Origin of the sequence: Streptomyces atriruber (assembly GCF_001418325.1) — a bacterium.
In the GTDB taxonomy this organism is placed as follows: Bacteria; Actinomycetota; Actinomycetes; order Streptomycetales; family Streptomycetaceae; genus Streptomyces; species Streptomyces atriruber.
Window position 1 is genome coordinate 53,301 of the sequence record NZ_LIPN01000029.1, and the last position, 40,718, is coordinate 94,018.

General features: G+C 67.0%; 61 protein-coding genes (1 of these 61 only partly in view). 1 reads left to right on the forward strand and 60 read right to left on the reverse strand.

The annotated features are described in order from the left end of the window. From AOK03_RS03310 to AOK03_RS03335, 6 genes are all read right to left on the reverse strand, one after another. On the reverse strand, positions 1-262 hold the 5' end (the start) of the coding sequence (locus AOK03_RS03310) for a hypothetical protein (protein ID WP_055563596.1). The gene continues 839 nt to the left of window position 1, outside the view; only the first 262 of its 1,101 coding nucleotides appear in the window; its start codon is at positions 260-262; the stop codon falls past the left edge of the window. 239 nt (positions 263-501) lie between these two features. Continuing rightward, positions 502-1,647, reverse strand: a complete 1,146-nt coding sequence (locus AOK03_RS03315; protein ID WP_055563597.1) for a DUF5047 domain-containing protein — start codon at positions 1,645-1,647, stop codon at positions 502-504. Positions 1,648-1,663: 16 nt separating this feature from the next. After that, positions 1,664-5,626, reverse strand: a complete 3,963-nt coding sequence (locus tag AOK03_RS03320; RefSeq protein WP_055563598.1) for a hypothetical protein — start codon at positions 5,624-5,626, stop codon at positions 1,664-1,666. Beyond that, entirely contained in the window at positions 5,623-9,942 is a 4,320-nt protein-coding gene (locus tag AOK03_RS43755) for an aggregation-promoting factor C-terminal-like domain-containing protein (RefSeq protein WP_055563599.1), read from the reverse strand. The genes AOK03_RS03320 and AOK03_RS43755 overlap by 4 nt, the downstream gene beginning before the upstream one ends. A gap of 19 nt (positions 9,943-9,961) precedes the next feature. Continuing rightward, positions 9,962-10,240 (reverse strand): hypothetical protein, encoded by a 279-nt coding sequence (locus tag AOK03_RS03330; protein WP_055563600.1) that lies wholly within the window; start codon positions 10,238-10,240, stop codon positions 9,962-9,964. A gap of 14 nt (positions 10,241-10,254) precedes the next feature. After that, positions 10,255-10,647 (reverse strand): hypothetical protein, encoded by a 393-nt coding sequence (locus AOK03_RS03335; protein ID WP_055563601.1) that lies wholly within the window; start codon positions 10,645-10,647, stop codon positions 10,255-10,257. Positions 10,648-10,719: 72 nt separating this feature from the next. On the opposite strand from AOK03_RS03335, the gene AOK03_RS03340 reads away from it, so the two are divergent. Further along, complete coding sequence (locus AOK03_RS03340) at positions 10,720-11,055, forward strand: histone-like nucleoid-structuring protein Lsr2 (protein WP_055563602.1); 336 nt, start codon at positions 10,720-10,722, stop codon at positions 11,053-11,055. A gap of 94 nt (positions 11,056-11,149) precedes the next feature. Here AOK03_RS03340 and AOK03_RS03345 read toward each other — a convergent pair whose 3' ends face one another. The 54 genes from AOK03_RS03345 to AOK03_RS43380 form a co-directional block, all read right to left on the reverse strand. Beyond that, entirely contained in the window at positions 11,150-11,638 is a 489-nt protein-coding gene (locus AOK03_RS03345) for a hypothetical protein (protein ID WP_055563603.1), read from the reverse strand. After that, positions 11,638-12,054: a hypothetical protein gene (locus tag AOK03_RS03350; RefSeq protein ID WP_055563604.1), complete on the reverse strand. Its 417-nt coding sequence runs from the start codon at positions 12,052-12,054 to the stop codon at positions 11,638-11,640. Before AOK03_RS03350 ends, AOK03_RS03345 begins: the two co-directional genes overlap by 1 nt. A 2-nt stretch (positions 12,055-12,056) precedes the next feature. Further along, positions 12,057-12,338: a hypothetical protein gene (locus tag AOK03_RS03355; protein ID WP_055563605.1), complete on the reverse strand. Its 282-nt coding sequence runs from the start codon at positions 12,336-12,338 to the stop codon at positions 12,057-12,059. 3 nt (positions 12,339-12,341) lie between these two features. After that, positions 12,342-12,677: a hypothetical protein gene (locus tag AOK03_RS03360; RefSeq protein ID WP_055563606.1), complete on the reverse strand. Its 336-nt coding sequence runs from the start codon at positions 12,675-12,677 to the stop codon at positions 12,342-12,344. 11 nt (positions 12,678-12,688) lie between these two features. Next, positions 12,689-13,129: a hypothetical protein gene (locus AOK03_RS03365; RefSeq protein WP_055563607.1), complete on the reverse strand. Its 441-nt coding sequence runs from the start codon at positions 13,127-13,129 to the stop codon at positions 12,689-12,691. 31 nt (positions 13,130-13,160) lie between these two features. Beyond that, on the reverse strand, positions 13,161-13,802 hold the full coding sequence (locus tag AOK03_RS03370; RefSeq protein WP_157868849.1) for a head-tail connector protein: 642 nt from the start codon (positions 13,800-13,802) through the stop codon (positions 13,161-13,163). A gap of 3 nt (positions 13,803-13,805) precedes the next feature. Beyond that, positions 13,806-14,207 carry a hypothetical protein gene (locus AOK03_RS03375; protein ID WP_055563609.1) on the reverse strand — a complete coding sequence of 134 codons (402 nt, stop codon included), beginning with the start codon at positions 14,205-14,207 and terminating at the stop codon, positions 13,806-13,808. Next, positions 14,207-14,476: a hypothetical protein gene (locus AOK03_RS03380; protein ID WP_055563610.1), complete on the reverse strand. Its 270-nt coding sequence runs from the start codon at positions 14,474-14,476 to the stop codon at positions 14,207-14,209. Before AOK03_RS03380 ends, AOK03_RS03375 begins: the two co-directional genes overlap by 1 nt. A 66-nt stretch (positions 14,477-14,542) precedes the next feature. Next, positions 14,543-17,107, reverse strand: coding sequence for a phage major capsid protein (locus AOK03_RS03385; protein WP_079074444.1), 2,565 nt, complete (start codon positions 17,105-17,107; stop codon positions 14,543-14,545). Next, positions 17,104-17,703, reverse strand: coding sequence for an ADP-ribosyltransferase (locus tag AOK03_RS03390; RefSeq protein ID WP_079074445.1), 600 nt, complete (start codon positions 17,701-17,703; stop codon positions 17,104-17,106). The genes AOK03_RS03385 and AOK03_RS03390 overlap by 4 nt, the downstream gene beginning before the upstream one ends. A gap of 11 nt (positions 17,704-17,714) precedes the next feature. Then, on the reverse strand, positions 17,715-19,067 hold the full coding sequence (locus AOK03_RS03395; RefSeq protein WP_055563613.1) for a phage portal protein: 1,353 nt from the start codon (positions 19,065-19,067) through the stop codon (positions 17,715-17,717). Positions 19,068-19,070: 3 nt separating this feature from the next. After that, positions 19,071-19,223, reverse strand: coding sequence for a hypothetical protein (locus tag AOK03_RS42410; RefSeq protein ID WP_157868850.1), 153 nt, complete (start codon positions 19,221-19,223; stop codon positions 19,071-19,073). Further along, on the reverse strand, positions 19,220-20,803 hold the full coding sequence (locus AOK03_RS03400; protein WP_055563614.1) for a hypothetical protein: 1,584 nt from the start codon (positions 20,801-20,803) through the stop codon (positions 19,220-19,222). Before AOK03_RS03400 ends, AOK03_RS42410 begins: the two co-directional genes overlap by 4 nt. Continuing rightward, positions 20,800-21,105, reverse strand: a complete 306-nt coding sequence (locus AOK03_RS03405) for a hypothetical protein (protein WP_055563615.1) — start codon at positions 21,103-21,105, stop codon at positions 20,800-20,802. The genes AOK03_RS03400 and AOK03_RS03405 overlap by 4 nt, the downstream gene beginning before the upstream one ends. Further along, the gene (locus AOK03_RS03410) at positions 21,102-22,355 is read right to left on the reverse strand and encodes a hypothetical protein (RefSeq protein WP_055563616.1); all 1,254 of its coding nucleotides are present in this window, start codon (positions 22,353-22,355) and stop codon (positions 21,102-21,104) included. The genes AOK03_RS03405 and AOK03_RS03410 overlap by 4 nt, the downstream gene beginning before the upstream one ends. Before the next feature lie 18 nt (positions 22,356-22,373). Beyond that, positions 22,374-22,874 carry a hypothetical protein gene (locus AOK03_RS03415; protein WP_055563617.1) on the reverse strand — a complete coding sequence of 167 codons (501 nt, stop codon included), beginning with the start codon at positions 22,872-22,874 and terminating at the stop codon, positions 22,374-22,376. After that, entirely contained in the window at positions 22,871-23,140 is a 270-nt protein-coding gene (locus AOK03_RS03420) for a hypothetical protein (protein ID WP_055563618.1), read from the reverse strand. The genes AOK03_RS03415 and AOK03_RS03420 overlap by 4 nt, the downstream gene beginning before the upstream one ends. Positions 23,141-23,149: 9 nt before the next feature. After that, positions 23,150-23,887 (reverse strand): hypothetical protein, encoded by a 738-nt coding sequence (locus tag AOK03_RS03425; RefSeq protein ID WP_055563619.1) that lies wholly within the window; start codon positions 23,885-23,887, stop codon positions 23,150-23,152. Between the two features lie 24 nt (positions 23,888-23,911). Beyond that, a complete protein-coding gene (locus AOK03_RS45100) occupies positions 23,912-24,088 on the reverse strand; it encodes an HNH endonuclease (protein WP_208609490.1) in 177 nt (58 codons plus the stop codon). Between the two features lie 495 nt (positions 24,089-24,583). After that, the gene (locus AOK03_RS03430) at positions 24,584-25,000 is read right to left on the reverse strand and encodes a hypothetical protein (protein WP_063792408.1); all 417 of its coding nucleotides are present in this window, start codon (positions 24,998-25,000) and stop codon (positions 24,584-24,586) included. A gap of 13 nt (positions 25,001-25,013) precedes the next feature. Further along, a complete protein-coding gene (locus AOK03_RS03435) occupies positions 25,014-25,502 on the reverse strand; it encodes an ATP-binding protein (protein ID WP_063792409.1) in 489 nt (162 codons plus the stop codon). Next, on the reverse strand, positions 25,502-25,786 hold the full coding sequence (locus AOK03_RS03440; RefSeq protein WP_055563621.1) for a phage fiber-tail adaptor protein: 285 nt from the start codon (positions 25,784-25,786) through the stop codon (positions 25,502-25,504). Before AOK03_RS03440 ends, AOK03_RS03435 begins: the two co-directional genes overlap by 1 nt. A gap of 937 nt (positions 25,787-26,723) precedes the next feature. Beyond that, a complete protein-coding gene (locus AOK03_RS44820; RefSeq protein ID WP_055563622.1) occupies positions 26,724-27,878 on the reverse strand; it encodes a transglycosylase family protein in 1,155 nt (384 codons plus the stop codon). A gap of 244 nt (positions 27,879-28,122) precedes the next feature. Next, positions 28,123-28,332 (reverse strand): hypothetical protein, encoded by a 210-nt coding sequence (locus AOK03_RS03450; RefSeq protein ID WP_055563623.1) that lies wholly within the window; start codon positions 28,330-28,332, stop codon positions 28,123-28,125. Then, positions 28,329-28,673: a hypothetical protein gene (locus tag AOK03_RS03455; RefSeq protein WP_157868851.1), complete on the reverse strand. Its 345-nt coding sequence runs from the start codon at positions 28,671-28,673 to the stop codon at positions 28,329-28,331. Before AOK03_RS03455 ends, AOK03_RS03450 begins: the two co-directional genes overlap by 4 nt. Positions 28,674-28,687: 14 nt before the next feature. Continuing rightward, a complete protein-coding gene (locus AOK03_RS03460) occupies positions 28,688-29,098 on the reverse strand; it encodes a hypothetical protein (RefSeq protein WP_055563625.1) in 411 nt (136 codons plus the stop codon). Then, complete coding sequence (locus AOK03_RS03465) at positions 29,095-29,454, reverse strand: DUF6221 family protein (RefSeq protein WP_055563626.1); 360 nt, start codon at positions 29,452-29,454, stop codon at positions 29,095-29,097. Before AOK03_RS03465 ends, AOK03_RS03460 begins: the two co-directional genes overlap by 4 nt. Then, on the reverse strand, positions 29,451-29,921 hold the full coding sequence (locus tag AOK03_RS03470; protein WP_055563627.1) for a DUF6221 family protein: 471 nt from the start codon (positions 29,919-29,921) through the stop codon (positions 29,451-29,453). The genes AOK03_RS03465 and AOK03_RS03470 overlap by 4 nt, the downstream gene beginning before the upstream one ends. After that, complete coding sequence (locus tag AOK03_RS03475) at positions 29,918-30,112, reverse strand: hypothetical protein (protein WP_055563628.1); 195 nt, start codon at positions 30,110-30,112, stop codon at positions 29,918-29,920. Before AOK03_RS03475 ends, AOK03_RS03470 begins: the two co-directional genes overlap by 4 nt. Then, complete coding sequence (locus AOK03_RS03480; RefSeq protein ID WP_157868852.1) at positions 30,109-30,354, reverse strand: hypothetical protein; 246 nt, start codon at positions 30,352-30,354, stop codon at positions 30,109-30,111. Before AOK03_RS03480 ends, AOK03_RS03475 begins: the two co-directional genes overlap by 4 nt. Next, positions 30,354-30,557: a hypothetical protein gene (locus AOK03_RS03485; RefSeq protein ID WP_055563630.1), complete on the reverse strand. Its 204-nt coding sequence runs from the start codon at positions 30,555-30,557 to the stop codon at positions 30,354-30,356. Before AOK03_RS03485 ends, AOK03_RS03480 begins: the two co-directional genes overlap by 1 nt. Continuing rightward, complete coding sequence (locus tag AOK03_RS03490) at positions 30,554-31,279, reverse strand: hypothetical protein (RefSeq protein WP_055563631.1); 726 nt, start codon at positions 31,277-31,279, stop codon at positions 30,554-30,556. Before AOK03_RS03490 ends, AOK03_RS03485 begins: the two co-directional genes overlap by 4 nt. After that, positions 31,276-31,539 carry a hypothetical protein gene (locus AOK03_RS03495; RefSeq protein WP_055563632.1) on the reverse strand — a complete coding sequence of 88 codons (264 nt, stop codon included), beginning with the start codon at positions 31,537-31,539 and terminating at the stop codon, positions 31,276-31,278. Before AOK03_RS03495 ends, AOK03_RS03490 begins: the two co-directional genes overlap by 4 nt. Positions 31,540-31,620: 81 nt before the next feature. Beyond that, positions 31,621-32,067 carry a hypothetical protein gene (locus AOK03_RS03500; protein ID WP_055563633.1) on the reverse strand — a complete coding sequence of 149 codons (447 nt, stop codon included), beginning with the start codon at positions 32,065-32,067 and terminating at the stop codon, positions 31,621-31,623. A 252-nt stretch (positions 32,068-32,319) separates the two neighbouring features. Further along, on the reverse strand, positions 32,320-33,696 hold the full coding sequence (locus tag AOK03_RS03505; RefSeq protein ID WP_157868853.1) for an AAA family ATPase: 1,377 nt from the start codon (positions 33,694-33,696) through the stop codon (positions 32,320-32,322). Between the two features lie 59 nt (positions 33,697-33,755). Beyond that, on the reverse strand, positions 33,756-34,370 hold the full coding sequence (locus tag AOK03_RS03510) for a hypothetical protein (RefSeq protein WP_157868854.1): 615 nt from the start codon (positions 34,368-34,370) through the stop codon (positions 33,756-33,758). Continuing rightward, on the reverse strand, positions 34,357-34,554 hold the full coding sequence (locus tag AOK03_RS41700) for a hypothetical protein (RefSeq protein ID WP_157868855.1): 198 nt from the start codon (positions 34,552-34,554) through the stop codon (positions 34,357-34,359). The genes AOK03_RS03510 and AOK03_RS41700 overlap by 14 nt, the downstream gene beginning before the upstream one ends. Next, entirely contained in the window at positions 34,551-35,045 is a 495-nt protein-coding gene (locus tag AOK03_RS03520; RefSeq protein ID WP_055563637.1) for a hypothetical protein, read from the reverse strand. Before AOK03_RS03520 ends, AOK03_RS41700 begins: the two co-directional genes overlap by 4 nt. Then, entirely contained in the window at positions 35,035-35,259 is a 225-nt protein-coding gene (locus AOK03_RS03525; RefSeq protein WP_055563638.1) for a hypothetical protein, read from the reverse strand. Before AOK03_RS03525 ends, AOK03_RS03520 begins: the two co-directional genes overlap by 11 nt. Continuing rightward, a complete protein-coding gene (locus tag AOK03_RS03530; protein WP_055563639.1) occupies positions 35,256-35,528 on the reverse strand; it encodes a hypothetical protein in 273 nt (90 codons plus the stop codon). The genes AOK03_RS03525 and AOK03_RS03530 overlap by 4 nt, the downstream gene beginning before the upstream one ends. Then, a complete protein-coding gene (locus AOK03_RS44825) occupies positions 35,521-35,655 on the reverse strand; it encodes a hypothetical protein (RefSeq protein WP_279616300.1) in 135 nt (44 codons plus the stop codon). The genes AOK03_RS03530 and AOK03_RS44825 overlap by 8 nt, the downstream gene beginning before the upstream one ends. A 92-nt stretch (positions 35,656-35,747) precedes the next feature. After that, a complete protein-coding gene (locus AOK03_RS03535) occupies positions 35,748-36,032 on the reverse strand; it encodes a hypothetical protein (RefSeq protein ID WP_055563640.1) in 285 nt (94 codons plus the stop codon). Then, positions 36,029-36,445, reverse strand: a complete 417-nt coding sequence (locus tag AOK03_RS03540; protein ID WP_055563641.1) for an NUDIX domain-containing protein — start codon at positions 36,443-36,445, stop codon at positions 36,029-36,031. The genes AOK03_RS03535 and AOK03_RS03540 overlap by 4 nt, the downstream gene beginning before the upstream one ends. Before the next feature lie 118 nt (positions 36,446-36,563). Then, positions 36,564-36,884, reverse strand: a complete 321-nt coding sequence (locus AOK03_RS03545; protein ID WP_055563642.1) for a nucleoside triphosphate pyrophosphohydrolase — start codon at positions 36,882-36,884, stop codon at positions 36,564-36,566. Beyond that, positions 36,877-37,557: a WDGH domain-containing protein gene (locus AOK03_RS03550; RefSeq protein ID WP_055563643.1), complete on the reverse strand. Its 681-nt coding sequence runs from the start codon at positions 37,555-37,557 to the stop codon at positions 36,877-36,879. The genes AOK03_RS03545 and AOK03_RS03550 overlap by 8 nt, the downstream gene beginning before the upstream one ends. Continuing rightward, positions 37,554-38,099, reverse strand: coding sequence for an HNH endonuclease signature motif containing protein (locus AOK03_RS43375; RefSeq protein ID WP_208609491.1), 546 nt, complete (start codon positions 38,097-38,099; stop codon positions 37,554-37,556). The genes AOK03_RS03550 and AOK03_RS43375 overlap by 4 nt, the downstream gene beginning before the upstream one ends. Next, positions 38,096-38,314, reverse strand: coding sequence for a hypothetical protein (locus AOK03_RS41710; RefSeq protein ID WP_055563645.1), 219 nt, complete (start codon positions 38,312-38,314; stop codon positions 38,096-38,098). The genes AOK03_RS43375 and AOK03_RS41710 overlap by 4 nt, the downstream gene beginning before the upstream one ends. After that, positions 38,311-38,481, reverse strand: coding sequence for a hypothetical protein (locus AOK03_RS42415; protein ID WP_157868856.1), 171 nt, complete (start codon positions 38,479-38,481; stop codon positions 38,311-38,313). The genes AOK03_RS41710 and AOK03_RS42415 overlap by 4 nt, the downstream gene beginning before the upstream one ends. After that, complete coding sequence (locus AOK03_RS03565) at positions 38,478-38,678, reverse strand: hypothetical protein (RefSeq protein ID WP_055563646.1); 201 nt, start codon at positions 38,676-38,678, stop codon at positions 38,478-38,480. The genes AOK03_RS42415 and AOK03_RS03565 overlap by 4 nt, the downstream gene beginning before the upstream one ends. A gap of 3 nt (positions 38,679-38,681) precedes the next feature. After that, a complete protein-coding gene (locus tag AOK03_RS03570) occupies positions 38,682-39,119 on the reverse strand; it encodes a hypothetical protein (RefSeq protein WP_055563647.1) in 438 nt (145 codons plus the stop codon). Next, positions 39,116-39,352 carry a hypothetical protein gene (locus tag AOK03_RS03575; protein ID WP_055563648.1) on the reverse strand — a complete coding sequence of 79 codons (237 nt, stop codon included), beginning with the start codon at positions 39,350-39,352 and terminating at the stop codon, positions 39,116-39,118. The genes AOK03_RS03570 and AOK03_RS03575 overlap by 4 nt, the downstream gene beginning before the upstream one ends. Further along, positions 39,349-39,609: a hypothetical protein gene (locus AOK03_RS03580; protein WP_055563649.1), complete on the reverse strand. Its 261-nt coding sequence runs from the start codon at positions 39,607-39,609 to the stop codon at positions 39,349-39,351. Before AOK03_RS03580 ends, AOK03_RS03575 begins: the two co-directional genes overlap by 4 nt. After that, the gene (locus AOK03_RS03585; RefSeq protein ID WP_157868857.1) at positions 39,602-39,814 is read right to left on the reverse strand and encodes a hypothetical protein; all 213 of its coding nucleotides are present in this window, start codon (positions 39,812-39,814) and stop codon (positions 39,602-39,604) included. Before AOK03_RS03585 ends, AOK03_RS03580 begins: the two co-directional genes overlap by 8 nt. A gap of 59 nt (positions 39,815-39,873) precedes the next feature. Further along, positions 39,874-40,275 (reverse strand): SsgA family sporulation/cell division regulator, encoded by a 402-nt coding sequence (locus tag AOK03_RS43380; protein ID WP_063792412.1) that lies wholly within the window; start codon positions 40,273-40,275, stop codon positions 39,874-39,876. Positions 40,276-40,718: the final 443 nt, after the last annotated feature.

A 40,718-nucleotide genomic window follows, 5' to 3' on the forward strand; every position in this document is an offset into this window, starting at 1 on the left:
TCGTGTCACCGGAGATCTGCAGACCCAGCGTGGGCGGCACGGCCGTGCTCGCGATGCTGGAGACCGTGCCCTTGCGGATCGTCGCCGGATCGAAGTCCAGCAGCGTCTGCTTCGCGATCTCTGCGGCCAGCTCGCGGATCGCATCGAGCTGCGCCGCGGCGGCAGCTTCAGCCGCGGCTGCGGCCTCCTGCGCTGCCGCCTCATCCGGGGTGACGGGCGGCTCTGCGGGGACGGACTCGCCGGGCTCGGAGGGCGTGGCCATCTACCCCCCCCCTCGGACTGCCTAGCGGTTTCCGTTCTTACAGGCTCGGCATCGCCGACCACCGCGTTTTGTGACGATCAGGTTGCTACCGGTCTTGCGGGCCATCCACTCCCAGCAGTGACCAGCTTCGACGTCACGGTTGACCTTGGCCCACCACAGGGAGACCCGCTGTTCTTTGGGAATCATTCTTCAAGTATGTACGACTTGCCTAAGAATGACACTGTAAGCGCCGGTATCTTCTATCCCGAATTTCGCTTCTGTCTCAAAGAAAGACTCTGTGTACCTTTTGCATCAAGCGGCACGTTGAAGCTGTCCACCACGTACAGCCCGGACACGTGCGACCGGGCGCGGACCACTTCGACGACGGCGCCCGCCTCGTAGGCCGGGTTCACGATCCCTGAGATCGAGAGCTGCGAGGAGAAGCCCAGCAAGTTGCGGAGCAGCTGGTCAGCGGTGGCCTGCGCCTCTTCCTGCGTCTTGATCAGCTGGTCGGTAATGAACTGCGGCACCTCGCCGTACGGACCCAGGTGATACGTCGCGCTGGTCGGCTCTTCGTCCCACGCGACCGCGCGCACGGCGGGCAGCTCGTCCCCCGGTGACTCCCCCGTGATCACGACCCCGTTGAAGCCGGGCTCGTCGGTGAGCACACGGGACAGATCGAGCATCGTGCACCGCTCGCCCTCGATGTAGGTGAAATCCGGACTCGGCAGGGCGTCGATGTCCGGTGGCGGCGCGATGACCACCCAGCCCTCGACGTCGAAATAGATGTCGCAGCCGAGCGACTGCGCGAGGACGGTGACGGCATCCCACGGGTCGTCGGCGACGTCGTACAGCCGCGGCGCCGTCGTAGTCCTGGTGGTGCTGATCGCGTCATAGCTCAGATCGTCGAAAGTCCTCGCGAGAATCGCCTTGATCGCGTCGATGATGTTAGTGCCGGTCTCGATGACGTACGGGCTGATGAACTTGTCCCTGGCCACCGTCCTTGAAAGATCGAACGCCTCAAGCTGGATGTCCGGGCTGCCGCCCGTGCCGTCCGAGATGTTCACCTTGGCCAGGCGGAACACGCCCAGAGGGAGGGCCTCGATCTCGCCATCAGGGTGCTCCGGTGTAGGGGCGTACCGAACGCCCCGGTAGGGGCGCAGCTCCGTGCCGTACGGCGTCAGCAGTGACGTCACGTCGCTCGGGACCAGCGTGCCCAGAGGATCTACGCAGGAGGCCTTGCACGTCCGCCGGATCGCGGCAGTGCGGTCGCAGGAGACATCCCCCCCGATGGCGGGCAGCCGCACCCGCTCCTGCGTCGGGGAGATCACCTCAATAAAGGAGTAGACCGTGTGGGACCGGCGGATCTCGGAGAGCAGGCGGGCCGACGCGCGCTGTACGGTCACCGGCCCGCCCCCCTCGCTACTCGGGTGCGGCGACCTCGACGAAGGTCAGCTTCACGAAACGGATCGGGTCGACGAACCGCTGCCCGCTGACCTGGACTTCCGCAGAGATATCACCGACCGGACGCACCCACCATGCGTGATCCACATTCGTCTGGAGGAAGAGCGTGCGGCCGGACTTCAGGAGTCTGCGCAGCGGCGCGTACTCCTCCCGTCTGAGGATGAGCGTCAGCTCGATCGCGTCGCCCTTGTATCCCTCGGACACCACGACCGGCCGGTCCTCCCCCAGCGGCTGGTACATGACGGATGTGCCCGTCGTGCCGACCTGGACAGGCTCCGCCTTCACTCGCAGCGGAATGTTGCTGGCAGGATTCGTGATGTCCTTCAGCCACCAGTTCACCGCAGTGAGGGAGACCTCATCAGAGGGCGGACCGAAGCCCGACACGAACCGGTCGCCGGCCAGACCGTACGAAGTGGTCTGCGCCCGGTAGCGCCGGTTGACCAGCGGAATCACCGTCTGGTCCGTGTAGGTGGCGATCCCGGAGAGCGGATCGTAAACGGGCGGGCTCGTGTCCAGGCCGGGCAGCACCTGCCAGTCGCCGTATCCGGTGCCGTCATCGTCCGCGTACTGGATCACCGGCGCGTGCCAGACCGCGTGCGTGCTGCGGCCCGTGCCGTTGCGCCACACCCCCGAGGATCCGAGCATGATGCCGATGCGGTCGAAGTACACGAGGTCGCTCACCGCGCGGTCCGTGACCGCAACCTCGCCCTTGATGCGGGTCGTGCCCTCCGGGATGTCGTACGTCCCTGCCGACTTGACCCAGGCGGCCGTGCCGAAGCTGGTCCCCTGAATTGTCTGCGAAGAGACCAGCTGGTTGGCCCGGTAGAAGGAGAGCGTCAGGTACGGCGTCCCCGACGTGCTGCCGAGGAACGCCGACGTGAACGTCACCTTCTGTCCGGCCAGCTGCAGGATCTGCGGATCGATCCCGGAGATATCGACCGCGTCCGGCATCGTCGCCACCGTGCGGCCCGCGACCAGCGGGACGGCCGGCTTGATCAGACCGATCCACGACGCCGCGCTGTTGATGTCCGTCCCCGAGCCCGGCGTGAACGCACCTGTCACCGACGTCGCGCCGACGGGCACCACGCCGTTGGAGTCGTACACCCCGGTCGTCAGCCACGGATCGGCAGAGCCGACCGTGGTGTCGTTGCGTTCGGTCTCGTTCGCGCCCGGCGCCGGTGCGGAAGGCAGCGGCTTGATGATGCCGATCCAGCTCGCGCCCGCGTACCAGTTGCGGGATAGGTAGCCGGTCCGCGAGTGCGAACCGGTGCCGACCGGACCGTTGGAGTCGGCCATCATCAGCGTCGCCGTGCGGTACTGCCAATAGCTGACCTGGTATTCAGCGGTGTTGTCCGACCGCTCCGTCACCTCCGACGTGGCATACCAGGACGTCGCATAGTCGCCAGACGCGCCGAACGCACTGATACGCCAGGCCCTGCTGTCCGTGTTCGTAACACTGGCCGTCGTGATGGTGTTGCCGCTGCCGGACTGGCTCGTGTTCTCCGACACGAACTGATTCGCCGCGGTGTCCGCGTTCCGGTAGGCACTGACCTGCGTCACGATCGGCTTGACCGTCGCCGACAGAGTGCCCGTCCAGGACGTCGGCTCGGATGATCCGGCCGTCCGCTTCAGTACCGCGAAGCGCAGGCTCGCCGTGCCGTCGGACTCCGTGACTTGGCGGACCACTGTCCAGCCCGAGGGGGCCGTCAGCGTCGCGATGACCGTGTCCGAGATCGCGACCGTCGCGATCATGAGGTCACCGGAGACAACGCCCGAGGGGCGGTTGATGACGTACGACGTCGTGTTACTGGTCGTCGTCCACTCGGTGCCCCTGCCGACGTACGCGATGTCGGCGCTCGATGTAGGAGGCGCGATGTTGGCGACCATCGAGCCACCGGTCACGTTGTCGCTCACCGCGAACGCAGAGATCCGCCACGCGTTGACGTCGGTGTTGTTGAGCGTCGCCGACGTCAGGTACAGCGGCGTCCCCGTCGCCCTGGTCAGCACGCCTTCAGCGATGAACTGCTGCGCAGCGTCGGCGGCGCCGCTGTACGCGACGACCACGGCGTAGCGCCGGGTGCTCGCCACGCTCAGGCTGCCGTCCGTCCACGTCGACGGCTCGGAGCCGCCCGCGGTGCGCTTCAGGACGAAGAGCGCCGTGTCAGTCGACCCGTCGTCGACCGACGCCGTGTTCACCGCCGTCCAGCCAGCTGGCGGCGTAATCGTGCTGTGCTGACTGGAGCTGACGAAGGCCACCATGAGATCGCCCGTCACGACGCCCGCGGGCTTGTTCAGCGTGAAGTCGGTGCCGCTGGTCGGCGACGTAAAGGCGGTGCCCGTGGCGCGGAGAGCCAGCGACGGAGTGATGCCCGTGTAGGTCAGCCGCTTCGTCAGCGTGCCGTGGCTGCCCGTACCGGTGACCGCGACGCGGCTGATGGAGCTGCCCGTACCGGCGACCCAGTTGTCCCCCACCGGGTCGTCCCCCGTGGCGGAGAAGGCACTCAGGATGTTGCGACTCGCATGCCCGCCGTCCGACCAGGGAGCGCCGGCCCCGTACATCAGGCCGACGTGATCGGCGTAGTGCACCTCTGCGTTCGCGGGGCCGGCCACCTCGATCTCTGCCCGGGCGTACACCGTCGCCGCGGGGGACGTATCTGTGGCCACGACCTCGGTCCACGTACTGGTGGAATCCGTGCCGCTGTTGCTGATCGTGCCCGCGATGGCGGTGAACGTCTCGTCGTAGAAGCGGACGCGGACGCTGCACGTCCTGGCCGTGGCTGCGGCGCGCAGCTGCGCCCGCACCGTGACCGGGGAGTCCGGCGCCAGCTCCACAAAGGGCGACAGCACCGACATCGCGGCAGCGCTGGACGCCGTCAGCTTCAGCGACGCGACACCGGCGAAGTACACGCTCGTGTCCTGCGCCGCAGTGCAGTTCGTCGTCGTGTACTCGGGCGCATCGGTCAGCGTCTCGAAGTCGGCGGACTGCACGGAGAGCAGGTTCGAGCTGTCCCGCAGCGTCAGCGCCACCGCGGACGCGTAGCTGTCCGGGACGACGCTGACCACGCCGATGCCGGGCGTGCCGGACACCGTGTTGTCATCACCCGGCACACCGGGGCTCGGCCCCTGGACGGAGAACTGCCGCCCTACCCAGACCGACTTGGCGCCGAAGCTGGAGTACACCCGCACGTACACGGCGTAGTTGTCCGGGTTGATGCTGGTCGGCAGCGTCTGGGACGTGATGTCGCCCTCGACTGTCGTTGCGTAGACCGGCGCCGTCTTGCTGGGGCTGAACGTGGCCTCGGCTTCCTGGATCGCCGTGAAGATCCGGTACTCGGCTTTCGCCTGCGGGTCCCCGTCCGCCTGCGCGTACGTCCAGCTAATCGTCGGCGACGGCGTGAGCACCGTGCCCGTCGGCGCCTCCACCGTGACGGTGGGCCGCACGCGGTAATTGATCTGGCACCAGACCTTGTAGACCCGGATGCAGTCAAAGACCGCGGACACCGAAAAGCACTGGCACAGAAGCTTGTTCAGCCGGTGAATGTCCCACGGGTGCCCCAGCGGGTCCCGCGTGTACGTGGCCACCTCATAGGTGGTCGGCGTCGTCGTGGGGTAGATGGTGCGGCTCGTGAACTTGCTCGTGTCGTCCAGGCAGACGACGTTGACCGTGATCGAGCGCGAGCCGCTGCCGACCTTGGCACACCGGATGTAGATCGTGACGCTGGTGATGACGGCGCCCTCGGGGACCGTGCTGATGTCCACGGGAAACCTGACGCAGGCCCGCCCCTTGTGGGGCGGGTTGCGGCAGTACTTGCTGTCGTCGTCGTTGTTCCAGCAGTGGAACAGCCTGCTCACCAGGGAACCGACCAGCGACCAGCCCTCATTGCGGTAATCGTCATTGCAGATGTGGGCCAGTCCCGTCACGGCCGCCTCCCCACTCCCTGCTTGATCGCCCTCGTCAGCGTGGGGACCAACTCGCGTTGCAGCTTGTCGACCGTGCCCGGCGTCGCATTGCCCTGGACGGTGACAGGCATGTTGACCTCGACCGTCGTACCGCCGCCGCGGCCGATCAGGTCGGACAGCGGATCGATGCGTTCGCCGCCGCGCAGGTTGATGACCTCCGGCTCGTGCTCGCCGACGACCGCCGGACCACGGCTCGCTCCGGGGGTCCCGAGGCCGTACCAGTTGTGCGACTGCTGGAAGCTATTGGCCTTCGACGGATTGCCGTACCGCGACTTGATGTATCCCAGACCCCACTTGATCTGCGTCGCAGGATTGGTCTTCCAGTCCGCCCCTGCGCTCTTCATCTTCGAGCCGGGCAGCGCCTGCGGGATTCCGTAGGCGTCACTGGACGGGTTATCGGCGTTCCAGCGCCAGCCCGACTCACGGGTCCACAGTGCCTCCAGAGCGGACCAGTGGGAGCCCCAGCCGCGGGCGGCATTCAGGCTCTTGCCGGTCGCCTTGGCGGCCGCGACGGACTTGCCACTGGTCACGCCGCCCTTGTAGGTGTCCGGTCCGTTGTCCGCCAGGCCATTGCGTCCCGCATGGAACGCCTTGACCTGCTGCTTGGCTGCGGCTGACGCCGTCGGGTCGCCCACGGCGATGCCGTGGATGTGCGGGCTGAAGCCTTCGGCGGGAGTGCGCCTCCACGCCGCGAAGCCGGACGACCGCATCGCGCCGACGATGGCGTCCTTGGCGGGACCGAGGTCGATGGCGCCGCCTCCGGAGTGCGTACCGGCGGACGCGCCGACGCTGTTGGAGTACGACCCCTGGAATGCGGTGAACGCCGTATTGGCGATCTTCTCGGCGTGGTGGAGCATCGCGGCCGTGCGCCTGTTGACGACGACGCCGCGGTAGGTCTGCTTGGTGCCGTCGCCGTCCTTCCACTTGGCCCACGGGATGAAGCCACCGCCGCCGTCTTCAGGGACGTCGTTGTCACTGACCCACGACTTGGCGACTTCGCCGATCTTCGCGGGAATCCCGACGGCCAGCTTCTCCAGGCCAGTGTCATTGCCCGGGACGATCTTGCGAATGACGGACTGGGCGCCCTTGACCATGGCGTCGACGGCCGCGCCGAAGGGACCGGAGATCGCCCCCAGGGCCAGGTCCTTCAGCTTGCCGACGGCGCTCCCGATCGCGCTGCCGATATTCCCGATGATCCCGTCCGGCACCAGGTCGGGGCCGGTGTCCGGACCCCAGCCCGACCCGAAGATGCCGCCGCCGTCCTTGAAGCGGTGATCGCTGTCGCCGTAGGTGCGCACGTTCGCGCCGCCCATGGCCCGGCGCCGCAGCGCCGCGACAGCCTCGTGCCCTCCGGCTCCGGCAACCTCCTTCGCCGTCCACACGTGCTCCCCTGCGGAGAGGCGTGCGACGACCGAGTCGGCTGTTCCCGATCCGGGACCACTGACAGGGCCGCCCTCGCGGAATGCGGGCAGCTTGAATTCATTCAGCCTCGGCGCCGAGAAAACTCCGGCCACAGCGTTCCAGAGTTTTACAATTCCGCCGTTGTAAACGACATCGACGACCGCCTGTATGGGCTTACGGACAAGCGCCTTAATCGAATCCCAGGCTTTGCCGAGCGCCTTCGCCCCTGCCTCGAAAGCGGCAGGTATCGTCTTGGTGAAGAAGTTACTGACAGGATTCCAGAAGGTATTCCGCAGCCACGTGGACCCGGCGCTGAAGATTTCCCGTATCCTGTCCCACAGCGCACTGGCCGCAGCGGCTATGCCAGTTGCCGTCGTCTGGAAGAACGTACGTATCGCAGTCCAGCCCGTATTCCAGATGCCGGTCACGGCCGTGATGAATGCCTGAACCCCAGCTCGCAGCGCATTCCATGCGGCTGCCGCGATCGCAATGATCGAACTGGTGATCGTCTGGAAGATGTTTCGTATCGCCGCCCAGGCGGTGTTCCACAGGTTCTGCAGCGCCGTCAAAAATACCTGGAAGGAGGCTCGGAACGCCGCCCACGCTGTGGACGCAATCGCCTGGATGGCCGTCCAGGCTGCACGGAAAGCTGCAGTGAAGACGGCAGCGAAAGTATTGAAGACAGCGAGCAGGAAATTCAGGAATGCCTGCCACTGCGTTCGCATCAGATTCCAGATGGCAACACCTGCGGCCTGAATGGCACGCCAGGCCATTCCCCAGTTGCCGGTGAAGATAGCCGTGAAAGTCAGGAAGATGGCAGTGACCGTCGCCCAGAGCGCCTGCCATGCAGCCCTGAGGATGCTCCAGAATCCCGTAGCGGCAGTGACGATGAGATTCCAGGCGCCGGAAAATATCGCACCGAATGTCGCGTAGAAGATGTTCCAGATTCCGGTCACGGTGGCCCAGAGGATTCGCCAGGCTCCGGTCAGAAGTGTCCAGGCCAGCTGCGCCGCGCCGGACAGTAGCGCCCAGCCGACCTGCCAGGCAGCCGACAGAATTGCCCAGCCGACCTGATAGACGCCGACGATCGTCGCCCACACCAGCCGCCAGGCAGCCACAAGGAGACTCCAGACCGCCGACGCCGTATTCACCGCACCCGTCCACGCGGCGATGAACGTCGGCCCGAACAGCGACCAGAAAACGTTCCAGACGAATGTGGCTGCGGTCCACAACCCCGACCACGCGGCGCTCAGGACGGCCCACGCGTTCTGCGCCGAAAGCTGAAGCTGCGGCCAGACGGTGTTCCACATCGTCATGAATGGAGCGATGAATCCCTGCCATGCGAAGGTCAGGGCGCCCCATACTGCGTTCCACGCCGTCGTCAGTCCGCCGAGGAAAGCCGACCAGCCGGCTTGCAATGCGCCCCAAACGGTCGCCGCGGACTCCTTGATCCAGTTCCAGATCTCCGACCAGTGCAGCGCGATGAATGCCAGCACCCCGAGGGGGCCGAGCAGCAGCAGACAGAACTGCCCCCACCCTGCCGTAAGGAAATTCCACACCGTGAGAGCCACCGCCTTGATGGCAGCCCACGTGGCATTCCACGCCGTCTTCAGCGCTGCGAGGACCGTGTCCCAGTTCTTGACCAGGAAGTAGATACCGACACCCAGAGCGACGAGAGCCGCCACGATGATTGCCACAGAAAGCGCCGCACCCAGCAGTGCAATACCGAGGCTCGACGTCGCTAGAGCTAGGGCCGTCGTCACGACTGCGGCAATACCGGCCGCGACGTTGTACAGGAGCAGAGCAGCGCGCCACGCGAGAAAACCCCGCACGAAATTGGCCAGCATCTCTGGAGGAATCGACGCAAGAACCTTCATGAAGACCGTCAGGACGCTGAACGAATCACCGCTCAGCGAGACTGCGGCCTTGGCCACATTTTCGAGAGCCTTCACGAATGCAGCAAGGAACTGCCCCACTCCCGGCCCGACGGAATGGACCTGATCCAGAAACCTCTCGAATCCGCCGCCAGTTGCCCATCCCGCAAGATTCTCGGCGCCGCGCGCCAGAGTCTCCACGACCCGGTTACCGTAGGGAAGGAAATCACGGAATCCCTGCCCGAGCACCGTGACGACACTGCGCCCGATACGGATGAACTTCTCCAGGGCGGGAACGCCCTGCGCCACCATCGTGTCGATGAACTGGTCCAAGCCCGGACCGTCCATCCATGCCGCAAAATCCTTGGCCAGCCTGGTGATGACCGGGCTGGTCGCCTTGATGAGCGGAACGAATTTTTCGAAATTGCGAGACAGGGCATCCATCACGATCGAGACGGGACCCAGCGTGTCCTTCTCGGTCGCCTTGATGAAGTCTGACCACGCCAACTTCATATTCGACGTGGACTTCACATACTTCTGCTGCGCGGGAGTCAGTCCGTCGATGATGGTCTTGAGGTTCTTCTTCGCAGCGTTGACCTTCTTGAGCTGCTCCTCATACGCCTTCGTGCCCGGCGTCAGGCCGGCGAGCGTCTCTTTCTGTTTTTCGAGGGAGTCCCTCGCGCTCTTCGTCGCCTTATTCGTCGACTGGATCGCACCGAAAAGAGCTCCCCCGAAAATGCCCGCAGTGACTCCAGCCGCCGTGCTGGCCGCGGCGAGGCCGCCAGCCACACCCGCCGCCGCGGTCGCTATCGGAATCAACGCAGGACCGAAAGCCAGAGCAGCATTCGTCGTCGACGTCAATATCTTGGTGATATTGCCTGCCGACTTCTGCATACCGGTCAGGCCGTTATCGAAGTCCTGGATGTCCCGGCGGGCCCGGCGCATCCCCGCGCCGCTGTAGGTCGACGTGATGGCGAACGTGAGGGATGTGATCGTGGCCACCGCACACCGCCCCCGCTGTTCAGTTGTCGTCGCCCTCCTCTACGGAGGAAGCGTCACGCTCGTACAGCTCATGCGGGCGCGGATAGTGACTCGGCTCCGGAGCAGGGTTCTTCTTGTGCTTCTTGTCCGTGAAGTGGGCCGCACCCGTCATGCGGTTGAGCGTCTGCACCTGCTCATGCAGGGCGGCCAGAACACCCGCCAGGTATGAGTCATCCACCGGTCCGGCGTAGCGCTCGTACGCCGCCCATTCGGCCAGCTCACGGGAATCGATCCGCTCCAGCAGCTCGCGGACCGTCATCCCCAGAACCTTGGCTAGCCGGAAGTAGAGTCCTCGCTCGGGGCGTCGTCGAAACCCTCGGTCAGCTCCTCGACATCGCTCTCGCTGAAGCCGTTCAGCTTCTGGCAGGCATCGAACACGCGGGAGAGGGCGGCGGCCGACTTCTCCCCCAGGGGCTCGATGTCCGGAGGGCTGAACATCAGCTCGCCGTTCTCGTTGACAACGCACTTCGCGATAAGCTTCGCCCTGAAATTCTTGAGGTTCTGGCGCTGCTTGCCGCCCTTGGTCTCCACCATGGACTGCTCGAAAGCGTCCCGCTCCTTGCCCTTCAGGGTCTTGATCCGCACGTCGCCGCCCCACTCGGGGACGGGGACGTCCTCAGTCTTGAGGTCGTCGGCCTTCAAGATCTGTTCGCGGGAAAGCAGCATTGCATTACCTTTCGATCACGGGTTTTGAAATCTCAGGGCTGACTGGGCAAGAACATGGGGTAGCATTCGGCCATGGCCCAGAAAATTGTGACCACCTATACCGACGACCTCACCGGCGAAGCGTCGGAAGAGATCGGCACGCACACAATTCTCGTAAACGGCGCAGGCGTAGAGATCGACCTGACACCGGAGAATTACGAAGAGCTCCTCGAGAAGCTCGCCCCGTACCTCAACGCCGACGGAGCCCGCCGCGTGCGGGGCACCGCAGGCAAGAGCAAGCAGCGCAAGGCAGGCGGAAGCCAGGACACCGCCGCCATCCGCGCCTGGGCAAAGGAGAACGGGTTCGAGGTCAACGACCGCGGCCGTGTCCCCGCGTCGGTGCGCGAGGCGTACGAGAAGGCCAGCTGACCAGACGGAACAAAGCCCCCGGTCCGATGCCGGGGGCTTTGCTGTGCGCGGAGACCGGCCGGGGTACCCGCGGACCCCGGCCGGCCCGCGCCGGTCAGCCGCGGCTGGCCGCGGCGACCGTCTCTGCGGCGTCCTCCAGGACACGGGTCAGTTCGCGGGTCATCTCCGGCCGGTGCTCCGCGATCGTGGAGCGGAACCACGCGCCACCGGTGTCCTGGTGGACCCATTCGTGACGGTTACCGAAGACCGGGTGGCGCCAGCCGCGCGGATCGTCCAGGTACAGCGGCAGCATCCGCTCCTGCGGGTCCCGCATCCCGGTGACGATACGGACCCCCAGGCCTCGCCCCGCCCCCGCCTGGATCGCGACGCCACGGGCAACGCGCGAGCGCAGCCCGGTGTGCTTACGGCCGTGGACCGGAAGGGAGCGCACACGCCGCTTGGCGTCCTCGGCAGCAGGCTTGGCCGCATCCCGCATCGCCTTCCGCAGCCGCGACGGAAGGTCGTGGTCGACGTCGCGCAGGGCAAGGGCCACCCGCCGCCACTCGTCACCCAGGTGAACGTTGTACGTGGCGCGACTGGCCATCAGCTGGTCGCCATCGTGACGCCGGTACGCTGCGTCGGGAAAGTGACCTCGGTCTCGGAAAGGTCGCCGACGTCACCGGAAAGCGGCTGGTACTCCAGCAGAATGCACGTCGCCGTGTAGCTGGGATTCGACACCGACACCGCCGACGCGGTGGGCTTGACGACGACAGTGAATTCCGTCTCGTTGTTCCACAGCGGATAGAGCGTGGCGTTCACCTCACCGGCAGCGAAGTCCTGCTGGAAGTTGACGGTGATCGCGTCGTCCTTCAGGCCCGCGACGCGTTCGCGGCCCTGGCCGGAGAAATTCGTTGTCTCGATTTCGTCCTTGACCAGCGTGATCTCGACAGATGACACATGGTCGGACAGATCCACCGAGTTGACGACGATGCTGCAATCCCGAAGGACCAATTTGGCCATCGCTAAACACCTTCTTCCTTGATGGTGGCCACCGATGGCCGGTTCATTTCCGGCGCGGGCTTGACATGCCCGGCTTCGATAAGATCCCGCTCCTGGGCATCAGTAAGGGCGAGCGTCACCCGCTCGCCCTTGGTCTTTCCGCCTACGACTTTCGGCCCGATGACCTCGAACTCCCGCGGCGTCTGCTCTTCCCTCGGGATACGCAAAGACCGCCGCGGCTGATCTGCCGGGCGGTCCTGTACGGGGAGCGGTTCGGGTATCGGGCGGCTATCCGCCCTGGCCATCGCTCATCGCCTCACTACGGCCATCGTCACGGCCGTCTGCTGACTGGTGGTAACCGTGGCAAGGCCGGTGACGGAATCCTGATAGGACCGGTAGAGCGGAATACGCAGCTCTGACATGGTCACGTTGCCGATTCCGAGCGTGTAGACCTTGTTCGGCACGGTGTCCCCGTTGTCGAGGACGCCCTTGCCGAGGACGGTGACCGTGGTGGTAGCAGAATGAGTGCTGCGGTATTCGACCCAGACACGGTCACCGATCTCGCACGTATCGGAAGCGGTAGCGGCCGTGAATGTGGGAGCCGTGCCCGCAGGCACAATGACTTGAGTTGTCCTGAGGGACATTGCTGCCTCGCTTAATTGGGAGTGCGCACCGTGAGACGCACGACAGCGCCCACATGCTGAATACCGGCCGTCATGAAGCTGCCGCCGTACTCGCGGATCCCCTCCGCATGGGCGTCCGTCCCGTCGTCCAGTCCGAGAGCCGGATTCTGATAGATGATCTGCCGGAGACTCTTCGGGCCGCTGCCGGTGACGTACTGATCGAGGCTCCTCTGCGCGAGGGATCCGTCAGTGCGGGCCACGAGGACATACAGGTCCAGCGTCCAGACATCCATACCCCGGCCCATGGCGCCGTTGAAGTCGCACGCCATTCCGCTCAGCGAGGTTCCCGCGGGCATAACAACGACCGCGGGAACCTGCTGGACATCCGAAACTTCGGAATACACATTCAGTTCCGGAATTTCAGACTTGACCGTCGCCTTCAGCGCAGACCTGATATCAGTGAGGGATGCCATGTCACCTCACTCGTATAGGGTTGCGGGAAACTCATCCAACCATCACGGCATTACGGATGTAAGGACCAAGCTTTGTGCGAGCCATGCGGTTGTCCCGCACCCGGACCACCCCGAATTGATCCATTCCGGCAACACCGAATGGTGCATCCTTAATAGCAAACGTCTCGGCCGCCATGATCAGACACGCCTGCTTCACTGGAGGCGGTACGGAATCCCAGCCCCACTTTGCGGTAACCCTCAGCCCATACCGATCAAGCCGGTAGCGGCCTGCGGAAGTGGCGCACACCTTGGAGTACGGCCAGCCTGATTTGCCGTCAACCACCCCGTTTAGCGGGCGCAGCCGGTAGTCCGCCGTATCCCACGGGATGGAGAATCCAGAACCGCTCTCAATGACGAGTCCGGTCGTGGTCCAGAAGTCGTCGACGTCTGCCCACGTCGCAGTGCCCGCGTCATACTCACGAGCCGTAACAACGATATCCTTATTGAACTGCCGGTTACAGTGCGCCTCGATCTCGCGACTCGCGGAATCAAGGGCCTGCGACAGCACGGCGTCGTACGCGTCGCTGTCCTGTATGGACTGACCCATATACGCCTTGAGTTCTTCCAATGAGGCATAGGGAGCGCCCATATTTGCCACGCTCCCCGTCATGCGAATTTGCGCGGTGGGCGGCATGGGCTAGACCAGCATCCCGCCGATGGAATAGGTAATTGAATCGGCATCGCCGTGCGCTGCAGTCACCCGGAAGACCGGCGGGAGCGAGTCGCTCGCCACCGTGTTGGCCGCGGGAGTCAGGCCGACGCCGATGCGCAGCACCGTCGTTACGGCGGTGGCAATGACGGCGGACTGGAGGATCGTGTACGTCTTGCCGCTGACGCGGTCGACGCCGGACACGGTGACCGTCAGCGCCGGAGTGGCCGTGACGGCGGTGGCATCGATGATGAGATGCAGGCCGCTGTACTCGTAGCCGCGGCCGGTGATCTCGAATTCCTCGGTATCTGGCGTCGCCGTCCTTGCCGCGGATGCCATGACCTGGAAGTAGGTCGATCCCGCCGTCAGCTGCCTGATGTTGTTGGCCATCAGGCGCCCTGCTTACCGGACGGCCTGCCAGGGCCACGCTTCACGGCCGGCCCGACAGGCGCCTCGGTGCGCTTCGCGGGCACCTCCGGGCGCGCCACCGCGGCCTCGACCTCGTAGTGAACGCCGATCTCCTGGAACAGGTCCTCGCGGTCTTCGAGTAGCGCGTGCCCCTCGCGGACCCGCGTGACGCCCTCCTGGAGAGTGATCTGCGAGCCGTCCTCAAGCTGCACGACACCGCTCACCCTGGACACATAGATACGTCCCGCCATGGCGGTAACTCCTTCCGGGTCTCCCCTGGTGGCCCGGCGCCCGGTGAAGGAACGCCAGGCGGTGGATCAGAGAACCTTCAGGAGGCGGACCGCGGCGGCGTCCAGCAGCTTGGACGTGTTGCGCCACACCGCGTACATGCCGCGCTGCCCGGTCGGGTAGTTCGCGGTCCCGCCGAAGAGGTGCGGGATCAGCTCGACGTTCATGCCGACCTTGTCGACAATCAGGAACTTCTTGAAGTCGCCGAAGAGCATGATGCGGCTCGCGGATGTAAGCGCACTGGCCATGGCCGACGCCTCGTAAGCCGGGTAGCCGAGCAGTTCGTTCGGGCGGCCCGCACCGATGCGCTCCCACAGGTTGGCGCCACCCGCCGTGTCGAACTGCCGGATCTTGCTGTACGTCGCCTTGTTCGCCAGCCAGCTGGCATTCGGGACGTACCGCGGCGCCAGCGCGTCATGCAGCGTGTAAAGGTCACCGACCGCGAAGACCAGGGTTGTCGCAGTGGACAGGAGCGTGCCAGTCGCAGCGCCGACGACGACGCCCTGAGGGTTCACCGTGGTGCCGACGCCGAGGATGAAGCTCGCGCTCTCCTCGTTGTCCTTGGCTTCCTGGAACATGCTGCCCAGCTCACCGCGCAGTTGCGTCCAGTCCTGGTCGACCTCGAAGGAGAACGGGACGAAGCCCTGCACACGCGTCGGTGTGGCCGTCGGCTGGGCGAGCGTCGGGGAGTTGTCCGTAGCCTCAGCGGCTTCCGCCGCGCGGGACACTGTGATGCCGCCGGACGTGATGCCTTCCCACGTCTTGCCGGTGATCGTTACCGTTCGGGCCAGTTGACGGATGGGGTTGACGACGCCGCCGGACACCGTGCTGTCGATGATGACGGTCGGGTCGAGCTGGAACGGCACCGCGAAGGCACCCGTCGCATCGGCGCCCATGGCCAGGGCGGCACGCTCCTCGTTCGTGAGCGTGGCCGTAGACCCCGCCAGAGCGGCCTTGCCGAACGCCCTGTCGTAGCGCTCGTGGCCAGTTGTCAGGATGCGCTTGGCGAGGACGCCCTCCGGGCCGTCCACGCTCCGGATCAGGTGCTCGACATGGGCCTGAGCGTCCTCCCGGCTGCGAACCGACGGGAAGTGCGCCTGCTCGTTCGCCCGGAGTGCGTTCTCCTTCAGCATCCTGCCCAGGTCGTCCATCGACCGGGCGTCGCGCCGCAGCGCCACCACGTCGTAGATGTCGGAGCGGGTACGCACCTGGTTGGGCGCTTCGAAGCCGGTGCCGCTCTCGGTCCCGCCCTTGGCGCCCGCAAGCGCCGCGATACGCGCCGCACGGGCGGTCGCCGCCTCGATGGCGGCCTTGTGCTCGTCGTGCTCCGCGGAAAGTGCATCCCACTCGTCCTGCCGGTCCCCCGGAAGGGCCGCACCGTTGTACTCGGTGTCAAGCTCCCCAAGCCGCTGCCGGATTTCCTCCTGCCGCGCGGAGCGCTCCTCAACTGTCATCTGAAACTCGTTGTCGGGCACGCTGCTGCTCCTGCTCTGCGTAGTGATCGGGGTCGGTTCCGCAGAGTGCTTGCGCGGCTCTGTCGACTTCTTCTCGGGGGCGGCTCCGAACGGAGTGCCCTTCTTCGGGGCGTCGCCCTTGGCGGGCGGCCCTTCCTTCTTGGGGTCGTCCAGGGTGACGCCCAGCTTCTTCGCAGCAGCCTGGATCTTGGCCTTCATGGCGGCGAGATCCTCCGGGCTGTACTCAGCAGCTGAACTGTTAACGGCCTTCCACGCGGCCTTGACCTGCTCCGCGCTTCCCAGCGGATACTTCTTGTCCGGGTCGGCGTACTCGGCCGAATCCGCCCGCTGGCCCCTCACGCTCCGCAGTGCCTCCGCGTACTGGTCGGGATGGCGGCTACGGATCTTGTCGTAGTAATCATCGGTAGTGGACCGGAGCCCGGCCGTCGCCGCAGCGTTCGCGGGGAAAACGGTGGGCCCGAATTCCAGCACCCTGACTTCGCGGATCGTGCGCTCGGGAATGCCACCCGGATTCGAGGCCGACCGCTCCGGGGCTTCATTCCAGTCGTCCCGCATCACCTGGAACCGAAAGGAGGAGCCGTACGCCCCGGCCTCAAGGGCAGGCACCAGATCGCGACAGTAGGACGTGTCCAGCAGGGGCACCTCGTAAGCCGGGCCGGTCGCGTCCTCACCCAAACTGCGCGGTACGCCGAGCGGCTTGTCCCCGACCTGGGGGTCGTGACCGTGCTCCAGCAGTACCTTGATGCGCTCGCCGGGGTTCTTCCGGCCCGCATCGTCATTCAGTGTCTTCTTGAAGGCGCCAGGAGCTATGCGCTCCATGAACTGCCCCTCCCAGGCCGAATTGATTTCGTACCAGGTCTCAAACACACTGAAGTGCCCCGTCATCGTAGGCATTTCTCCGGCACTGGCACCGGCCCGCACAGCCACATGCTCCGGAAGTGCGCGGCATACTGGCACGGTCAGCTTGACCGGAGCACCAGAAGCTGCGCTACGGCCTTCCTTCGGAGCGTCCGGATCGTCCGCGTCAGGAAACAGCGGCCCGTCCTTTCCTCCGGGGGAATGGCCTTCCAGATCACTCGGCTCCCATGTGAACCGTCGGGGGTCTCGGTCGGAACTCATGTGATCACTTCCAGCTTGTAGCCGTTCGGAGTTTTGGCGACGACGCGGTACGAGGTTCCGGGCGAGAGGATGCGCTCATCTTCGCCGTACTTGTCCTCGCCCTTGACCGAAGGGACATGGACCGACCTGGTCCCTTTGGGCAGATCGATTTCCAGGACGTCCCCAGGATTTTCCTCGTCGTACATGACCGTAAAGAGTTCGGCTACGTCCTTGCTGTCCGACGTACTGACGAATCCCGAGTCGGTAAATACACTGCCCACCTTGAGATCCATCTTCTTGGCCCCCCGGTACACTGTCCGGGGTTTGGTGGACGGTTCCTGAATCTGGATCAAATCGTCCAGAATCTGCGATTCCCGTCGGATGGTTTTCTCATTACTTCCGTTGGGGAGCCGCTTGTGACGCATGTATTCGTTGAGATCCTGAGAATTCTTCTGATACCCCTTGAGAGCGTCCCGGTGATCCCCTTCCGAGAAGTCCGGGCTGCCGACCATAGCCCCTGAAGGGAGCCTCTTCTCACCGCCCCCGGTATTTCCCGGGTGCAAAGCGTGATAGCCGGGATCACCGAGATTGCCGTGACGCAGAACCGCAGCGGCCATGTGCTGCCCCCTCAGTTCCCCTCGGCAGGTGCGGTTACGGGTTCCGGCAATGCGACCGGCTCGTCCGACTCTCCGGGCGGGGTGAGCTGCACGCTGAGCAGCCCGGAATGCACCAGCAGTGCCCAGTCCTCTGCCATGACCGCCGCAACCGCCGATTCCGGCGTGAAGCCCGCAGTAATGAGGGACGTGATGGTGGCCGACTGCGTCGTCTGGATCTCAGCAAGATCTTTCTTGTCCGCGCGCAGCGCAGGAATGTCGCGGTCGTCGTACCAGAGGCGCGTACCGGTGATCGCGGGCACGAGCGTCTGGTAGGCCGCCGATATCGAGCGCCATAGCGGGCGCATCGTCCCGGAACCGAACCAGTCCCTGGCCACGCTGTAATTACCGGCGTTCAGGGACGAACCGCTGAGACTGTCGGACAGGCCGACCAGCGTGGGGTGCACCCGCGCCGCGGCGGCGATGCGCACCTCACCGGCGCCCTGCGTCGCCCGGAAATCAAGCTGCTTCAGGTCAGCGCCCACCACCCGGACATCCGCGCCGCCGCCCAGGTACAGAGTCTTGTACGCGTTGTCCACGCCTGAATGAGCGGCATCCATGGCCGCCATGAAGTCCTTGAACTGCTCCTTGGTCACCGTCTCCTTGAAGGAAACAGCAAGGTTCGGAGTCGCAGCGTTGGCGAAGAAGTTCGCCTTGTGCGTGGTCGCCGCTTTGTCCGACTGGATATCGCGGATAACGGGCGTCAGCCACGACATGCCGCGGTACTGCGCATCAGGATCCGGAATAGGCGACCAGTGCGCCAGCTCCTCGGGGAGATACACCTTCCCCTGGCCATTGCCGATTCCGCCCGGATAGTAGACATAGCCCGCGACGTCGCTCTGCACAGCCTGGTCGGGTGGCGCCGTCAGCACGATCTGCACCCAGTCGGGGCGCAGACGGCGCAGGCGCCCGGCCTCGCGGACCACGTAGTGGTTGCCGCACAGGTCCACGTCCTGCATGGCCCGGGACAGCAGTTCGCCGGTCGTCCCGTTGGGCCACGGCGTCTCCAGCAGGGCCAGTTCCTTCGTGCCGAACAGGTCGCCGGGGCGGCCGTTCTTCATCCGCTGGTACTGAAAGCGCGCCTCGGAGAAGACATGCGCCCGTACCGTCATACAGGCAAAGACAATGCCGTTTGCCTTGTACAGGCCCTCGCTGTAGGCGCGGAAGTCGTTGGATATCGCCTCAGTGTCCGCACTGGTCGTCACCGTGCCGAAGCCGTAGGCGAGCCCGTTGTAGTTGAGGAGATCAGCCCAGCTCTGCATGGACAGCGGCGGATCGCTGCTGCGAGCTTCGCCGCTCCGAAGGAGCGAGCGCCAGAGCTTGGCCACAGGTCACTCCTTCTTTTCGTTGACTCCGAAGAGGGCGACCGCGAGTACGGCAATGCCACTGCCGGTCAGCCCCCATGGCCCGTACGCCCAGGCGAGTCCGACGGCGGTCATGCCGACCCCCACGAGCAGGGCGGCGAAGAGCTGAAAGCGCGTCACTGCATAACCACCCACGGTTCGACCGGCTCGGGTTCGGCTTTGATCTGCTGCAGTCCCCAGACCGCGAGCGTCGCAGCCTGGAGAGGCGAGATGTCGATGGCCGCCCCCCGCTGGTCCCAGGCCCACAGGTCGGCGACGGTGCGCTTGTCGGCGCCCGCCACCGCGGAGGACAGCGTCACCTGGTCGAGGTGCACGAGAGTGGGGTGGTGGCCGCGCATCGGGACGACCGCGCTGCCGAAGCTGCCGCAGGCCTGCGCGAATTCGCGCGCGGTCGGGTGGATGACCTCGACGCCCTTCGCTTCGAGCGCCGGTATCAGCGCGCCCGCCTGGCCGGCGCGGTTGATGACGACGGCCTTCGGCTTCCAGCGCGCCACCAGATCGGCGAGGCGGGGCACGATCCACCGGTCGCCGGGGCGGTGGTCGAGGGTCGTGTCATCCGGCGACGTGATCTCTACGTGGGTCAGCCCGTCCGGATTCAGCCCGGCGACGACGATGCACCCGCTCTTGCGGTCCGGCGCCAGGTCGACGCCGAAAGACAGATCACCGACCGGCTCGGACGACGGGTCGATGCACGCCTTCCAGTACGCCTCACCGATGACGCGCCACGACTCGCCTTCGACAGGCCAGTCGCCGACCCCGAGACGTTCGCGAGCGAACTCCTCCGCCGACATCGAGCGGCGCTCCGCCTCGATGTGCTCGATGGAGCGCTCCGGATCACGCACTCCCCCGATGCGGATCCCGAAGCCCGGATTGGCCTTGGGGTAGCTCGCGTACAGGCGCGAAAGCTGCCGGTTGTACTCGGCTTCGTCCCACCGCGGATCGGGAGTGAAGTCCTGCGCGTCATGGTCTTCGCACGTCGGCGGGCAGAACTGCGTGCACCCGTCGATCGACCACTCCAGGTAGCACAAGCGAGGATCGGAGCCCGCAACGCCGCGGGTGCGGACGCGGCCGAGCGCGGTCGAGTCCTTGGTGCCGGACGACCCCGTGTACCAGACCTGCGGGTCCGGCACGGCGGACAGTGTCGGCAGGATCGCGCCCACCGCCCGGTCCGTGAGGATCATTGCCTCGTCCAGAACCAGGCAGTCGCAGGAGAAGCCACGGCCGCCGCCCGCAGTGCGCGAGCGGAAACGCAGCCGCCGCAGGGCGCCGTCGCGGAAGACCTCGATGCCCTCTTCACCGTGGGAGCGGCTGACGCGCTTGACCATGCGGTCCAGATCCGGAGTGTTCTCGATCAGTCCGAGGATGCGCTTGAAGGCTTCGAGTGACGTGTCGAAGAGGTGCGCACTGTGGATGCACAGCTCTTCGTCCAGCAGGTACAGACTGGCCAGCTCGCGGGCTTCGAGGCAGACACCCTTGCCGTTCTGGCGGCCGACGATCAGACCGACCTCGAAGGCGGACCACGTCCCGTCACGGCGCTGCCCCAAAGCGTTGTCGAGTACGAGGCGCTGCCAGGGATCGAGCGTGAGCCCGGCGATCTCCGCAAGCTCTGCGACGTCCGCGCCGACACTCGACACCCGCGGGGGCGCGCTGAGAATCCGGGGGGCCTGGTCGCCACGCCCCGGTACGACGATGCCGCTCATACCCCGGTGCCCCTGCGCCTGCCGCCCTGGCGCCGCGCCGCGTTCGGCGCGCCGCCCGTACGGCGCGCCATCAGCTCGTCGACCCGGGACACCGCCGCCGTATCGGGGATCGACTCCAGCGCTTCGAGGACTTTGACCAGCCGCAACGCCAGAGCCGCCGTCTCAGCGCCCGCGGAGCGCCGCGGCTTGCCGCACGAGCAGCAGTCGAACTCGCCGGACATTTCCAGCGCAAGCCGGTCACGGATCGCTGCGAGCTGCGCGCGCTTGTCGCCCTCGGAGATGACGTCGCGGAAGTCGCTCACCCGAAGTCACCCGCCAGTTCCAAAGTTCTGGGCGTCGCCTCGATCAAGATCAGGCGGGCCTCGGCGGCAACAGTCAGGGTGCGCAGATCCTCAGCGACGCGGACCCTCCGGTCCTCGGCTGCGACGCACAGAATGCGCGGCTGGGCGACCACGACGACAACACGGGGCCCCGCAGCGCGGGTCTCCATGAACACGAGGACGGCCGGCAGCGGCGCCGCGGCAGCCAACGCGCCGGACTCGATGGCCACGGCGCCGTGCACGGCCACCTGCACGCCCGGCGCGAGGACCGACAGCGAGCCGGGCGCAGCGACGGTGCCCACTGCGGTGAAGCCTGCTGAGAGCGCCTGGCAGGCCATCGGCCCGCGGGACACGGTCTCTCCCGGAAACGACACAACAGGGGCCGGTGCGGCCACCTCGACAGCGCCGCCCAGCAGTGCGGCGCCTTCGATCAGAACCTGAGGGACCGGGGCGGTCGCGACCAGAGCCGCAGCGGCAGTGAGCCCGCCGGACAGACTGGCGAGCGGGACCGGAGCGGTCGCCGCCGCCCCGCCCGTAACTGTCAGGTCTCCGGCGGCCTCGACCGCGGCAGCAGGCGCCGTCACGGCCAGGACGGCATCTGTGCTCACCGCGCCGTAGGCCGCGATGGACGGCGCGGGCGCTGTCGCTTCGGCGTCACCGCTGACTGCGACGCCTGCCGAGATCTCGATCAGAGCAGCAGGTGCAGTGACGCCGACCAGGTTGGTGATACCGCCGACCGCGATGAAGACAGGGGCGGGCGCGACGACGCGCAGCGCGTACGGCAGACGGCCGTCCAGCTCCGCCGCCGGCAGGGGCGCCGCGACGGACAGCGTGCCCGTCACCGTGACACCTCCGGCGGCGCTGGCCGTCGCGGAGGGTGCAGCGACAGTCAGGCCACCCGGGACTGTCACGGTCCCGGCGAGGAGCGCCGCAGACGCCGGTGCAGTCACCGCCAGGGCGCCCGCTGCGACCGCACCGGCGGTGATGTCGACGACTGGCGCAGGCGCGGTGACCGGCAGCGTGCCCGGCACCTCCACCGCGCCGCCCGCGGTCATCATGACCGACGGCGCTGCCGCGGACAGCATGCCTGCCGCCTTCGCGGCCCCGGCCGCCGCGACCGTCACCGACGGGGCAGTGACCGCCAGGACGCCGTCAGCGGCCAGCTGGGGGGCGGGCTGCGTGACCCGCGTCGCGTAGGCGCCTGCGGGGTGTCCGCGTCCGAGACGGGCCATGGAATCACACCGCCTCGGTCAGCACTCCTCGAAGACGATGTACGCGATGGCCGTCAGCGTCGCGGCGGTGTTGACCCTGAGCTGGCAGTACTTCGAGGGGCTGACCACCGGCTCGCGGCCCAGCGGCCACTGCTTCTCGTACTGCGTCGTCGGCGCCACCAGGGCGCCCGCAAACTGCCGCTCGGTCGTGTTCGTGATGATGGTCGCGGCGCCGTAGCCCGTGGACCCGGTGCCCATCGTCAGGCTGGACGCCTTGGCGCTGTCGCCGACCGGCATCACCGTGGACGTGCTGTGGGCGGTGAGCGAAGTGGTTGCGGCGCTGGCCTGCGCGAGCGTGCAGACGGCGGGCGTACCAGCCGCGCTGCCGTTGAAACTGACGCCCCATTCGACGACGCGAATGCCGACGGTGGAGGTGGTCGCCAGCTGGATCGCGCACTTCGCGCCCGTGGTGTAGCTGGTCCCCGCCATGACGCCGGTCGTCGCATCGATGGCGCAGTTGTAGGCGACGTAGAGGCTCACGCCACACCGGCCACGCCGTAGACCAGCAGGTACCCGCCGTCCCGGTTCGCCCCCGCAGGTACCGTCACCGTGGTGTTCGAAACCGAGGCGCCGACGGCCGCAGCCACGGTCGTCCCCATGATCACCGCGCGCTTCACGACGGTGAACTGCTGGACAACGTCGACCGTATCGGTCGCGGTGACGTCCCGCAGGGCATACAGCGCAACGCGGTCCGACTCCCCGTTCATCCACATCAGCGGATACCTGTTGGAATCAAGAGCGGCCATGACGTTCCCTCACCACGTAGAGGCACGGCGTACCGCCGTGCTGAAGATCCGTTCACCGGGGCCCGTCTGCGCGGGCTCCTCCATCAGGGCGCCCGCACAGAAGCACCACGCCAAGTTCGCCGACGCCGTGCCCGTCGCGGAAAAGGACGGAGCAGTGCCGGTGCCGGACTGCTCCAAGTACAAGATCGCAGGCATGCCCGTGCTGGCCGACGTCATGCGGATCTCGCCGCGCTCCACCCACGAGCCTCCCGGCCCGGCGGGGTCGAACGTGTCCGTGTTCCACGTCGCCTTCACTGCCCCCGCGCAATGAAGTGCCAGGTCAGAGGTCTGAACGCCGGACAGCGTGGCGCTCGTGCGCGGCGTGCCGAGCGTCGCGCCGCCGGTAGCGGTCGCCGACGCGCGAAAGGGATCACCGCTGGAGATCACGCCCGTGTAGCGGAGCACCGAAGCAGCGGAGTAGTTGCCGTACGTGCCATCCGGCGTGACCGTGTAGCTGCCCGGCTCCGACGACGCGCGGCGCCAGAAGAGCGACAGCGTGTTGTCTTGGTCATCACCGCTGGTCACCTGGTTGACAGTCAGCTTCTGCGTCCAGGAGCCCGTTACCGTCGGCACCACGCCGGCGGATTCCGACACCGAGACGGCGAGGATCAGCATGTCCCCGCTGGCGGTCCCGGACGGCGCGCTGACCGCGTACGTCGCAACGTTGTTGCCGGTGGCCGACGTTGCATTCTGAAACGCGATGGGCATGAGGAGGCCGCCACCTCCCGCGTACTACAGCTCCACGGCGATCACATTCTGCGAGCCGCAATCAAGGCAACGGTGGGCAACGCCTTTGCCGTGACGGCCCGACCGAAGTTGCAGGTTCTCTAGGCGGTTGTCGAGCCGGTCGCCGTTTATGTGATGCACCGTCTCGTGCGACTCCAGGGGACGGCCGATGGCCTTGGACATCACGTCACGGTGCTCAAGCACCGCGACACCGTCACGTGTGAAGCGTCGGTACCCCGAGCCGTCTATGTACCCCTCACCCGCCGCAGCGGGAGTGCTGATCTGCGCACCTCCCGGATCGCCAGTGCGGTACCACCGGGAATAGTGCGTGGCACACCATCCCTTGTTTCGAACCGGCCTCTCGCAATCTTCGACGCAACAGATCGGGCGTGACGGATCAGGCGCATCGCCCTTGGTGACCGAGTAGCGCCAGTTCTGCCAGTGCTTACTGCACCACCCTCGCCCATATACCGGACGGTCACAGTCATCCCTCTTGCACGAGGGGCCGCCGAACTCACCACGTCTCTTGGCGGCGCCGTAGTGCGCTGAGCAGTACCCCCGTGCCAGCAAAGGCCGCTCGCATCCGACAGCCGTACAAGGTGTCTTCATCTCTAAATTCTAAGGGCTTCATGACGCAGTGTCAGCTTACAAATGCCCGTGACCTGCATACATAAGCGGTCAACTCGCGGGCATGGTGAACGTGCCACTCGTGATTTCGACCGAAACGCCGTTTGAGATTGTGGTCGTGTTGAGCTGGATCTGCCCGCCACCGCCTGTTGCCGTGACCGAGCCGTCGAAGACCGTGCCCGGCGTGCTGCTCGCGCAGCGGAACCACGCCGCTGTGCCCGCCGCAACACCCGTCGTCGACAGCGGTACGGCACCGAGCGTGCAGACGCCCGAAGACGCGGCGCCGAAAGCGGGGTCGTCCAGCGTGAACGTCGCGAGCAAAGTCTGCGACGACACCGCCGTGTTGGCATTCGCGGGCTGCGACGCGGTATAGATCTTGATCGTTCCGGCGCCCGCCCCTCCGTCGATCAGGTCGACAGCGGCATCGGCCATCGCATTCTGAGTTGCAGTAGCAAGCTGGACGGCCATCCTTGAAATCCCTTCACCAAGCGCGGGAGCCGGTGGCCGGCCGCGGTGCTGCGCCGTGCGGCGCATCGGTCTGTGGGGGCGCCGGACGCGGCGCGGGACGCTGGCGCAGGCCGGAGCCGTACCAGCGCTTCACGCCCCTCATGTAGTCCTCGGGGCGCTCGGCGGCGCAGCGCGCTTCGACGATGTCGCGCCCGGGGTCAATCGTGACAATCTCGGCGCCGCGTTTGCAGTAGTTATCCATAGCTGCCTGCTTCGGCACCGAGTGAATGATGTAGACGTCGTGCGTCTCGACGTGCCGCAGCGCCTCGCTGATAGCGCCCTCGCGGGCACGGAAAGCGACCGTCGCCAGCGGGCGCTTGTGGCCGTGCGGCGCAGCACCGAGAGCCGTCAGGGCATTGGCGATGCGGTCGTAGTCGATGACAATGTCGCCGCTCTTCGCCCGCTCGTTGACCCACGTGGACTTGCCCGCAGCGGGAGGGCCGATCACGACGTACAGGGCCATCAGCGGTTCTTGACGCGGATCGTGATCGAGCGGTCGTCGGCGCGGCCGGCGCTCGTGACAATGTGGTTGGTCACCAGGTACGGGTTGCCGGGAGCGCCGCCGGACAGCCACGCCGTCGTGCTCGACAGCGTGCTGGACGTGACCCCGAGGTCCAGCCCGGCAGACACGGTGAAGGTCGACGACGAGATCGTCTCGCCGGGGGCGAGCCAGTCCGACCAGTCCCACACCCAGTCGAGATTGGCATCCGGATCCTGAAAGTAGACGGGGATCACGACATCGGCCATGCATGCCCCCTTCGGGATCTATGCAGCGATGACGTACGGCTATGCATAATCCCGGCGCGATCTATGCAGGCATTTATGCGCTTGATCGATATGACACCACACCAGTTGATCTACGGAGCAGCAGACTTGACGATCACTCAGATGATCAAGACGTCGACAGAGGCAGCAAATTTGCTTCGTAAAGACGATCAACTCAGCCCTTAAACGGCCCACAGCGTCGATCAAGCTCTGACCTGCGCATATGCGAACGATCTAGCAGGGCCATGGAGATCCAACTGGGACAACCTTATCGATCAAGCTTCTGACCTGCAGATTTGCAGATCATTTCGCTAGAGGGTTAACCCGGACATAGGAGCGAAGCGGGTCACCTTGGCGATCTTTTGCAGCAAACCCCCACCCCCCTATGTGATGTTGGAATGCCAAATCAATTCCGGCCCGCCCAGTCGTTGGTCCGCACCCCCGATGCAACATCAGCAATCCCCCTCACCGATCACTAATAGCCCGACGCCAATGCATAGCCATACATCAACTATTCGGCATGCCTATGCGGGCTCTATACAGGGGCTATGCATTACCACCGCTTCGACGCGACCACCGGCCGCCTGGCCTGACCTGATCCTTTGCGCTGGTTGCAGATCCGGTGCGAGGGCTTAAGCCACTGCACGTCATCGGGATCATCACCGCGTGCGAGTAGTACAGCGATCGAAGGATCATGATCCGCTTGCCATGCCATCGGATCGAGGTAGTGCAAGGTCATGTCGATGTCACGACCACACAGATGACAGATCGGCACCGACTCACGCTTGAGCAGTGCGACAGCATCACGCCATCGACTACCACTGCGACCGGCACACCTGGTCACCGGCACGGTGCACCTCCATGGGTGGGGGCACACCGTGCCGGTGAGGGTGTATCAGGCAGCACAAGCGAGGTGGATCTACTTGGACAGGTGCAGCACCTGGCCCGGGTGGATCAGGTGGGGGTTACTGCCGACGGTCCTGTCGTTGCCCGCGTACAGCGCCTGCCAGCCGCCCTTGATGTTGTGCTCCTTGGCGATACGTGACAGGTAGTCACCAGGCTTGACCTTGTACGCCTTGCCGCCCCACGTGGCAGGCGCCCGCCTGGCAGGGGCGCCCCGACGCTGAGCGCCCCTGGTGTCCTGCGGGGTGGCCCTCTTCTGCGTGGCCCTCGGCTTGGCAGGCACCCCATGGTTCTTGGGGGCACCCTTGCTCTTCGCCGTGGTGGGGGGTGCCTGCTTCACAGGCCCCCCTGCTGTCGAGCCCGCCGGGCGTACGACGGCGGTGAAGGCGCTCGCGTACCAGCCGCTGCGCCAGGGCGCGGTGCGGATGGCCGTACCCGGACGGCTGGCCTCTATGATCTTGCCGCCCCCGATATACAGGGCGACATGCCCACCGCCCCGGTAGATCACCAGGTCGCCGGGCCGCACCTGTGACGGCGAGACCCGCCGCAGCCCGGCCAGCTGTGCCTGTGACGTACGCGGGATCGAGACCCCTGCCGCACGCCAGGCGGCCTGCACCAGACCGGAGCAGTCGTAGGCGTTGGGGCCGGTGGCCCCGTAGATGTACGGCTTGCCCACCTGCCTGAGCGCATGCGCCACGGCCCTGGCCGCAGTCCCGCCCACGGCCGCCTTCGGCGCGGCCTGAGGCGCTGCCTTCGCGGCCCTGGGCGCCGCCCTGTAGGGCTTGACGCCGCCCCGGGTGAGCCCGGCACGGGCGCCGCACACGGGCCAGGCTCCGGGCCCCTGGGAGGCGAGCACCTTCTCTGCGGTCTGGATCTGCTGGGCCTTGCTGGCAAGATCGGCGCGGGAGGCGTACCTGCCGCCGCCGTATGCGCGCCAGGTCGACGCGCTGAACTGCAGCCCGCCGTAGTACCCGTTGCCGGTGTTGATCTTCCAGTTGTTGCCTGATTCGCATTGGGCAACACGGTCCCACACGCTGACCGGAGCGGCGTCTGCCGTGCCTGCCCCGGCGGCCGTGAAGCCCGTGCCCACGAGGGCGGTAACCCCCGTCGTGGCGAGAGCGCGCTTGGTCCGGGCGCCCTTGATCTTGCGATGCTTGCGGTCGTGCCCCATATGAGCTGATCTCCGATGGGAATTGGGCCTGCCCCGCTCAGGCCACCCGCCTGGTGCGGGCATGAGGAAGCGGCCCACGACGGGGCCGCTGTATCCGCGCAGTCAGTGGCGCGGTGAGTGAATGGCGCTGGCGCTCACCAAAGGCGGCACACAGCAGAAAGGCCCGCACACGGCGGGCCCTGAAGTATCGACAGGCTGCCTCCCGGGCATGCCTGGTACGGGTCAAGAGTGCACCAGCAAAGGCCTACATGGCAATCATCCCCTTTCGTGGGCGTTTCGGCGGCGGCTCAGGGAGCGGCGCACCGGGCTCTCGCGGCTTCATCGCGTCCAGGTCCCACAGGCGCTGTCTCGTGCTGCCGTAGCGGACCAGACGGCCCTCTGCGGCCAGCTTGTACAGATAGCGCCGCGAGCAGCCCCAGTACAGACAGGCGGCCTCGGTGTCGGCGAGGATCACGGGCGCCGGGACTCTTCATCGACGATCCCCGAGATCAAGCCCGCGAGGTCACCGAAGTCGCCGTACTCGAAGTCGGCACTACGGCCGTGCTCGCACGTGATGGTCGCCTCAAGCCTTGCGTACTCGCAGCCGGTGTCGCAGCCGTATTCGCCGTCACTGCCCTCCTGGTCGACGACCCTGACCGTTGGGCAGTCGACAAGATGCCGGGCGTCATCATCACTCGATCGCTGACAGCGCCAGCGCAAACGGCTCTCCATATCCTCGCGGGTGCGCTCAAGGAAGCTACGCAGGATGAACGCGCTCACGAGCGCATCGGCGCGGGCAGCTGATTCGTCGGTCATGATCACTTCTCCTCTCATCTGGTCACACCCAGGATGATCCCGATCACGGCAGCGATCGCCGTGACCCCTGCGATCAGGTAGGCCCATCCGGCATTGAGGCCCGCACCCTTGCCCTCGGACCGGTTGAGACGGTCCGTGAGCTCCTGTATGCGCTCGCTGTTGCGCTCGATCGCGGCCACGGCCTCCGTGCGGGTCATGAACTGCAGGGCCTGGTCGGAGAGCGTCTGACGGAACTCGTTGACGCCCCTGAAGCGCGCCTCGGTCGCGCGCTCCGCCTTGCTGCCAGCCTTGTCGGAGGCGGCCAGCGCCGCCTTCGTCGCCATGTCGAGATCGTTGAAGCGCTGGTCGTAGCGCTTGTCCCGCTCCTCGAAGATCGCCGTGACGTGGGCCCGCAGCGTTTCGACAGTCCATCCGTCGTCCGTCAAGGCCGGAACTCCTCGCAGTGGTCGGGATGATCGTCGTACGCCGCCGCGAACATGCGCAGCACGTCTTCCAGCGCGACCGTGAAGCCGCTCGTGAAGACCGCCCAGTGGTCACAGGCCCGCTCGTACAACCGCAGCATCTCCCGCTTCGCCTCGATCTCCTTGAGGACGCGGGCCGGGCCACCGCAGTCGCACACGGCTCCGGGCACCTCAGCCAGCATCCTTCCTGCCGCAAGCATCGCCAGCAGGTCGCCGTCCATGCGTGTGTGGATCTCGCACTCAAGGTCATGCCACCGCGAGGCTCGGGCGACAGCACCATCGAGCCGCGCCCGCAGGAACGCGATCAGTTCGGCGGTCACGGCCGGAACTCCTCGTCGTAGTCGGGATGGTCGCCGTAGGGCAGGGCGGCGCAAGCCAGCGCCGTCCTCAGCCCCGTGATCTCGCCTGCGGACACATGCCGGTTGGCAGGGTCGTTGTAGAACGTGACGGCTTCCTCGTACTTGTCGATCAGCGCCCGCTTCGCCTCGATGTCCCTGAGAACGTGGGCCGGATCATGGCGGGCGATGTGGTCGGCAGCCTCTCGGCTCCACACTCCGCCGCCCTCGTATCCCGGACCCGCGATCTCCTCACGCTGAGGAACACGCACGCGTGAGTCAGTCGCCCTGTCGTACCGAGTCGTCGTGCCCAGCTGTCCGAAGATCGTCCAATCCAAGCCGAGTCGGCCGGGCTCACGCGAGACGACCCACGGGCCTTGCGGGGCAGCCCTGGCGCGCCGCTCCTCGCTGTCGAGCCGCGCCCTGACGAAAGCGATCAGGTCGGCGCTCACTGCGCCCCATCCTTCGATGCTCCGCCGTCCACGGAGATCTCCATGCTGCGGAGCTGCCCGCCGAAGGTGATGCGCGCCTTCGGTGAAGCGGTGCCCGCCGCCCCGGCCGCGCGGACCTGGCGGCAGAAGGACTCGATCTCGTCCAGGGTCATGAACTTGTCTGCCGCCGCGTGCTTGATTGTCTGCGTCATCGGTCCTCCGGGTGAACGATGGCCTCGGCGACCGCCAGGGCAGCCATCCGCGCGATGTTGTCGACGGAGTTGACCGCCCCGTCCCCGACGTACCGCAGCGCCAGCACCGGATCGCCGGTCGGGCTGATGGTCGCCCACGATGCGAGGACTGCTTCGACGAGATCCTTGCGCACGCCGACACCTCCCGCGCTGTACATGTACCCTTCGCGCGCCTCGCCGTCCGACACATGAATGGGTTCCATTACGCGCCCTCACCTTCCTGGGCGGCAGCCCGGATGACATTCGCCAACTTGCCCTGCACGATCCTCCACGCATCATCGGCCGCCCGGTACTCATCAATCAGGGCCTGATCGACCTCGTACACCTGATCCGGGAAGGACTCCACATACTCCGGTTCGAGATAGAGAACCGGGTACTCCTCCGTCTCAATAATTCGAATCCTCACGCGCCCTCACCTTCCAGCAGCCTGATCCAGTCCCACCTGAAGTACTTCGCACCGCACGACGGCGCCTCGGGTGTTCCGATGCACCGCACGTCTGTTGACGCATCGTCAGCGACGATCAGTGCTCCCCCGCAGTCGCCGCAGACGGTGTCCTCGATCATCGCCATCGGCGAGTCGTACCCGAGGATGATCCGCGCCGTGCGGACGCGCTTGCGCAGATCCTCTTTCACTTCGTAGACAAGATCGTCGTGTCCCGCTTCCGACGCCATCGCGCACCAGTCCGGAATGGCACGCAGAGCGCTGATCACCGTGACGCCTTTCCGCTCCCCGTGATCCGGATAGAGGACTCGCCGAAGGGCGTCGTAATACTTCCGGGCGTCGGCCGTAACGCTCAGCAGCACCGCAAGCGCCTCACCATTGCCCGGCGGATTCGAATGCGGCCTGTCCATGGCACCGATACCGTCGCCGCCCGCTTTCGACACCGGCTCCGCAACAGCCTCCTGCAACTGATCGAGAAGCGACGGCAATTGCGTCGTCTGCGCCCGCGCCTCGAAATGCACCGGACATCCGCACTCGTAGTGCTTGCGCCTGCCCGGCGGCATGGCGGACCGCCGCAGCTGGCACAGCGCCACATGCTGCGTGACCGGCACCTCGTATTCGATCCGCTCATCCCAGCCACCGGCCAGCTGGGCGACGAGGCCGGCTATGTATTCGGCGTCGGTCACCGCTGCCCCGGAAAGCTCCGGCGCAGCGCGTCGCGGAGCAGCCACCCCAGCCGGGCGCGGTCCGCAGGAGCGATGGCACCGGCACGGACAGGCGCACCGGCCGCCCTGTCGCGGTCGGCGTTGACCGCGTACGGCGTCCCGCGGTGCTGGCAGGTACACCGGCCCTGCCCCAGGGCACTGCACTTCGCGTGGCCTTCGTCGTCGAACTGGGCGGCAGCGGCCGGATGGGCGGCAGCCCACCGGCAGTCGTCACACATCATGCGGTCCTCTTCCTGATCAAGACAGAGCGGCCCTGTGGGGGCCGCTGAGGGGTTCGGCGCCGCCCGGGGCCGTGATGCGGCCTACAGGGCGTCAGAAACGCGCACAGAGGCGCGGACGGGGCACACGTCGTGCTGCGCCCAGTGGTAGCGCTCGTGGTCGATGGCCGTGAAGCTCTCGCCGGCCTCGATCAGGCAGCGGCAGGCGGAGCAGCGGTGCGCCCAGCTTTTGGCAGGGCGGCCCGTCACGGCGGCGGCCGGAGAAGGCTCTGCGCCCAGCGGCGTGACCCCGGCCCCGCAGGAATGCGACGCCACGGTGACGCACGCGATGCCGCTGACGCTCGCCGTGCGCAGCCTCAAGTGCCGGGGCCGCCCAGCCTCTGCGATGACGTCGTAGGCGGACCGCCCAGCGATCAGGGCGGCCCGGTAGCTCTCTGCGTCCAGCGGCTGCGTGTCCGCCACCGCCTCTGCTGTTGCCATCACATAGCCGCCGCAGCTGTTGCAGGTGGCTAACTCGATCTTGGTGTCCATATTGCGTCGCGCAGCCGTAGCAAGATCCTTTCTCTTTTGATCTTCGCAACGTGTCCGGAACCGGTCCGTGGTCCCCGTCCTTAAGGACGGACGGGGGAGGACCACTAAAGACCAGTCCTGACCTGGGCAAACGTCTGGAGTGGTCCGGGACCACTAAAACAGCGGTCCTGAGTGGTCCGGGACCGGTCCGGGGACCACTCGAAAAATTCACTGATAAGGACTCTGACCTGGTCGTATATAAAATTCCAGCCCTCATTGGCCGGTAAGGTGGTCCTGGACGAACACGGACCGGTCCTCTGTACAGTGGTCCTCGATCTTGGTCCCCTCGTAGGGGACCGGTCCCGGACCATGCGCGGACCGCGATCCCGCCCTCGACACCGTCAGGTGTCCCTGCGAGGTCAGCCACTCGATCGTCCACAGAATCCGGTCCGTGGCGCCCGTGACGCCCTGGCGGATCGCCCGCGCGCTGCATCCCGGGTTGCCTGCCACGAAGCCCGTGACGGCTTCGCACAGCTTCTGCGGCGGCGCGTCCTCGAAGCCCCGCGCTTCGGCGTCGTCGTGAGGCCAGGCGGGCCACACGTTCGCGGTGGGCGCCGCCTTGCCCTCGAAGTCGATGACCACGTCCGCGAACCACTGGGGGCGCGGTCCGGGGACCGCGTGGGCGCGGACCCATGCCCCGCGGTCCTTCTCGACCCGCAGCCTGCTCTTGCCCTTCATGTTCTTGCCGATGGGCTTGACCAGCTCCAGGAGGTAGCTGACCCCGGTGAGCGCGGACCGCTTGTGCTGGCTGCCGATGGCCCGCTTCTCGCCGTGCGGTACATGATCGAGGACCACTACGGACCAGTCCGCGGCGGCGAACGGTTTCGTCACCCTGGCGTGCCAGGCGGCCACGTCGTTCTCCAGCCGTCCGTCCAGTCCTTCGTGGGACATGGCCTCGGTCATGCCGTCGAACACGGCCAGGGAGCCGCGTACTTCGATCAGCTCCCGCAGGCCCTCTTCGTCCGCGGCCGTGAGCGGCCCGGTCGGATTGCGGTAGTGGAAATAGGTGATCACGTCGTCCCGGCCCGCCCCGAGCAGCTTGAGACGCCGCACGATGGACGTGACGTCGTCCTCGAAGTCGATGTAGGCGACGTGGTGGTGAGAGGTGATCTCCTGGACGGTGACGAGGCAGGACAGCCAGCTCTTGCCCGCCTCCGATTCGGCGTGGACTCCGTTCAGCTTGCCCCGGTAGAAAAGCCCGATGGGCATGTCGCCGGAGAGATAGCCGACTTCCGTACGGGTCTCGTCGTCCGCCGCGTCCCACGCCGCCGCGATATCGACGGGCGCCCAGGCGCGCGGCATTGCCTCCCGCTGCCGGAGCTGGTCGATCTCAGCGCCTTCGCGTCTCTGCTGGAGTACGTCAGCCCATTCGGCGGCTCCTTTTCTTCTGCGCCCCTCTTCGTCCTGCCGGATTTCCTCGCGCCGCCGCTGGACGACTCCGAGGAATTCCGGCAGGAGCGGCGGGGGTATCTGCGGTTCGACAAGCCGGACCTGGTCGTCGAGACCGAGGGTCGCCGCATAGTCCGCGAGGGTGTAGAGGATCGGGGGAAAGGCGGGCGCGTGGCCGTTCTGGTCTGCTGTCTCCGTCACGGCCACGCGCCTCTTTCTGCTGTGCTGTCATCGGGCTGTGCATTCAATGACGGGTGATCTCATGCCGCTGCTCTCAGTCGGGCGGGAAGGTCGTCGGCGGTGATGATCCCGGCAGCCCACAGGACGCTCACCGCGTGCGGCTCGTGCCACGCGTACAGGTCGTCCATCATGCGCTCGTGGGCGGGTCCTGCGGCGCAGGCCGTGCGCTCGCCGCGTACGAGCCGCAGCAGCGAACGGGTGTGGTTGCGGGTGGTGTTGTTGCGGGGCGGCAGCGGGTGCTCCCAGCCGAGCGGCCGGATCTCCCCCCGGGCGAGGCCTGCCAGGACGGCTGCCGCGAGGCTCCGCGCGCCGTAGCGGCGGCGCTGCATGTCCAGGCAGTCCTCCACGGCGTCGCACGTCATGCCGAGGCGGTCGGCGATCTCCGCTGCGGTCTCGCCGCGGGCGAGGGCCTGCAGGATGCCGAGCACGCTCCTGCGCGCCGGACGCGGTCCGGTGCGCGAGGGGCTGGGCACCGGGGTGCGCCCGCGCGTCCTGCGCTCCCTGCTCCTGCGCAGGGCGCACGGCCTGCAGAAGCGCATGGTGCGGCCGCCGGAGCGCCGGTAGGTCCGGACGTTGCCGGGGTCGGTGAGGTCGTGCAGCCCCGCGCCGCACACGGGGCGCCTAGCCGGCGGCACGGCTGTGCACCTGACGCGGCACGGCGGGCGCGGGCGCGGCCGTCCGCGAGCCGGGGCAGCGGCTCCACGCCGCGGCCGCGGAGAAGAGCGGCGCCTGGTGTTCTTCGAGGCGGCGGGCCGCGTCGGCGCCCACCGGGGCGGCGCAGCGCGGGCAGCGGCCCGCGACGGGCCGTTCGTCACTCATGAGCTCCTCCACCTCCACGGGCAGCCGCGCATCGCGCATGTGTGCATCCTGTGACTGCCCTCGGTGCGGCACCGGTGCGTGACCCCGTCGGGGGCTCCGTAGCGCGCGGTGCAGCGGGCGTCTGTGCCTTCGGCCGCCGCGCACGCTGCCTCCGCTTCGGCGAGTGCCTCGCGCATGTGCTGCATCGCCGGTATGACGGTCCGTACCGAGTCCTCCAGGGACACCACGGCCGCTGCGAGGCCCGGCAGCCCGCCGTTCCTGTACGGCTGCGTGCGGGCCGCCCGCTCCTGCTTCCACCCCCAGTCCTCGCTGTCGTCCAGCTCCCTGGCAGGCGCACCCCGTGAGCCCCGGCAGGTGCTCACCACGTAGCCCTGGTCGGACAGCACGAGGTGGTGCAGCTCCAAGACAAGGTCCCCCTGGCTGTCCTTCACCAGGGGGACCGACTTGCGGCAGCGCGGGCAGGCGCCCTCGCCGGGGTCTCTACTCTTCATCGCCTTCCTCCGTCGTCGGGTCGATCAGGTCGGCGGTGCGTCGCACGGCGTCGCCCTGGAGTTCGGTCTCGTGATCCAGGTGGTTGAAGCGGGCACGCTCTTCGGCTTCCCGGTGGTCCTGGTCGGCCCGGATCTTCTCCGCCAACTCGTGGGCGTACGCGTCCAGCGCGGCAGCCGGGACCCCGGTGCGGATCATCGCTTCGCGCGCGCTCACCGGATCAGCTCCAGCCGCAGCCCCGCGAGTCGGCAGAACGATTCGAGGCTGATCACACCGTCCAGCGGGCCGCCGTGCTCGAAGCGCGCCACCACACCGTCGGGGACGCGCCCCCAGGTGTCCGGGTCCGGGTCGTCGTACGCATCGACCGTGCCGCGCCCGCACCGGAAGCGCAGGTACAGGTACTGCCAGTCGTCTGTCCACGCGTCCCACTGCGACGGGCAGGACTCACAGGTCTGTTCGGCGCGGACGATGGTGATCTCAGTCATCGAGCACCTCCGGGTCGATGGCGCGGGCCGCCATCCAGTCGGCGACCAGCTGCTCCTCCACCGACAGCGGCGACGAGGACTCGGCCGGTGCCGCCAGGTCGGCGACGGGCGACAGAAACGCAGGCATAGCGGATCCTCTCGGGATCAGGAAGGTTGAGCCGTGGCGGCGGAGGCCCGGGGGATGTCGTCACCCCGCCACCACGGCGGTCAGGGGGTGGGCTACTGGCCGGGGCGCACGACGCGCAGGTGCCGCAGACGCTTCAGGGCTGGCGGCGGATTGTCGGCGCGCCACCCGGCGCGCATCCCGAGCTCCCACAGGTTCGTCACGTCGACCTCAACGGCACCGAACTCCTCGCCGCCGTCGACAGCGGTGACCGTGACCCTGAGCGTCCGGCCCCGCGGATGCGGACACGCTTCCACCATCCGGGCCACACCCTTGACGAAGGCCGACGCGGCCCGACCATCCAGCATGCGCTGCACCATCCGCTCGTCGACCGCGGTCACGGCTGCACCCCCGTCTTCAGGGCCGCGGCGAGAATCTCCGCGTGATCGAAGGCGAGCATCGGCAACTCGGCGAGCGGCCACCACGCCGCGGCGGACGCATCGCTACCGGCCGTCGGCGCCACCACGGCAGGCAGCACCGCCACGAAGACAGCGGTCACGTACCGGCCGCGAGGATCACGGCCCGGGGCGTCGAACCTGCCAACCCGGCCCAGATCAGCCGGGTCGACCTCGACGCCCGTCTCCTCCAGCAGCTCACGCGCGGCAGCCGTGCGGGCCGACTCACCCGGATCGATGTGACCGCCCGGCAAAGCCCAATAGCCCTTGAAAGGGGGCCAGTCGCGCTCGATCAGCAGCACCTGCCGGTCCCCGGTCAGGACCACGACGTCAGCGGTGAAAACCTCGGCGGCGGTCACGGCTGCACCTCGTGTCGGCCAACGCACCGGTCACGCCACTCAAGGTGCTCCGGACACGTCGACCGCTCGGCCACCGGCGTCTGTCGGGACTCCTCACGGTGCAGCGCGATGTCGTAGCTCATTGATCTCCTTCTCCGATCTGATCAAGTAGCACGACGCGGTGGCCGAAGCCGCCGCGCGTCCGCTGCTTCCTGCGCCGCATCGCTTCGAGGTGCACCGGGCTCACGCCGCACAGAGCGGCCAGGGCCTGCACGACGTCCATGACGTCGGCCAGTTCTTCGGCGATCTCTCCTTCGGTGCACGCCCTGGCGACCTCGCCTGCCTCCTCGAGCAGCTTTGCCCGGAGCAGGGCGGGCATCTCCGAGGCGTCGGCGGTGCGGTAGCGCCGCTCCGGGGCGATGGCGGGGATGAGGTCGCGCACGAGCTTTTCGTCATCCATCGCCGTCCTCCCCCAACTGATCGAGCAGCCCCGCATCGTCCAGCGCCGCGAGCGCGCGCCGTGCCTTCGCGTCGGGGCGGGGGCTGGGGTGAGCGGCGCGGTAGATGTCGAGCTTGCATGCACCGTCTGGACAGCAGTAGTCGGTGCAGGTGCTCCTGAGCGCCAGCTCGTGCGGGTCGCCGGACACCCACCGCGCCACCTCCACAAGGCCCCGCAGCGCGTCCCTGGGGACGGGGACGGTGGGCTTGAGCGTCCGTACGTGCGCGGCAATGCGCTCGTACTTCTCCGCCGTGCTGTGGCCGTCCCACTCGGGTGCGCCGGGCGTGTTCGCGTCGTCCAGGTCGACGTGATGGAACAGGCTCAGGTCGTCGGCCGCGATGTGCCACGACGCTTGGCCGGTGGGCAGCGTGATGAACAGGACTGCCCAATCCGGCTCTTCCGGGTCCGCTCCGAGCACGAGAGTCGACGGATAGAGGGCGGCGAGCAGTGCGACCAGCCGGGCCCGCTCGCGGTAGACGCCGTCGAGCGGGAGCGGGTTCTCCAGCAGCCCCAGCGCCTCGGCTTCGTCCGGGCTGACGACGCGGCGCTCATCAGAGGAAATCAGCCCTGCTTGCGTAGGCCTTATCCTCGCTGCATTCCATCGCGCGGCAACGCGCTTCCAGGGGCCGATCATGTACTGCTCCTGTCCTTCTGGTGCGCTCCGCGTCCTTTGCGGATCATGTCCTGCGCGTTGTCGGTGGCGGTTCCCGCGAACAGGTGCGCTGGATTCACGCATGGCGGGTTGTCGCAGTGATGACAGACGAGCAACCCATCGGGTACCGGCCCATGGTGCAGCTCGTAAGAGAAGCGGTGAGCGCCGATCAGCTTCTTTTCGTCCGTCCAGTGCACCCCGTAGCCGATGTCAGTTCTGCTGCCGCCCCATGTCCAGCACTCGTCGGACTTGTTGACGTACCGCCAGAAACGTTCGGTGGCCGACCCGTGGGGCCGCTTGCCTGTGAGGTTGCCGTGGCGCTTCATGCGCGTCTCGTGCTTTCTGCAGTACTCGACTGTTGTCAGCTCGTCACAGTCGTCGGCATTACAGCTCTTGCGCTCCATGCGGGTTGTCGGGTGCCCCTTGATGAACTGCTGCGGCTGTCCCTTGATGAACCCTCGCCTGCGCATGGTGACCTTGGCTATGGGGGCAGCCTCGCCGCACCCGCATTCGCATAGCTTCATCGTTCGGCACGCTCCGAATGACAGCGGCAAATGCAAAGGGACTGGCAGAACTTGCACTGCCCGGGGATCTTCACCGTGCCGTCGTAGCGCCTGGCCTCGGTTTGGCAGTACTCGTGATCGCCGTGCTGGCAGCCGGTCGACAGGTACAGGTGCCGACCGGCCAGCCAGTGCGCGGTCCCGAGCAGCCAGAAGGCGGTGCGGTCGCGGATGGTCATGCCTGCTCACCTCCCTGGACGGTGATTGCGACATGCCGGATGTCATCTCGGTCCTCGAGGGCGCCTTCGATCCACATCGTGAGGTGACGGACCAGGTCGGCTTCGTTGTAGTAGTAGTCACCTTCGGCGTCGACCGTGACGATGAGTGCGGATTGGAAACGGCTCACGCCGTGTACCTCCGTGCCGGTATGCCTGCCGCTTCGGCGAGCGCGGCGGTGTGCGAGGCGCCGCGGCTGCCGTTGCGGATGAAGCCGGCTCGCCTGCCGTTGATCGTCCAGTTGGCGGGGTGCGGCTCGATGGCGACGGCGCCGTAGGCGCGAGCCCACCTGTCGGCCATCGCGTCGGTCGGTTCGTACTTGGACATGGGTTATTCCTTCCCGAACTGTTCGAGCAGCCCCGCATTGTCCAGCGCCCGGAGCGCGACCCTCGCCGTGGACGCCACGTACGGCGCCTGCTTGACGTATGACCAGCGCTCCGCAGCCACCCATTTGGCTACCTCCACGAGGTTCCACAGCGCGTCCCTGGGGACGGGGACGGGGAGGTCCGTGTCGTCGATCGCTGAGGACTCCTCCCCGCAGAACGCATGCTCACCTTCGGCAGGGCGGGAAATCGCTTCGTCCCATGCGAAGTCGCAGCGCCCGCACGCTCGGTGCAGGCGCTCGTTCGGCTCGTAGCCGATGGAGATCTCCGGCCCGGGGCCGTGGATGCACTGCCCGTGTGCCATGTACTGCGTCGATGCGCCGACGTGGCCGCACTTGGCACAGGTCGGCTTGTCGCCGCTGAACGGCGGCATCGTGTCGGTCATGATGCCCCTTCGATCTCCCTGGCGACGTCCTCCAGCACCGCGTTCAGGTGCCGCTCCGTCTCGTCGATGGGCTCGCGCACCTTCGCAGCGCGGACGGTGGCGGCGTTCTCGCGGCGGATTTCCGCGTCACGGGCGTCGACCAGCCGCCGGGCTTCCACCGGGTTCTCGCCCGCCGCCATCCAGTGCTGGGCGCCGCTGAGCAGGCCCGCGATCAGGTCATCCCGTGCACTCACGTCTCCCGCCTCCCTGTGCCTTCGCGCAGCGCCGCCGTCAGCCGTCCCATGGCCCGCTCCACCGAGACTCCGGTGCCGTCACCCCGTATCGCCTCTCCCACGTCCAGCAGGGCGGCGGCGAGGGCGAGGTGGGCCTGTGCGGTGACGCTGGCGATCAGGTTCGCTTCGCCGCGCACCGTGCCCAGCTGGTTGATGTTGTTCTTTGCGTCATTGATCACTGCGAGGGCGAACTGCTTCGGCGTCTGCTGCTCAGGCATCGGGCCCCTCCCCCACGTACCGCGCGTACAGCCGCGCTTCGCCGTGCACGGTGCGGGCGACCGCTTCGAAGGCTCCGGCGGGCCGGTACGCGGCTGTGGCGCCACGCTTGATACGTATCCCCACACCGCTGGCCGACCCGATGTTCTTGTACGTTCCGACGATGCCCCACTGGCCGGGCCGCTGCTTCAGGGCTGCGGCAGCCACGGTGTGGTCGGTCCGGGCTGCCCCTGTGTGCCGCGGCGGGTCTTCGAAGCGCAGTGTCATCACGCCGCCTCCCCGAACAGTGCGGCCAGGCCTGCGTCGATCGCCAGGTGCTCGCGCTCGGTGCCTTCGGGCACGGCGGTGTAGCTCTTGGTCAGGAAGGCGTCGATGTCGTCGGGGTCGGCTTCGGCGAGCGCCGCGCCCTGGTCGCTGCTGAAGGCGATGAAGACCGTTCCGTCCTCGTGACGCATGATCTTCACGTCGCCCTCGCCGACGTCGCCCGGCGCGCTGATGCCGTCGGCGAGCAGGTTCCGGGCGAAGGCCCACGTGTGTGCGCCGCCGCCGTCCTCGATGTCCAGCAGGACGGCGTACGGGTCCCGCTGGTCGTAGACGAGTACGGCGGACACGGGGGTGACGCCGCTGGCGTGGATTACGGCCAGGCCGAGCGGCTGGGTGATGGTCATGTCTTCCTCTCCGGGGTGTTGCGCAGGGTCAGTGCCCCGCCCGCGGGCGGGNNCGCGGCCGCAGAACGGGCAGACGGGGACCGCCGCGAGGGCGGTTTCGATCTGCTGGCAGCAGCCGTCGCAGTGGTGCTCGCCGTCGAAGGTGCCCCACTTCCCGCCTCCCTGCGCCCGCTGTCCGCAGCGGTGGCACACCCACAGGGCGCTGGGGTGCACTTCGTAGCGGGTGATGTAGGGCGGCCCGAACACGATCGGGTCCGCGAGTCGCTCAAGCACGGCCGTTGTCCTCCGCTTCGTCGCAGCAGTCCCCGCACGAGGCGCTGTCGCAGTCGTCGATGTAGCCCGCGTCGTCGCCGGGCTCGATGAGCGTTCCGCACGCACACTTGCGCAGGTGGTGGGCGATGAAGCGGAAGACGCCCCCGGGCGGCTGCGCGGGGGCGTCGGGG

What these genes read in the sequence shown, in the direction of transcription:
- AOK03_RS03480 (WP_157868852.1), bottom strand. Translation starts at nt 30,354, where the DNA reads ATGGAACCCATTCATGTGTCGGACGGCGAGGCGCGCGAAGGGTACATG.
- AOK03_RS03425 (WP_055563619.1), bottom strand. Translation starts at nt 23,887, where the DNA reads ATGCCCATCGCGTTTCAGAATGCAACGTCGGCCACCGGCAACAACGTT.
- AOK03_RS03440 (WP_055563621.1), bottom strand. Translation starts at nt 25,786, where the DNA reads ATGGCCGATGTCGTGATCCCCGTCTACTTTCAGGATCCGGATGCCAAT.
- AOK03_RS41710 (WP_055563645.1), bottom strand. Translation starts at nt 38,314, where the DNA reads ATGACCATCCGCGACCGCACCGCCTTCTGGCTGCTCGGGACCGCGCAC.
- AOK03_RS03550 (WP_055563643.1), bottom strand. Translation starts at nt 37,557, where the DNA reads ATGATCGGCCCCTGGAAGCGCGTTGCCGCGCGATGGAATGCAGCGAGG.
- AOK03_RS03570 (WP_055563647.1), bottom strand. Translation starts at nt 39,119, where the DNA reads ATGACCGACACGATGCCGCCGTTCAGCGGCGACAAGCCGACCTGTGCC.
- AOK03_RS03390 (WP_079074445.1), bottom strand. Translation starts at nt 17,703, where the DNA reads ATGGCCGCTGCGGTTCTGCGTCACGGCAATCTCGGTGATCCCGGCTAT.
- AOK03_RS43380 (WP_063792412.1), bottom strand. Translation starts at nt 40,275, where the DNA reads ATGACCATCACCCAGCCGCTCGGCCTGGCCGTAATCCACGCCAGCGGC.
- AOK03_RS03400 (WP_055563614.1), bottom strand. Translation starts at nt 20,803, where the DNA reads ATGAGCGGCATCGTCGTACCGGGGCGTGGCGACCAGGCCCCCCGGATT.
- AOK03_RS03545 (WP_055563642.1), bottom strand. Translation starts at nt 36,884, where the DNA reads ATGGATGACGAAAAGCTCGTGCGCGACCTCATCCCCGCCATCGCCCCG.
- AOK03_RS03350 (WP_055563604.1), bottom strand. Translation starts at nt 12,054, where the DNA reads ATGGCCAAATTGGTCCTTCGGGATTGCAGCATCGTCGTCAACTCGGTG.
- AOK03_RS03565 (WP_055563646.1), bottom strand. Translation starts at nt 38,678, where the DNA reads ATGTCCAAGTACGAACCGACCGACGCGATGGCCGACAGGTGGGCTCGC.
- AOK03_RS03530 (WP_055563639.1), bottom strand. Translation starts at nt 35,528, where the DNA reads ATGACTGAGATCACCATCGTCCGCGCCGAACAGACCTGTGAGTCCTGC.
- AOK03_RS44820 (WP_055563622.1), bottom strand. Translation starts at nt 27,878, where the DNA reads ATGGGGCACGACCGCAAGCATCGCAAGATCAAGGGCGCCCGGACCAAG.
- AOK03_RS03360 (WP_055563606.1), bottom strand. Translation starts at nt 12,677, where the DNA reads ATGTCCCTCAGGACAACTCAAGTCATTGTGCCTGCGGGCACGGCTCCC.
- AOK03_RS03355 (WP_055563605.1), bottom strand. Translation starts at nt 12,338, where the DNA reads ATGGCCAGGGCGGATAGCCGCCCGATACCCGAACCGCTCCCCGTACAG.
- AOK03_RS03420 (WP_055563618.1), bottom strand. Translation starts at nt 23,140, where the DNA reads ATGGCCGCTCTTGATTCCAACAGGTATCCGCTGATGTGGATGAACGGG.
- AOK03_RS03435 (WP_063792409.1), bottom strand. Translation starts at nt 25,502, where the DNA reads ATGGCCCTGTACGTCGTGATCGGCCCTCCCGCTGCGGGCAAGTCCACG.
- AOK03_RS03580 (WP_055563649.1), bottom strand. Translation starts at nt 39,609, where the DNA reads ATGCCTGAGCAGCAGACGCCGAAGCAGTTCGCCCTCGCAGTGATCAAT.
- AOK03_RS03345 (WP_055563603.1), bottom strand. Translation starts at nt 11,638, where the DNA reads ATGGCCAGTCGCGCCACGTACAACGTTCACCTGGGTGACGAGTGGCGG.
- AOK03_RS03335 (WP_055563601.1), bottom strand. Translation starts at nt 10,647, where the DNA reads ATGCTGCTTTCCCGCGAACAGATCTTGAAGGCCGACGACCTCAAGACT.
- AOK03_RS03410 (WP_055563616.1), bottom strand. Translation starts at nt 22,355, where the DNA reads ATGGCCCGTCTCGGACGCGGACACCCCGCAGGCGCCTACGCGACGCGG.
- AOK03_RS03330 (WP_055563600.1), bottom strand. Translation starts at nt 10,240, where the DNA reads ATGACGGTCCGCGAGCTGCTGGAGCGGATCGATTCCCGTGAGCTGGCC.
- AOK03_RS44825 (WP_279616300.1), bottom strand. Translation starts at nt 35,655, where the DNA reads ATGCCTGCGTTTCTGTCGCCCGTCGCCGACCTGGCGGCACCGGCCGAG.
- AOK03_RS03520 (WP_055563637.1), bottom strand. Translation starts at nt 35,045, where the DNA reads ATGAAGAGTAGAGACCCCGGCGAGGGCGCCTGCCCGCGCTGCCGCAAG.
- AOK03_RS03430 (WP_063792408.1), bottom strand. Translation starts at nt 25,000, where the DNA reads ATGGCCGTCCAGCTTGCTACTGCAACTCAGAATGCGATGGCCGATGCC.
- AOK03_RS03475 (WP_055563628.1), bottom strand. Translation starts at nt 30,112, where the DNA reads ATGACGCAGACAATCAAGCACGCGGCGGCAGACAAGTTCATGACCCTG.
- AOK03_RS41700 (WP_157868855.1), bottom strand. Translation starts at nt 34,554, where the DNA reads ATGAGTGACGAACGGCCCGTCGCGGGCCGCTGCCCGCGCTGCGCCGCC.
- AOK03_RS03340 (WP_055563602.1), top strand. Translation starts at nt 10,720, where the DNA reads ATGGCCCAGAAAATTGTGACCACCTATACCGACGACCTCACCGGCGAA.
- AOK03_RS43375 (WP_208609491.1), bottom strand. Translation starts at nt 38,099, where the DNA reads ATGAAGCTATGCGAATGCGGGTGCGGCGAGGCTGCCCCCATAGCCAAG.
- AOK03_RS03455 (WP_157868851.1), bottom strand. Translation starts at nt 28,673, where the DNA reads ATGACCGACGAATCAGCTGCCCGCGCCGATGCGCTCGTGAGCGCGTTC.
- AOK03_RS03370 (WP_157868849.1), bottom strand. Translation starts at nt 13,802, where the DNA reads ATGCCGCCCACCGCGCAAATTCGCATGACGGGGAGCGTGGCAAATATG.
- AOK03_RS03375 (WP_055563609.1), bottom strand. Translation starts at nt 14,207, where the DNA reads ATGGCCAACAACATCAGGCAGCTGACGGCGGGATCGACCTACTTCCAG.
- AOK03_RS03385 (WP_079074444.1), bottom strand. Translation starts at nt 17,107, where the DNA reads ATGAGTTCCGACCGAGACCCCCGACGGTTCACATGGGAGCCGAGTGAT.
- AOK03_RS03365 (WP_055563607.1), bottom strand. Translation starts at nt 13,129, where the DNA reads ATGGCATCCCTCACTGATATCAGGTCTGCGCTGAAGGCGACGGTCAAG.
- AOK03_RS03500 (WP_055563633.1), bottom strand. Translation starts at nt 32,067, where the DNA reads ATGGACACCAAGATCGAGTTAGCCACCTGCAACAGCTGCGGCGGCTAT.
- AOK03_RS03495 (WP_055563632.1), bottom strand. Translation starts at nt 31,539, where the DNA reads ATGATGTGTGACGACTGCCGGTGGGCTGCCGCCCATCCGGCCGCTGCC.
- AOK03_RS03380 (WP_055563610.1), bottom strand. Translation starts at nt 14,476, where the DNA reads ATGGCGGGACGTATCTATGTGTCCAGGGTGAGCGGTGTCGTGCAGCTT.
- AOK03_RS45100 (WP_208609490.1), bottom strand. Translation starts at nt 24,088, where the DNA reads ATGTCCAAGGCCATCGGCCGTCCCCTGGAGTCGCACGAGACGGTGCAT.